52 protein-coding genes, 1 pseudogene and 1 riboswitch (1 of these 54 only partly in view) are annotated in these 56,214 nt (G+C 66.9%); of the genes and pseudogenes, 28 read left to right on the forward strand and 25 right to left on the reverse strand.

Going from position 1 to position 56,214, the window contains the following annotated elements; genetic code table 11:
- The first annotated feature begins 117 nt into the window (after nt 1-117).
- Entirely contained in the window at nt 118-579 is a 462-nt protein-coding gene (locus tag A9X01_RS27205; protein ID WP_065123677.1) for an SRPBCC family protein, read from the forward strand.
- 1 nt (nt 580) lies between these two features.
- Here A9X01_RS27205 and A9X01_RS27210 read toward each other — a convergent pair whose 3' ends face one another.
- From A9X01_RS27210 to A9X01_RS27225, 4 genes are read right to left on the reverse strand one after another with little or no spacing between them, the layout of a single operon-like run.
- Entirely contained in the window at nt 581-1,354 is a 774-nt protein-coding gene (locus tag A9X01_RS27210) for an SDR family NAD(P)-dependent oxidoreductase (RefSeq protein ID WP_065123678.1), read from the reverse strand.
- A 1-nt stretch (nt 1,355) separates the two neighbouring features.
- Complete coding sequence (locus A9X01_RS27215) at nt 1,356-2,948, reverse strand: AMP-binding protein (protein WP_065123679.1); 1,593 nt, start codon at nt 2,946-2,948, stop codon at nt 1,356-1,358.
- Nucleotides 2,941-3,690 carry a GntR family transcriptional regulator gene (locus tag A9X01_RS27220; RefSeq protein WP_065123680.1) on the reverse strand — a complete coding sequence of 250 codons (750 nt, stop codon included), beginning with the start codon at nt 3,688-3,690 and terminating at the stop codon, nt 2,941-2,943. The genes A9X01_RS27215 and A9X01_RS27220 overlap by 8 nt, the downstream gene beginning before the upstream one ends.
- Before the next feature lie 12 nt (nt 3,691-3,702).
- Nucleotides 3,703-5,310 (reverse strand): SMP-30/gluconolactonase/LRE family protein, encoded by a 1,608-nt coding sequence (locus A9X01_RS27225; protein ID WP_065123724.1) that lies wholly within the window; start codon nt 5,308-5,310, stop codon nt 3,703-3,705.
- Nucleotides 5,311-5,428: 118 nt separating this feature from the next.
- On the opposite strand from A9X01_RS27225, the gene A9X01_RS27230 reads away from it, so the two are divergent.
- The 6 genes from A9X01_RS27230 to A9X01_RS27255 are packed head-to-tail and all read left to right on the forward strand — an operon-like array spanning nt 5,429 to nt 12,780.
- Nucleotides 5,429-6,313, forward strand: coding sequence for an SDR family NAD(P)-dependent oxidoreductase (locus A9X01_RS27230; RefSeq protein WP_065123681.1), 885 nt, complete (start codon nt 5,429-5,431; stop codon nt 6,311-6,313).
- Nucleotides 6,306-7,679, forward strand: coding sequence for an aromatic ring-hydroxylating oxygenase subunit alpha (locus A9X01_RS27235; RefSeq protein WP_065123682.1), 1,374 nt, complete (start codon nt 6,306-6,308; stop codon nt 7,677-7,679). The genes A9X01_RS27230 and A9X01_RS27235 overlap by 8 nt, the downstream gene beginning before the upstream one ends.
- Nucleotides 7,676-8,854, forward strand: a complete 1,179-nt coding sequence (locus A9X01_RS27240) for an LLM class flavin-dependent oxidoreductase (protein WP_065123683.1) — start codon at nt 7,676-7,678, stop codon at nt 8,852-8,854. The genes A9X01_RS27235 and A9X01_RS27240 overlap by 4 nt, the downstream gene beginning before the upstream one ends.
- On the forward strand, nt 8,851-10,692 hold the full coding sequence (locus A9X01_RS27245) for a flavin-containing monooxygenase (protein WP_065123684.1): 1,842 nt from the start codon (nt 8,851-8,853) through the stop codon (nt 10,690-10,692). Before A9X01_RS27240 ends, A9X01_RS27245 begins: the two co-directional genes overlap by 4 nt.
- Complete coding sequence (locus tag A9X01_RS27250; protein ID WP_065123685.1) at nt 10,689-11,624, forward strand: SDR family NAD(P)-dependent oxidoreductase; 936 nt, start codon at nt 10,689-10,691, stop codon at nt 11,622-11,624. The genes A9X01_RS27245 and A9X01_RS27250 overlap by 4 nt, the downstream gene beginning before the upstream one ends.
- Entirely contained in the window at nt 11,617-12,780 is a 1,164-nt protein-coding gene (locus A9X01_RS27255; RefSeq protein WP_065123686.1) for a CaiB/BaiF CoA transferase family protein, read from the forward strand. The genes A9X01_RS27250 and A9X01_RS27255 overlap by 8 nt, the downstream gene beginning before the upstream one ends.
- A gap of 1 nt (nt 12,781) precedes the next feature.
- On the opposite strand, the gene A9X01_RS27260 is transcribed toward A9X01_RS27255, so the two are convergent.
- Nucleotides 12,782-13,318, reverse strand: coding sequence for a hypothetical protein (locus A9X01_RS27260; protein WP_253849431.1), 537 nt, complete (start codon nt 13,316-13,318; stop codon nt 12,782-12,784).
- A gap of 163 nt (nt 13,319-13,481) precedes the next feature.
- Between A9X01_RS27260 and A9X01_RS31710 the strand changes: the two genes are divergently transcribed.
- The gene (locus A9X01_RS31710; protein ID WP_436405314.1) at nt 13,482-13,616 is read left to right on the forward strand and encodes a hypothetical protein; all 135 of its coding nucleotides are present in this window, start codon (nt 13,482-13,484) and stop codon (nt 13,614-13,616) included.
- 265 nt (nt 13,617-13,881) lie between these two features.
- Nucleotides 13,882-15,885, forward strand: coding sequence for an acyltransferase family protein (locus tag A9X01_RS27265; RefSeq protein WP_065123726.1), 2,004 nt, complete (start codon nt 13,882-13,884; stop codon nt 15,883-15,885).
- Nucleotides 15,886-15,895: 10 nt separating this feature from the next.
- On the opposite strand, the gene A9X01_RS27270 is transcribed toward A9X01_RS27265, so the two are convergent.
- Nucleotides 15,896-16,555, reverse strand: coding sequence for an O-methyltransferase (locus A9X01_RS27270; RefSeq protein ID WP_065123727.1), 660 nt, complete (start codon nt 16,553-16,555; stop codon nt 15,896-15,898).
- Nucleotides 16,556-16,628: 73 nt separating this feature from the next.
- A riboswitch (M-box (ykoK) riboswitch) is annotated at nt 16,629-16,802 on the forward strand.
- 250 nt (nt 16,803-17,052) lie between these two features.
- On the opposite strand from A9X01_RS27270, the gene A9X01_RS30245 reads away from it, so the two are divergent.
- On the forward strand, nt 17,053-17,238 hold the full coding sequence (locus tag A9X01_RS30245; protein WP_155772316.1) for a hypothetical protein: 186 nt from the start codon (nt 17,053-17,055) through the stop codon (nt 17,236-17,238).
- Between the two features lie 4 nt (nt 17,239-17,242).
- On the forward strand, nt 17,243-18,913 hold the full coding sequence (locus A9X01_RS27275; protein ID WP_065123687.1) for an NRAMP family divalent metal transporter: 1,671 nt from the start codon (nt 17,243-17,245) through the stop codon (nt 18,911-18,913).
- A 15-nt stretch (nt 18,914-18,928) separates the two neighbouring features.
- Here A9X01_RS27275 and car read toward each other — a convergent pair whose 3' ends face one another.
- On the reverse strand, nt 18,929-22,444 hold the full coding sequence (car, locus tag A9X01_RS27280) for a carboxylic acid reductase (RefSeq protein WP_065123688.1): 3,516 nt from the start codon (nt 22,442-22,444) through the stop codon (nt 18,929-18,931).
- A gap of 106 nt (nt 22,445-22,550) precedes the next feature.
- A complete protein-coding gene (locus A9X01_RS27285) occupies nt 22,551-23,306 on the reverse strand; it encodes a L,D-transpeptidase (protein WP_065123728.1) in 756 nt (251 codons plus the stop codon).
- A gap of 191 nt (nt 23,307-23,497) precedes the next feature.
- Between A9X01_RS27285 and A9X01_RS27290 the strand changes: the two genes are divergently transcribed.
- Nucleotides 23,498-24,430, forward strand: coding sequence for a LysR family transcriptional regulator (locus A9X01_RS27290; RefSeq protein ID WP_065123729.1), 933 nt, complete (start codon nt 23,498-23,500; stop codon nt 24,428-24,430).
- Here A9X01_RS27290 and oxc read toward each other — a convergent pair.
- Nucleotides 24,414-26,108 carry an oxalyl-CoA decarboxylase gene (oxc, locus tag A9X01_RS27295; RefSeq protein ID WP_065123689.1) on the reverse strand — a complete coding sequence of 565 codons (1,695 nt, stop codon included), beginning with the start codon at nt 26,106-26,108 and terminating at the stop codon, nt 24,414-24,416. The two genes, A9X01_RS27290 and oxc, sit on opposite strands and share 17 nt — an antisense overlap.
- 172 nt (nt 26,109-26,280) lie before the next feature.
- On the opposite strand from oxc, the gene A9X01_RS27300 reads away from it, so the two are divergent.
- A complete protein-coding gene (locus A9X01_RS27300) occupies nt 26,281-27,873 on the forward strand; it encodes a FadD7 family fatty acid--CoA ligase (RefSeq protein ID WP_065123690.1) in 1,593 nt (530 codons plus the stop codon).
- Here A9X01_RS27300 and A9X01_RS27305 read toward each other — a convergent pair.
- From A9X01_RS27305 to A9X01_RS27315, 3 genes are all read right to left on the reverse strand, one after another.
- Nucleotides 27,854-28,339 (reverse strand): DUF2231 domain-containing protein, encoded by a 486-nt coding sequence (locus tag A9X01_RS27305; RefSeq protein ID WP_065123691.1) that lies wholly within the window; start codon nt 28,337-28,339, stop codon nt 27,854-27,856. The genes A9X01_RS27300 and A9X01_RS27305 overlap by 20 nt on opposite strands.
- A gap of 15 nt (nt 28,340-28,354) precedes the next feature.
- A complete protein-coding gene (locus A9X01_RS27310; protein ID WP_065123692.1) occupies nt 28,355-30,523 on the reverse strand; it encodes an elongation factor G-like protein EF-G2 in 2,169 nt (722 codons plus the stop codon).
- Nucleotides 30,524-30,652: 129 nt separating this feature from the next.
- Nucleotides 30,653-31,084 (reverse strand): TIGR03668 family PPOX class F420-dependent oxidoreductase, encoded by a 432-nt coding sequence (locus A9X01_RS27315; RefSeq protein ID WP_301336972.1) that lies wholly within the window; start codon nt 31,082-31,084, stop codon nt 30,653-30,655.
- Between the two features lie 265 nt (nt 31,085-31,349).
- Here A9X01_RS27315 and A9X01_RS27320 point away from each other — a divergent pair, with 265 nt between their 5' ends.
- The 3 genes from A9X01_RS27320 to A9X01_RS27330 all read left to right on the forward strand — a co-directional run bounded on the left by A9X01_RS27320 (nt 31,350) and on the right by A9X01_RS27330 (nt 35,697).
- Complete coding sequence (locus A9X01_RS27320) at nt 31,350-32,402, forward strand: S1C family serine protease (RefSeq protein WP_065123693.1); 1,053 nt, start codon at nt 31,350-31,352, stop codon at nt 32,400-32,402.
- 119 nt (nt 32,403-32,521) lie between these two features.
- Nucleotides 32,522-34,321: a maltose alpha-D-glucosyltransferase gene (gene treS / locus A9X01_RS27325; RefSeq protein WP_065123731.1), complete on the forward strand. Its 1,800-nt coding sequence runs from the start codon at nt 32,522-32,524 to the stop codon at nt 34,319-34,321.
- Complete coding sequence (locus A9X01_RS27330) at nt 34,318-35,697, forward strand: maltokinase N-terminal cap-like domain-containing protein (RefSeq protein ID WP_065123694.1); 1,380 nt, start codon at nt 34,318-34,320, stop codon at nt 35,695-35,697. The genes treS and A9X01_RS27330 overlap by 4 nt, the downstream gene beginning before the upstream one ends.
- 225 nt (nt 35,698-35,922) lie before the next feature.
- Here the strand turns inward: A9X01_RS27330 and ag85C are convergent, their stop codons facing one another.
- From ag85C to A9X01_RS27355, 5 genes are all read right to left on the reverse strand, one after another.
- Entirely contained in the window at nt 35,923-36,972 is a 1,050-nt protein-coding gene (gene ag85C / locus A9X01_RS27335) for a diacylglycerol acyltransferase/mycolyltransferase Ag85C (RefSeq protein ID WP_065123695.1), read from the reverse strand.
- Nucleotides 36,973-37,156: 184 nt separating this feature from the next.
- On the reverse strand, nt 37,157-37,984 hold the full coding sequence (locus A9X01_RS27340) for an ABC transporter permease (protein ID WP_065123696.1): 828 nt from the start codon (nt 37,982-37,984) through the stop codon (nt 37,157-37,159).
- Entirely contained in the window at nt 37,984-38,775 is a 792-nt protein-coding gene (locus A9X01_RS27345) for an ATP-binding cassette domain-containing protein (RefSeq protein WP_065123697.1), read from the reverse strand. The genes A9X01_RS27340 and A9X01_RS27345 overlap by 1 nt, the downstream gene beginning before the upstream one ends.
- Complete coding sequence (locus A9X01_RS27350; RefSeq protein ID WP_253849433.1) at nt 38,772-39,236, reverse strand: MarR family winged helix-turn-helix transcriptional regulator; 465 nt, start codon at nt 39,234-39,236, stop codon at nt 38,772-38,774. Before A9X01_RS27350 ends, A9X01_RS27345 begins: the two co-directional genes overlap by 4 nt.
- Nucleotides 39,237-39,371: 135 nt before the next feature.
- Complete coding sequence (locus A9X01_RS27355) at nt 39,372-39,875, reverse strand: metallophosphoesterase family protein (protein ID WP_065123699.1); 504 nt, start codon at nt 39,873-39,875, stop codon at nt 39,372-39,374.
- Between the two features lie 34 nt (nt 39,876-39,909).
- Here A9X01_RS27355 and A9X01_RS27360 point away from each other — a divergent pair, with 34 nt between their 5' ends.
- Nucleotides 39,910-40,365, forward strand: a complete 456-nt coding sequence (locus tag A9X01_RS27360) for a MaoC family dehydratase (protein WP_065123700.1) — start codon at nt 39,910-39,912, stop codon at nt 40,363-40,365.
- Nucleotides 40,366-40,457: 92 nt separating this feature from the next.
- On the opposite strand, the gene A9X01_RS27365 is transcribed toward A9X01_RS27360, so the two are convergent.
- Complete coding sequence (locus A9X01_RS27365) at nt 40,458-41,753, reverse strand: acyl-CoA dehydrogenase family protein (RefSeq protein ID WP_065123701.1); 1,296 nt, start codon at nt 41,751-41,753, stop codon at nt 40,458-40,460.
- 141 nt (nt 41,754-41,894) lie between these two features.
- Between A9X01_RS27365 and A9X01_RS27370 the strand changes: the two genes are divergently transcribed.
- A complete protein-coding gene (locus tag A9X01_RS27370; protein ID WP_065123702.1) occupies nt 41,895-42,338 on the forward strand; it encodes a hypothetical protein in 444 nt (147 codons plus the stop codon).
- Here the strand turns inward: A9X01_RS27370 and A9X01_RS27375 are convergent.
- Nucleotides 42,313-43,017, reverse strand: a complete 705-nt coding sequence (locus A9X01_RS27375; RefSeq protein WP_065123732.1) for a GAF and ANTAR domain-containing protein — start codon at nt 43,015-43,017, stop codon at nt 42,313-42,315. The two genes, A9X01_RS27370 and A9X01_RS27375, sit on opposite strands and share 26 nt — an antisense overlap.
- Before the next feature lie 163 nt (nt 43,018-43,180).
- Here A9X01_RS27375 and A9X01_RS27380 point away from each other — a divergent pair.
- The 3 genes and pseudogenes from A9X01_RS27380 to A9X01_RS27390 form a co-directional block, all read left to right on the forward strand.
- Nucleotides 43,181-43,615: pseudogene (locus tag A9X01_RS27380) on the forward strand (GNAT family N-acetyltransferase); the annotation flags it as partial.
- A gap of 21 nt (nt 43,616-43,636) precedes the next feature.
- Nucleotides 43,637-44,242 (forward strand): GNAT family N-acetyltransferase, encoded by a 606-nt coding sequence (locus tag A9X01_RS27385; protein ID WP_065123703.1) that lies wholly within the window; start codon nt 43,637-43,639, stop codon nt 44,240-44,242.
- Nucleotides 44,243-44,302: 60 nt separating this feature from the next.
- Nucleotides 44,303-44,659: a hypothetical protein gene (locus A9X01_RS27390; protein ID WP_065123704.1), complete on the forward strand. Its 357-nt coding sequence runs from the start codon at nt 44,303-44,305 to the stop codon at nt 44,657-44,659.
- Here the strand turns inward: A9X01_RS27390 and A9X01_RS27395 are convergent, their stop codons facing one another.
- Complete coding sequence (locus A9X01_RS27395; protein ID WP_065123705.1) at nt 44,660-45,358, reverse strand: TetR family transcriptional regulator; 699 nt, start codon at nt 45,356-45,358, stop codon at nt 44,660-44,662.
- A 69-nt stretch (nt 45,359-45,427) separates the two neighbouring features.
- On the opposite strand from A9X01_RS27395, the gene A9X01_RS27400 reads away from it, so the two are divergent.
- The 4 genes from A9X01_RS27400 to A9X01_RS27415 all read left to right on the forward strand — a co-directional run bounded on the left by A9X01_RS27400 (nt 45,428) and on the right by A9X01_RS27415 (nt 49,338).
- Nucleotides 45,428-46,513: a flavin reductase family protein gene (locus A9X01_RS27400; protein ID WP_065123706.1), complete on the forward strand. Its 1,086-nt coding sequence runs from the start codon at nt 45,428-45,430 to the stop codon at nt 46,511-46,513.
- Nucleotides 46,514-46,554: 41 nt separating this feature from the next.
- Nucleotides 46,555-47,661 (forward strand): fatty acid desaturase family protein, encoded by a 1,107-nt coding sequence (locus tag A9X01_RS27405; RefSeq protein WP_065123707.1) that lies wholly within the window; start codon nt 46,555-46,557, stop codon nt 47,659-47,661.
- A 115-nt stretch (nt 47,662-47,776) separates the two neighbouring features.
- Complete coding sequence (locus A9X01_RS27410) at nt 47,777-48,292, forward strand: SRPBCC family protein (protein WP_065123733.1); 516 nt, start codon at nt 47,777-47,779, stop codon at nt 48,290-48,292.
- Entirely contained in the window at nt 48,292-49,338 is a 1,047-nt protein-coding gene (locus A9X01_RS27415) for an LLM class flavin-dependent oxidoreductase (protein WP_065123708.1), read from the forward strand. The genes A9X01_RS27410 and A9X01_RS27415 overlap by 1 nt, the downstream gene beginning before the upstream one ends.
- Here A9X01_RS27415 and A9X01_RS27420 read toward each other — a convergent pair.
- Both A9X01_RS27420 and A9X01_RS27425 read right to left on the reverse strand, forming a co-directional pair.
- Nucleotides 49,335-50,447 carry a DUF1214 domain-containing protein gene (locus tag A9X01_RS27420; RefSeq protein ID WP_065123709.1) on the reverse strand — a complete coding sequence of 371 codons (1,113 nt, stop codon included), beginning with the start codon at nt 50,445-50,447 and terminating at the stop codon, nt 49,335-49,337. The two genes, A9X01_RS27415 and A9X01_RS27420, sit on opposite strands and share 4 nt — an antisense overlap.
- Nucleotides 50,444-51,019, reverse strand: coding sequence for a TetR/AcrR family transcriptional regulator (locus A9X01_RS27425; RefSeq protein WP_065123710.1), 576 nt, complete (start codon nt 51,017-51,019; stop codon nt 50,444-50,446). Before A9X01_RS27425 ends, A9X01_RS27420 begins: the two co-directional genes overlap by 4 nt.
- A gap of 100 nt (nt 51,020-51,119) precedes the next feature.
- On the opposite strand from A9X01_RS27425, the gene A9X01_RS27430 reads away from it, so the two are divergent.
- On the forward strand, nt 51,120-52,283 hold the full coding sequence (locus A9X01_RS27430) for a sulfotransferase family protein (RefSeq protein ID WP_253849439.1): 1,164 nt from the start codon (nt 51,120-51,122) through the stop codon (nt 52,281-52,283).
- 17 nt (nt 52,284-52,300) lie between these two features.
- On the forward strand, nt 52,301-53,185 hold the full coding sequence (locus A9X01_RS27435; RefSeq protein ID WP_065123712.1) for an alpha/beta fold hydrolase: 885 nt from the start codon (nt 52,301-52,303) through the stop codon (nt 53,183-53,185).
- Here the strand turns inward: A9X01_RS27435 and A9X01_RS27440 are convergent.
- Genes A9X01_RS27440 through A9X01_RS27450 form a run of 3 tightly spaced genes read right to left on the reverse strand, consistent with a single transcriptional unit; the run spans nt 53,182 to nt 55,060 of the window.
- Nucleotides 53,182-54,228 carry a zinc-binding dehydrogenase gene (locus tag A9X01_RS27440; protein ID WP_155772317.1) on the reverse strand — a complete coding sequence of 349 codons (1,047 nt, stop codon included), beginning with the start codon at nt 54,226-54,228 and terminating at the stop codon, nt 53,182-53,184. The two genes, A9X01_RS27435 and A9X01_RS27440, sit on opposite strands and share 4 nt — an antisense overlap.
- A 2-nt stretch (nt 54,229-54,230) precedes the next feature.
- Nucleotides 54,231-54,443, reverse strand: coding sequence for a TOBE domain-containing protein (locus A9X01_RS27445; protein ID WP_065123713.1), 213 nt, complete (start codon nt 54,441-54,443; stop codon nt 54,231-54,233).
- An 11-nt stretch (nt 54,444-54,454) separates the two neighbouring features.
- Nucleotides 54,455-55,060, reverse strand: coding sequence for a TetR/AcrR family transcriptional regulator (locus tag A9X01_RS27450; protein WP_065123714.1), 606 nt, complete (start codon nt 55,058-55,060; stop codon nt 54,455-54,457).
- Nucleotides 55,061-55,184: 124 nt separating this feature from the next.
- Here A9X01_RS27450 and A9X01_RS27455 point away from each other — a divergent pair, with 124 nt between their 5' ends.
- Nucleotides 55,185-56,214: the 5' portion of a cytochrome P450 gene (locus tag A9X01_RS27455; RefSeq protein ID WP_065123715.1), read on the forward strand. The gene runs 296 nt beyond the window's last position; only the first 1,030 of its 1,326 coding nucleotides appear in the window; its start codon is at nt 55,185-55,187; its stop codon lies off the right edge, out of view.

Raw genomic sequence — 56,214 nt, forward strand, 5'->3', positions numbered from 1 at the left:
CCAGGCGACCCCGCCCGCCGGCCGCGGGGCGGCGCGGGGGCGCGGAGCTGGTTTTAAGCCCATTCTGCGTCTGCTCGCGCTATCGGGGTGACCCCTCGGGCCAGTAGGTTGACTGCAATGAGCTGGTGGACTGCCCGCGCCGAGCGGACGCTGAGCGAAGAGGTGCCCGCGGCGCCGGAGCGGGTGCGCGACTACTACGTCGACCTGGACAACCTCAGGCTTGTGCACCCGCTGATCGTTTCGGTCGAAGTGCTTTCGCGCACCGAGACGGCCGACGGCTACGAGCAGAGCTACCGCGTGGTGGACCGGATCCCACTGGGGCCGGTCACCATGAAGCTGACATACCGTGCGCGGCTGCATGTTCCGGCCCACGGCGACGTGCTGACCGAAGCCGACCAGTCACCGGGGGTGCGGCTGCGCGGGACGGTGAGCTTCACACCGATCGAGGGCGGCACCCGCATCACGGAACGGATCCGGTTCGAAGCGCCCCGCCCGCTGGGCGCGATCACCATCCGGGAGGCGGTCAAGGCGCATGCCAAGATGCTCTACGGCATCCGGCGGCATTTCGAATCACGCTGAGCTACCGGGCGTTCCACTCCGAGTTCAGGGCCCGATCCGACAGGTACTTCGTGGAGCTCCAGCCACCGTCGACGACGATGGTCTGCCCGTTGATGAACGCGCCCCCGGGCGAGCACAAGAACGCCACCGTGCTGGCGACATCCTCGACGGTGCCCAGGCGTTGATGCGGGGTCATCTCGGTGTTGATCCGCCGGAATCGCTCGTCGGCCAGCCGGTGTTCGGTCATGGCGGTCTGGATAACCCCGGGAGCCACGGCGTTGCAACGGATTCCCTGTGCGCCGTACTGGCAGGCGATATGGGTGGTCATCGCGGTCAGTCCGCCTTTGGCGGCCGAGTAGGCACCGCCGCGCATGCCGCCGACGACGGCGAAGGTCGAGGTGATGTTGATGATGGCCGATCCGGGCTGCAGATGCGGCAGCACCTCGCGGATGAGCCGGAACGGCGCACGCAGCATCAATCCGAGGAAATGGTCCAGGGATTCGTCGTCGGTCTCGTGCAACGGTTTGGGGCTACCCACGCCGGCGGTGTTGACCAGGAAGTCGATGCGGCCCCAACGGGCCAGGGCGGCCTCGGTAATCCGCTTGGGCGCCGTGTCGTCGGTGAGATCGGCAGCGTGGGTTGCCACCCGCTGCGGATCGCCGATCGCCTCGGCCAGCGCGTCGAGCCTGGTTTGGTCGCGCCCGGTGGCAAAAACCGCGATACCGGAGTCGGCAAGCTTTGCCGCGCAACCGGATCCGATGCCGCCGGTCGCCCCGGTCACAATTGCTACCTGCATGTCATTGCCCTGCCTCTTCCAGCGTCGCCTTGATCCGGTGCTTGAGCACCTTGCCGGCATCGTTCTTCGGGAGGGCATTCCAGATGACCACCTGCTCGGGCGCTTTGAAGCGGGCAACGCCGGCGCTCTCCAGGAAGGCGCGCAGCACGGCGACATCGGGTGCCGCCGTGCCGGCCGGCACCACCACCGCGCACGCCCGCTCACCGGTACGGGCATCGGGCAGGCCAACCACGGCGACCTCGGCCACATCGGGATGGCTCATCAGGACGTCCTCGACCTCCTTCGGGGAGATGTTCTCACCATTGCGGATGATGATGTCCTTGGCTCGCCCGGTAACGACGAGGTAGTCACCGTCGACCCAGCGCGCCAGGTCGCCGGTGCGGAAGTAGCCTTCGGTGTCGAATGACCCCTCCTCGTCCTCCCGATGTAGGTAACCGACCAGCATTTGGGGTCCGCGCACCCGGATCTCACCGTCGACCAGCTTGACCGCAGCCACACCGACGCGGCCGTCGGTGTCACAGGCGTGCTCGCGGTGGCCCGGGGAGCCGATCGTCGTCACCGGCACCTCGGTGGAGCCGTACACGCGCGTCACCACCGCTGACTCGAAATACGCTGCCGCTGAACGTATCAGCGACGGCGAGACCGAGGCGCCGCCGCAAATGAACACCTTCAGATCCGGCAACCGGGTACCGGCACGCTGTGCCGCCAATAGCAGTTGCGTCAGGAACGGTGTCGCGCCGGCCATGTGGGTGCAGTGTTCGGCCGTCATCAGGCGGACCGCGTCGCCGGCGTTCCAGCGCTCCATCAACACCGCGGTGGTGGCGAGCAGGAACGGCGCCTCGAAGGCGTAGATGGAACCGCCGATGTGAGCTATCGGTGAGGCGACCAGGAACGAGTCGCCCGGCTCGACCAGCCAATGCTCGCGTATCTGGCGCAGCAGCGCATGGATGGAGTTATGGCTGTGCAGAACTCCTTTGGGCCGGCCCGTGGTGCCTGAGGTGTAGAGGATCATGCGCACCGCATCGGGATCCAGTGTGGGCAGCGGGGCGGCCACTCCGGCGCTGTCGCTGACCGCGTCGAATGGCGTCTGGCGCGGGTCGCAATCTCCCCGCAGCACAATCACTTCCGGTGGCGACTCCAATTGCGCGGTGACCCGCCTCAGCATGGCGGGGTAGTCGTACCCGCCGAAGCCGGCCGGAACGAAGATGATTCGGCTGTCGGCATCCTCCAGGATGAACCGCAGTTCCCGGTCGCGCAGCGACGGCAGGATCGGATTGGCGACCATGCCGGCCAGCGTGGTCGCCAGATAGATCACCGCGGCCTCGTGCCAGTTGGGCAGCATGAACGACACCACGCTGCTCGGTGGGACGCGCTCCAGCAACGCGCCGGCCAACGCGGCGGCCCGCCGGTGCAGATCGGCGCAGGTGATCCGAATATCGCCGTCGATCAACGCGACCCGGGTCGGGGTGTCCCGCACCGCCGCATCGACGGCGTCGGCCAGGGTGGTCTGGGTCCACCAGCCATGCGCGTAAGCCTCGGCGGCGTGCTCGTCGTCCCAACGAACCGATCGCCCGCCCTTGAGCTTTCTAGCCACGCACTCGTCGCATCGTCATCGAATGGCGGAACCGGGACGCCGGGTGGGTGTTGATCGTCACCTGGGCAACCTGGCCGTCGGAGGCACGGTAGGTGCGTTGCACCTGCAGCGCCGGCGTGCCCGGGTCGACGTCGAGACCAGCGGACAGCTCGCGCGTCAGCAACACGGCGACGATCTCCTGTTGCACCTCAACAATATTGAGCCCGAACAGGTCCTCGATCAACGGGAAGATGGGACCCTGGTGGCGCTGCAGCAACCTGCCCACCGCCGCGAATGCGCGGTTGATGTAGTACTCGGTGCGGCACAGCGCGGGGCCGGTGTCTTCGACGCCGTCGGTCTGCCGGAAGCCCCGCACCGTCAGCCACTGTTCGCCGATTCCCAGGCCGGTCCGAGCCGCGAGCTCGTCTTCGATGGTGACCATCGCGACCGATTCGATCGCGAACCGGGTATCGGTCGCGAATTCCAGCAGGTCATTGATCGACATGACGTGCTGAACATAGGAGTCCGCCGACGGCCGCGGCACCACCAGGGTGCCGGCACGCGGACGCGACGACACCAGGTTGTCGTCGCGCAACCGTCGCAGTGCCTCCCGGATCGTGTAGCGGCTGACCGCGAATCGTTCGCACAACTCGTGTTCGGTGGGCAGCTGGGACCCCACCGGGTAGACGCCGTCGACGATCTCCTTGCGCAGCGTGCGCGCCACCTGCAGGTAGCGGTGGTCGGCGACCTTGGCATCGGACAAGGCGGTGGCCCTTCAGGATTCCCGGTGCAGGGCCAAGACGCTGCCGTCGGCATCGGCCGAGACGTACAGTGTGCCGTCGGGTCCGGCGGCGATACCCGCGAACGGTCCCTGCGGTCCGGAGAACGGCGGCATGCCCCGCAGCGGTTTGGGGCTGACACCGGGCGGTGCGCCGACCGGCAGGTCCGTGGCAATGGTGCGCCGCCGGGCGCCGCCGGTCAGGTCGACGGAGACGAGTTCCTTGGTGCCCGCATCGACTACGTAGACCCGGCCGTCGAGCACCAACAGTCCCTGCGGCCGTTGCAGCCCCTCGATCAGTGGGGTGTTGTCGCCGACCCGCACCACGCGTCCGGCGCCGGCCTCGGAGACCAGGATCGTCCCCTCCGGTGTGACCGCGACGCCGATCGGTTCGGTCAGTCCCGTTGCCAACACTTCGACACCACCGGCGCCGATGCCCAGCACCCGCCCGGCACCCAGTTCGGCCACCACGAAGCGGCCCGGGCCGGCCACCGCCACGCCGTAGAGTTGGTCGAAACCCGTTGCCAGGAAATCGCTTTCGTTCGCCGCGGGCCGGTAGCGGGCTACCTCGCCATTGGAGGTCGTGACGATGAATTCGCCCGGCCCGGTGCTGGCCACCCCGCGCAAAAAGCCCGGGTAGCCAGGGCTGAACAGCATGCCGGCGGGACGCAGGGCGCCGTCGGCGCCCAGCACGTAGAAGTAGGTGCCGTCCGCGACGTAGAGGTTGCCGTCGGCGGCCACGGTCAGGTCCAGCGGCCAGTTCAACCCGCCGGGCAGCACCGGCTGGGTGCTGCCGTCACCGAGGATCTCGGTGATCTCGCCGGTGAAGTTGGACACGAACAGCCGCTCGCCGACGAAGGTCAGGTTGTCCAGCCCCGGGTTCAGATTGGCCAGCACGCTGCGCGCGCCGCTGCGCGGGTCGATGCGCAGTACCTGACCGCTGTGTACCTGCGTCGAGACGATCTGGCCCGCGGCGTCGAACTTCACCGCGTCGGGGACCCCGAGATCAGCGGCCACGCATTCCGGTTCGCCGCCCTCGGGGTCGATGCGCCAGATCTCGTTGGCGCCCATCACCGGGAAGTACAGCAGTCCATCGGGGCCCACCTCCATCGCGTTCGGCGACGGAACCTCGTCCAGCAGCACGCGCGGTGGCCCGCCGTTGCGGTCGAGCTCGAGCAGGCGACCGCCCGAGCGGCATTCTCCGATGAACAGCCGGCCCTGGTGCACCGTGATGCCGTTGGCGGACGGGACGTCGTCACGCAGCACTCGGGTGCGACCGGCGGGGTCGCGCACGCTGACCCGCCCGTCCATCACCTCGGTCGCATAGAGGTTGCCCGCCGCGTCGAACGCCACGTCGTCGGGAGCGATGATCTCACCGCCCTTGGCGCTGACCGTGTCGAGCCGGCCGGTCTCGGGGTCCAGCGCACTGATCTGGCTGCCGGTCACCTGTGCGATGTACACCCGCCCGTCCGGCCCGGTGCGCAGGCCGTTCGCCCCGAACAGGCGGCTGGGCTCGGTGAGTCGGGTCAGGGTCCAGCCTTCGGCGACGCCCGGGGGTCGTGCGGCGCGATAGCGAGCAGCCTCCACCGCTCGGACGATAGCAATCCTGCTTTGTCCAGACAATAGCCTCGACGAATAGCGTGTGCGGCCTTGACGTGCAGCCAGCCGGTGGAGAATCATGCTCTCTAATGAATGCACGTCATTATCTTGTCCGGACAAATAGGTGACACGCGATTTCTTGGGGCTGGCCGGGCGGGTCGTGGTGGTCGCCGGGGCCGCCGGGGGCGGGATTGGCACCACCGTCACGCGGACGGTCGCCGAGGCGGGGGCGACGGTGGTCGCGGTGAGCCGGGGCAAGGACAATCTCGATGAGCACGTGGGCCCGCTGATCGCCGATGGCCTGCCGGTGGTGCCGGTGGCTGCGGACGTGTCCACCGATGACGGCGTGAGCGCGGCCCTCGAGGCGGCATGCCGCGCCGACGGCGAGTTGTACGGCCTGGTCAATGTGGCGGGCGGGGCGGACCCGTCGACATGGATGCCGTCGACCCGGGTGACGCGCAGCGACTGGCGCGACCTGTTCAGCCGCAACCTCGAAACGATGTTCTTCATGAGCCAGGCGGTGGCCGCTAAATTGAAGCGCCGCAATCGGCCCGGCTCGATCGTGTCGATCTCCTCGATCAGTGGGATGAACACCGCGCCGTTCCACATCGCCTACGGCACCGCCAAAGCCGCGATCGTGGCCGTCACCCGCACCATGGCCGCGGAATTGGCGTGCGACGAGGGGGGTGCCATCCGGGTGAACGCTGTGGCTCCCGGCGTCACGGAGACACCTGCGTCGCGCACGTATACCGACGACGATCCCGAGCGTGACCGTCGTGCCATCGCGATGGGACGGCGCGGACGACCCGACGAGGTGGCCGGCGCGATCCTGTTCCTGCTGTCGGACCTGTCGACCTACATCACCGGCCAGACATTGCTGGTCGACGGCGGCCTGAATCTGAAGTGGGGACACCTGGGGGCCGACAACACGTCGTTGTTCCTGAAGGACGAGTCCTTCCGCGCCGCGATACAGCGTTGGGAGCAGCAGGAGGAAGAAAGCGGTGACTGACGATTTGACCGCCCCGGTGACGATCGGGGTCGAGGCCTACATCTCCGAGAAGTACGCCCGCGCCGAACGGGACAGGCTGTGGCGCAAGGTGTGGCAGCAGGTCGGGCGCGTCGAAGACCTGCCCAAGGTGGGCAGCTATCTGACCTACGACATTCTCGACGACTCGATCCTGGTGGTACGCACCGGTTCCGACACCTTCGCCGCACACCACAACGTCTGTGTGCACCGCGGCCGGCGCCTGGTGGACACCCCTGCGGGCGCCAAAAGCGCCTGCGGGCACAAGAAGTCGTTCGTCTGCGGGTTCCACGGCTGGACCTACGACCACGACGGCAATTGCATCCACATTCCCGAACGGGCGGACTGGCGGGGCGCGCTGACGCCGGAGAACACCCACCTGACCGGCGTGCAGGTGGACACCTGGGGCGGCTGGATCTGGATCAACATGGACCCCGCCGCGGAGCCGCTGCGCGACTACCTCGAACCCGCGGCCACCATGCTCGACCCGTTCAACCTGGCAGACATGCGCTGTAAGTGGCGCAAATGGCTGCATTTCCAGTGCAATTGGAAGGTCGCCATGGAGGCCTTCAACGAGACCTACCACGTCGCGACCACGCATCCGCAGTTCAACAAATTCGGTAACTTCCGCGGCTGGGCCGCCGCCCACGGCAAACACAGCAACATCGGCTACGACGCACCCAAGGACCTCGCCGAGACCAAGTCGAAGATCCGGCTCGGCACCGGGGCCGACGCGCGGGTGTCGACCGCCGAGATGCAGCTCTACACCTTGGAGGAGACCAACGCCACCACCACCCGGACGCTGGTGGACGCCGCGCTGCGGCTGGTCGACGAACTGCCCGAGGACGCGCCGGCGGACCAGGTGCTCAGCCACTGGCTCAGCTCGGCGCGCCGGGATGACGAAGCGCGCGGGGTGATCTGGCCGACCATCGACCCCGAGCACCTGGCCAACAGCGGGACGGCATGGCAGATCTTCCCGAACTTCCAGATTGGGCAGGGTCTGACCACCGCACTGTGCTACAGCGCCCGCCCGCACGGCTACGACCCGGACCAGTGCATCTTCGAAGCATCGTGCTACGAGCTGTACCCGAAAGATGAAGAACCGCAGACGGAGTGGGTCTACGCACCGCCCGACGACCCGAACTGGCGCAGTGTGCTGCCGCAGGACTTCTCCAACATGGCCGCCGTTCAGCAGGGGATGAAGTCGCTGGGCTTCCGCGGTCCCAAACCCAACCCCTACATGGAGCGCAGCACCGCGAACCTGCACCGCAATCTTGCCGAGTACATGGGGACGGGAGCCCCGCGGCAACTGGCTTCCGAATTGGAGAGAGAGACGGAGACGCAACAATGAAGGTCAATCTTGGGTTCGGAGCGCACAACTCCAAGGACTGGGATCGGGTGCTGGCCGAGGACTTCAGCCGCCCGCCCGCGACGGCGGACTGGGAGTGCGTGCAGGGCACGCTCGCGATCGCCGATCTGGCCGAACCGCTGGGGTTCGACGGCGTGTGGATGCCCGAGCACTGCGGGACGCCGTATGGCATGACACCCAACCCGATTCAGGCGCTGAGCTATTTCGCCGGGCGCACCGAACGGATCAGCCTGGGCACGTTTGTGGTGGTCGCACCCTGGTGGCACCCGGTCCGGCTGGCCCACCAGATCGCCTATCTCGACATCCTGTCCAACGGCCGCTACGACACCATCGGGATCGGCCGGGGAGTGTCGAAGGGCGAATTCGACGCGGTCGGCGTCCCGCGCGAGGAGAGCCGGCAACGTTTCAACGAGACCCTGGACGTCCTGCAGCTGGCGTTCTCCGGCGAGCGGTTCTCCTACGACGGCGAGATCTTCAAGGTGCCGGAAATGTCGCTGCGTCCCGAACCGCGCAGCGGCGACCTGTTCTCGCGCATCTACAGCTCGTCGTCCACGGCGGAGTCGCTCGAGATTCTGTCCCGCCGCGGCATGGTGCCACTGTTCGTGGGCAACAAGCCCATCGAGGACGCCGGGCGGGAAGTGCAGAAGGTCAACACCTTCCGTCAGGAGGAGGGACTGCCGCCGTGCCAGCCGAAGAATGTCATGTTCATGTACTGCACGGCCGACCCGGAGGACGCGGCCAGATCCGAGGAGTGGATCTGGACGGCGAACCGAGACGTCACGGTCCACTACGGTTTCGCGGACGCCTCGAACTTCAAGGGCGTCAAGGGATATGAGGCCTATGCGGCCCGGGAGGCCACGGCGACAGCGGTTTTGGCATCCTCGGTCTCGGGAGATGCGAAAGGGCCGTCGAAGACCCCGGGTTACCATGCCTCCAATCTGCTGATCGGCACGCCGGAGGAGATCTTCACCCGCATCAAAGCGGCCCAGGAGGCCTGCTCGTTCTGTGAGCTGACGATCGTCCCGCAGTTCGGCACCATGCCGTACGAGGATGCGATGGCCAGCACACGATTGTTCGCCAACGAGGTGTTGCCCGCCGTGCAGAAAATGGACGCGCCGCTGCATCCCGCCGCTCTTCCGGAGAACGCCCTGGCATGACTGGAATTTCCGACTGCCCCCCGACGACGACGCCGGACGACATCGACATCGAGGCGCTGCGGGAGAAGTACCGCCTGGAACGCGGAAAACGGCTGCGCCCGGAGGGTTCCAAGCAGTACATCGAACTCGCCGACGAATTCGCGGACTACTACGAGACCGACCCCCACTCGCCGCCGCTGATCCGGGATCCGATCTCGGCGGACATCGACGTCGCGGTGCTCGGCGGTGGCTTCGGCGGTCTGCTGTGTGCGGCATACCTGAAGAAGGCAGGCGTCGAGGACGTCCGGATCATCGAGCTGGGTGGCGACTTCGGCGGGGTGTGGTACTGGAACCGCTATCCCGGGCTGCAGTGCGACAACGAATCATATTGCTACATACCGCTGCTGGAGGAGCTCAACTACATACCGAGCAAGAAGTTCGCCGACGGGACCGAGATATACGAACACTGCCGCCGGATCGGAAAGCATTACGGGCTCTACGATTCCGCCATCTTTTCGACCCAGGTGCGGGCCCTGCACTGGAACGACGAGATCAACCGGTGGCGGGTCCGCACCAACCGGGACGACGACATCCGGGCCCGATTCGTAGTAATGGCGTCCGGTCCGTTCCACCGGCCCAAGCTGCCGGGCATCCCGGGCATCAAGAACTTCCGCGGGCACAGCTTCCACTCGTCGCGCTGGGACTACGCCTACACCGGAGGCGACAGCAATGGCGGGATGCACAAGCTGGCCGACAAGCGGGTCGCCGTGGTGGGCACCGGCGCGACGGCGGTTCAGATCGTGCCGTTCCTCGGCCGGGATGCCAAGCACCTCTACGTCTTCCAGCGCACACCGTCCTCGGTCGGGGCGCGCAACAACAGGCCGACGGACCCCGAGTGGGCGAAGTCGCTGCAGCCGGGCTGGCAGAAGGAACGCCAGCGCAACTTCCACTCCTGGACGTTTGAGGGCATGGCGCCCGGCCAGCCCGACTACGTGTGCGACTTCTGGACCGAACTCGGCCGCAACACCGCGGCCCGGGTCCTCGAGCTCGACGATCCTGCGTCGATGACCCCCGAGCAGTTCATGGCCATCAACGAGGAAGAGGACTACAAGCTGATGGAGCGGCTGCGGCGCCGCATCGAAAGCATTGTCGACGACCCCGCGACCGCCGAAGCGCTCAAGCCCTACTACCGATTTTTGTGCAAGAGGCCGTGCACCAACGACGACTACCTGCCCACCTTCAACCGGCCGAACGTCACGCTGGTCGATGTGTCGTCGACCAAGGGCATCGAACGGGCCACCGAGAAGGGCTTGATCGCCAACGGCATTGAGTACGAACTCGATTGCATCATCTACGCCAGTGGCTTCGAGATCTCGACCGAGATCAGCCGCCGGTACTCGATCGACGCGATCGAGGGCCGCGGTGGCCGTTCGCTTTTCGATTATTGGCACGACGGATACCAAACCCTGCACGGGATGACCAGCCGAGGCTTTCCCAACCAGTTCTATACGGGATTCACCCAGGTTGGCATCTCCGCGAACATCGCCGCGAACTACGAGTTGCAGGGCGAGCACATCGCGTACATCATCGCCGAAGCCCTGCGGCGCGGGGCCGAGACCGTCGAGCCTTCGCAGGAAGCGCAGGACCAGTGGTGTAGAACCATCAGGGACACCGCGATCGACAACACCGCGTTCATCGGGGAATGCACGCCGGGCTATTACAACAACGAGGGTGGCGGCGGAGGCGAAGGTATCCGGTTTTACCTTGGCGAACCCTATGGGCCGGGCTTCTACGCCTTCGGTGACCTGCTCGCCGAGTGGCGGGCCAAAGGCGATCTGGACGGGCTCGAATTGGAATGACCGAACGAAGATTCGACAACCGGGTCGCCGTGGTGAGCGGGGCCGGCCGCGGGCTGGGCCGCGCCTACGCGCTGATGCTGGCGGCCCGGGGCGCCAGAGTGGTCGTCAACGACACCGGTAGCACACTGACCGGAGATGGTGCGGATCCGGGTCCGGCGCACGAGGTGGTAGCCGAAATAGCTGCGGGCGGAGGAGAAGCCGTCGCCTGTGCCGAATCGGTGACCACCCCGGCGGGGGGCCGCGCGATCATCGAGTCCGCCCTCGACCATTTCGGGCGCCTCGACATCCTGATCCACAACGCCGGCACCGTGCGGCGCTCGTCGTTGAGGGAGATGAGCTATGCCGACTTCGACGACGTGCTCGACGTGCACCTGCGCGGCGCGTTCCATGTGGTGCGACCGGCCTTTCCGGTCATGTGCGATGCCGGCTACGGCCGGATCGTCCTGACGTCGTCGATTGGCGGGCTGTACGGCAACCACGGGGTCGCCAACTATGCGGCGGCGAAGGCCGGGCTGGTGGGCCTGGCCAACGTGGTCGCTCTCGAGGGTGCCGCCGACGGCGTGTTGTGCAATGTCATCGTGCCGTCGGCAGTGACCAGAATGGCCGAGGGACTGGATATTTCGGCGTATCCGCCGATGGGCACCGACCTGGTGGCGCCGGTGGTGGGTATGCTGGCGCACGAGTCCTGCCCGGTCAACGGCGAGATGCTGATCGCCATCGCGGGCCGGGTCGCCAGGGCCGTGGTCGCCGAAAGCCCAGGGGTGCAGCGGTTGTCGTGGACGATCGAGGATGTCGCCGAACAGCTCTATGCCATCCGGGATCTGACGGCTCCGCTGGTCTTTCCGCCCGTCCCGAGCGGGCATGCCGACCACATCCGCTACAGCTTCGAGTCGGCGCAATGGGCCGGCCGGGACAGCGCATCACATGTCTAGCGCCGGGCCGCTGGCGGGCGTGCGCGTCGTCGACCTCACCGCGATGGTGATGGGACCCTACTGCACCCAGATCATGGCCGACATGGGCGCCGACGTGGTCAAAATCGAGCCGCCGCAAGGCGATGACACGCGGTACATCTCGGTGGGGCCGGCCCCCGGAATGAGCGGGGTATTCGTCAACGTCAACCGGGGTAAGCGCGGCATGGCCATCGACCTCAAGTCCGAAGCCGGCCGGACCGCGCTGCGCGCGCTGATCGAACGGGCCGACGTGTTCATCCACTCGATGCGCGCCAAGGCGATCGCCCGGCTCGGATTCAGCTACACCGATGTGGCCGCAATAAATCCGGCCATCGTCTACACCAACTGCTACGGGTACGGCCGCCGCGGACCCAACCGGGATCTGCCCGCCTACGACGACACGATCCAGGCCGCGTGTGGGCTGCCCTCGGTGCAGGAGCAGCTGACCGGCGAGGCCAACTTCGTCGGAACCATATTGGCCGACAAGGTCGCCGGGCTCACCGCGCTGTACGCGACGATGATGGCCTTGTTCCATCGCGAGCGCACCGGCGAGGGGCAGGAAGTTGAGATCGGCATGTTCGAGGCGATGGCGTCGTTCATGCTCGTCGAGCACGCCAACGGCGCCATGTTCGAGCCGCCCTTGGGGCCGGCGATCTACCCGCGCACGGTGGCGCCCAATCGGCGGCCGTACCGCACCAGCGACGGCTATATCGCCGCGCTGATCTACAACGACAAGCATTGGGCCGCATTCATCGATGCCGTCCGGCCGCCGTGGACCACTGACCTGTACGCCACGCTCGAGGGCAGGGCCCGCCAGATAGACACCGTGTACTCGCTACTGGCCGAGACCTTCGCCCAGCGCACCACCGATGAATGGTTGAAGCTGCTGCGCGAGCTGGAAATTCCGGCCTCGCCGATCTCCAGTCCGGCTGCGCTGTTCGACGATGAGCAACTAGACGCCGTCGGATTCTTTGAGACGGTCGACAGCCCGCACGGCCCGGTGCGGTTCCCGGGCGTGCCGGCCTGGTTCTCGCGTACGCCGGGCCACGTCGCGGGCCCCGCTCCCGAACTCGGCGCGCACACCGACGAGGTGCTCGACGAGCTGGGATTGCGCTCCGCCGAAGCAAATCCCGCCTGAGCTATCCGGCGGCGTACACCCGGTAGAAGTAGGGCAGGTTGTCCGGATCGCCATAGTCGACGCGCTTGAAGGCCTTGCTGATCGGGTTGGCATGGGCGCCGGTGCCGGGGTGGTAAACCGTCAGGGCGCCCAGGTGCTGGGCCAGGTGATCAGGCGTCTCGACCCAGACATATCCGGCATTGCGGACCATCACCTCGCCGACGTAGCAGCCGAACAGAAAAATCGACTCGGCCATGATGTCCGAGCCCGGTTCGCGGAACACTTCCAGCATGGCGTCGACATACTCGAGCGAGTCCGGGCTGTAGTCGAGATCGACGCCGGAGACGGTCCGCGCGGCATCGGCGGCGTGCCCGGCCAATTCGGGGGCCGCGGCCGGCGTCGGCAGGATCGGGAGGCGCAGGGCCCGACCGACCCACGGCGGCCCGGCGTCGGTCTTCGGCGGGATGTAGTCGCGGGTGGCCCGGGTAGGGGAAACAGCAGGAACAGCCTCAGAAACGGGTTCAGCGACGGCCTTATCGCGCCGGGAGAACCACCCCATTTTTCATTGCCTTCTGTTCGTCTTCCGCTATCCGCATCCACGATACGGGGCTGCCTGACTGATACTTTGATATATCTAATACATATATGTACATTCTGGCTGCGGCCGACTGCGCTGCTGACGTGAGACGGCGTTCGCCAAGACCAAGGCGGCGATCAACGCCGTGGCGCTGGCCGACCTCGAGCCCGCACTTCAACGGGAGACGACGGGTCAGGCCGAATTGGTGGGAACGAACGACTTCATCGAGGGCGCGACAGCGTTTCTGCAACGCCGTCCGGCCGCCTTCACCGGCACCTGAGCGGAACCGGTTCGCCGTCGCAAATCCGTTGCGCGTCTTCGGTATCCCGCGTGTCTTGACGAGTTTCCGGGTGCCTCGCCGCTAAACTTCCTCGGATCAAGAGGAGGGGCAGCGACGTATCGGCATCAAATACGGCGCCGGACGGCAAGGCGGTCAGGGCGCGCTGACAGCGAGCACTGAGCCGGGCGGAAACAACCCCGCACCGGCACTTTCTGCATCAAAACGTGCATCCAAGCGTGCGGCGAAACCCCGCTGGGTGGCGCCGGTGCGCCGGGTGGGCCGGCTGGCGGTCTGGGACCGGCCGGAGCGGCAAAACGGCATTCCCGCCCTGGATGGGCTGCGCGCCATCGCCGTTGCCTTGGTCCTGGTTGGGCACGGCGGCATCCCGGGTGTCGGCGGCGGCTTCATCGGTGTCGACGTCTTCTTCGTGCTGTCCGGGTTTCTGATCACCTCCCTGTTGCTCGACGAACTGGGGCGCTCCGGGCGCATCGACCTGACCGGGTTCTGGGTTCGCCGCGCCCGCCGGTTGCTACCGGCGCTGCTGCTGATGGTGCTCACCGTGGGAGTGGCCCGCGAGTTTTTGCCCTACCAGGCGCAGGACGGATTGCGCGGCGACGCGATCGCGGCGTTCCTGTGGGTGGCCAACTGGCGGTTCGTGGCCCAGCAGACCGACTACTTCACCCAGGGCGCCCCGCCCTCGCCACTGCAACACACCTGGTCTTTGGGTGTGGAAGAGCAGTATTACTTCGTCTGGCCGCTGCTGCTGATCGGTGTGACGCTGTTGCTGGCCGCGCGCGCCAAGCGCTACTTCGCCAAGATCACCGTGGGACACGTCCGGTTGGCCGCCTTCCTCATTGCCACCCTGGGCGCCCTGGCGTCGGCCGCCGCCGCGATCGTGTTCACCTCGGACACCACCCGCGACCGGATCTACTTCGGCACCGACACCCGTGCGCAGGCGTTGCTGGTCGGCGCCGCCGCGTCGGCTCTGCTGGTTCGGGACTGGCCGTCGCTGAACCGGGGCTGGTGTCTGATCCGCAGCCGATGGGGCCGGCGAATCGCCCGGGCGCTGCCGCTGGTGGGTCTGGCCGCGCTGGCCGCGATCACCCACTTCGCGACCGGCAGCGCCGGCGAGTTCCGCCACGGCCTACTGATCGCGGTGGCCATCGCCGCCGTCCTGGTGGTCGCTCCCGTCGCGCTCGAACAGCGTGGTGCGGTGGCCCGGGTGTTGGCCTGGGGCCCGCTGGTGTGGCTGGGCACCATTTCCTACGGCGTCTACCTCTGGCACTGGCCGATCTTCCTCGCGCTCAACGGCGAGCGTACCGGATGGTCGGGGCTGAGCCTGTTCGGCGCGCGCTGCGCCGCCACCGCCGTCGTGGCGGCGGTGTCCTGGTGGGCGATCGAACAGCCCATCCGGCGCTGGCGGCCGCAACGGGTGCCGCTCTTGCCGCTCGCCGCGGCGACCGTGGCCAGTGCCGCTGCGGCGACGATCATGGTGGTCCCGGTCGGCACGGGACTGCGCGAAGTCGGCCTGCCGCCAGGCGTGTCGGCGGTGGCCGCGGTGTCCCCGTCGCCGCCGGGCGCCGTCCTGGCGCCGCCACCCGGGCCGCGAGACCCCAACCAGCCGTTCACCGTTTCGGTGTTCGGCGATTCGATCGGGTGGACGATGATGCACTACCTGCCGCCGACGCCTGGCTTCAAATTCCTCGACCACACCGTCATCGGCTGCAGCCTCGTGCGCGGCACGCCGTACCGGTACATCGGTCAAACCCTGGAGCAGCGACCGGAATGCGACGGCTGGCCGGGCCGCTGGGCGACACAGATCAGCCAGGACCGCCCAGACGTCGCGCTGCTCGTCATCGGCCGCTGGGAGACCGTTGACCGGGTCAACGAAGGCAAGTGGACCCACATCGGCGACCCCACCTTCGATGCCTACCTCGAATTCGAGTTGAACCGCGCGCTGGACATCGTGGGCTCCACCGGCGTGCGCGTCATGGTCGCCACCGTGCCCTACAGCCGGGGCGGCGAGAAGCCCGACGGCCGGCTGTACCCCGAGGACCAGCCCGATCGGGTCAACCAGTGGAACACCATGCTGCGCAACGCGATTGCCCGGCGCCCCAACGTCGGGATCGTGGATCTAAACAAAAAGCTGTGCCCCGACGGCGTTTACACCGCGAAGGTCGACGGCATCAAGGTGCGCAGCGACGGCGTTCACCTCACCCCGGAAGGGGTGAAATGGCTGTTGCCGTGGCTGGAGGAGTCAGTGCGATAACCAAGTGGGCCTAGGCGCCTGTCCAGCAGCTGAGTTCCATGCTGTCGCTGGACCGTGCGGGGAAGTTGAAGCTCACGTAGCCATTGTCCGGATTCCGGACGTGGTCCAGATAGCTGCGGGTGTCCGCGGCCTCGGTGTTGTCCGCGATGACCAGCGCCCCGGGTGACAGCGACGGCTCGAGCAGCTGAATCACCTCCAGGTACAGGTCTTTCCAGCCGTCCAGCAAGACAAAATCGATCGGTCCGCCCAACTCGGCCAGGGTGACCAGTGCATCACCCTCCAGGATCGTGATGACGTCGTCGAGCCCGGTGTCGGCGAATGTCTGCTTCGCCGCGGCGATCTTGGTGTCACTGAGTTCGGTGGTGACGACTCGACCGGTGCCGTTGTCTTGCACCCCGGCGGCCAAATGGAGCGCCGAAATGCCGAACGACATGCCGAACTCGACGATCGTGCCGGGCCGGGTCGCGCGGACCAGCCCGTAGAGCAACCGCCCGGCTTCGGGCGTCACCGGGATGTAGAACTCGCTCATCGCTTCGGTGCGCTCCTGCACGGTCATCGGCCGGCTGAACTCGCCCTGTCTGTCCCGCAGCAGCGTCATCTGGTCCTGGGCGGCGGCGTACATCCGGTCGAGTGTCGAGGCGACCCTGGGGTGCTGCAATGTGTTGGCCATGATCACGACAGTAGGCCTGTGTGCGACGGCTGCGTTTGACGAGTGTGGCTCCCGGTGCCAACATGGGAGGCTGCAAGCACCTCGGTAGGTGAGGCGTCTGCACGGATACAGGCCACTGACCCCGAACGTCGAGAGACGCCCCGGGTCAGGACAGCTCTTCCCGGCCTAAGGGTTGAGCCCAAGTGGCTTCCGGTCCCCGGACCGGATACGCCGTGCAGTGCCAAAGCTCCGACGAGAGGGGTGCGTCCGCTCGGCAGCTGTGGCCGCCGAGTGTCGACCCCTTTCGTTCAGGTGATAGTGGTGACACCCCCGTGTGTCCTGGCCGTGAGGAGGTGAGGGCGAGATGAGCGTGCCTTGTCCAGGCGATAGTCCCCATGCCATATCCATCGCGTCCCGATCCGGCTCCGGCGTTCCTGCTGCCTGAGTTCGTGTTTCCCACGCCCGCACTGTTGCGGGAATGACGCACGCCGGTCGGGCTTTCCGTCAGGAGTCGACCTATGACGACAGCATCGACAGCCACACTGCACCTCGTTCCCGCACCCCGACCCGCGCTGCGCGGCCGCGCAATTCGCCGCCTGTGTCGTCGCTTGGGTGAGGCCTGGTCCGCAGTGCTCGACATGACGCCGCAGGACCGGGCCAACGCATACGTGGCCCGGACCCCGGTCGCGATGATCGCCGACTAGTTCCATGACAGCGATCTCGAGCGAGAGCCGGTTACTGCCAACCTTTTCCGAGCCGTTGGACGCGGCACACACCGGAGACATCGTCGGAGCGTTCGGCCGCATCGGCCGGGATGCCGCCGTCGCCGGTCGTTGGCGCCGCCTGCGCACGCTGATGGTGATCAGCGGTCCCGGGCTGATCGCGATGGTCGGTGACAACGACGCCGGTGGTGTCGCGACGTACGCCCAGGCCGGGCAGAACTACGGGATGGCCCTGCTGTGGACGTTGGCGCTGATGATTCCCGTCCTCTATGTCAACCAGGAGATGGTGCTACGGCTGGGTGCGGTCACCCGGGTCGGGCACGCGCGCCTGGTATTCGAACGGTTCGGCAAATTCTGGGGCGCGTTCAGCGTCATCGATCTGCTGATCCTGAACGCTTTGACGATCGTCACCGAATTCATCGGCGTCGCACTGGCGTTGGGGTTTCTGGGCTGTCCCAAGATCGTGGCGATCCCCGTGGCGGCCGTGCTGTTGTTCGCCGTGGTGGCCGGTGGCTCGTTCCGCCGCTGGGAGGCACTGATGTTCGTGCTGATCGCGGTGAACGTGGTGATGATCCCGATGATCCTGTTCGTGCATCCCACCTGGAAAGAGACGGTGCACGGACTGGCGCCGCAGTTTCCGGGCGGGCTCAATTCCACGGTGCTGTTGCTGGTCGTGGCGATCGTGGGCACCACGGTGGCGCCCTGGCAGCTGTTCTTCCAACAGTCCAATGTGGTGGACAAGCGCATCACCGCCCGTTGGATTGCTTATGCGCGAGCCGATTTGGTGCTGGGCATCGTCGTGGTGATGGCGGGGGCGACAGCGCTGATGGCGGTGACCGCGTTCGGATTGGCCGGCCACGCCGACGCGGGCGCCTTCACCGACGCCGGCGCCGTGGCCTCGGGTCTGGCGCACCGGTTCGGCAGCACGGTGGGAGTCCTGTTCGCGATCATCCTGCTGGACGCATCCCTGATCGGCGCCAACGCCATTGGGCTGGCCACCACCTACGCCGTGGGTGACGCGATGGGCAGGCGGCACTCCCTGCACTGGAAGATCGGTGAGGCCCCGTTGTTCTACGGTGCCTACGCCCTGCTGCTGGCGGTGTCCGCGGCCATCGCGTTCAGACCCGACCATGTGCTGGGCCTGGTGACCCAGGGCGTGCAGGCGCTCGCCGGTGTGTTGCTGCCCTCGGCGACGGTGTTTTTGGTCCTGTTGTGCAACGACCGCGACGTGCTGGGCCCCTGGGTGAACACGTTGCGGCAGAACATCTTCGCGTGGACGACCGTGTGGTGCCTGGTGCTGCTGTCCCTGGCGTTGACGGCGGCCACCTTCTTTCCGAACCTTTCCACCGCGACCATCGAGATCGGCCTCACCGCCGGCGCGGCCGCCGGAGTGGTGGGCGGGGCCGTTGTGGTCCTCGCCGGCCGCCGCTATGACCGGTCAATCGGCGGCGACGAGCTCACCGTGACGCTGAGCCGTGCCGAGCGCCGCGCCATTCGCCGCCGGGAACTCGCCGAGTGGCGCACGCCGGCGCTTGCGACGCTTGCCCGGCCGGTCATGTCACCGGCGCGGCGGGCCGGCTTGTTGACGCTGCGCGGCTATCTGGTCCTGGCCGTGCTGCTGGTGGTGGTCAAGGTGATCCAGACCGGGGTGGCCTGACGGCCACGCTTTCGTTCAGACGAGACCAATCAGCTTCAGATCGGCGACGTACTTGTCGATCAGGGCCGCGGACAGATGCGGAATGTCCTTGTCCGAACCGATTTTCGCGTCCTGCACCGCCGAGCGGAATACGTCGGTGGGCGCCGGCGCTCCGGGCAAGGGTTGCTGGGGAATGCGGTAGGAATCCAGCAACGACAGTAGCGAGTATTGGCGCTGGCTGTCGGGCAACGCCCGTAGCGCGGTCTCGAAGCGGCTCAGCCACTCGTCGTAGTCGGCGATGCGCCGGATGTCGTTGCCGCCCTTGATCAGCCAGTCCACAAACACATCGAGCGAAATGCCGTCATCGTGCGGGTTCATCACGTCGAACGAATGGAAGGCGTCGGTCACCTGCGCGCCGAGCGTGGTGACCGCCTCGGCCACGAAGTCGGCCGGCAACCCGTCGTAGTGGGCGCGCGGACGGGGACCTCCAGGGACGGTCCGGTAGAAACTCTCCGGCGCGATACCGGTGACCAGCAAGCTGAAAATCAACCGGGTGAACGCATCCGGGACGTTCAACTGACCCGCAAAGTCACTGTGCGCCAGGATCATGTCCGAGCGGAACACCGCCGCCGGCAGGCCGCACAAATCGTGTGCTTCGCGTAGCAGCACCTCACCGGCCCACTTGCTGTTCGCGTATCCGTTGGCGTAGCCGTCGTCGATGGTGCGCACCGGGCTGACGGTCCGGATGTCGCCGTCTTCGTCGAACGTGTCGACGGTCATGGCGACCGCCACGGTCGACAGGTAGGTGATCGGCTTTATTCGGCCGGTGATGGCCAGGCGGATCACCTCGGCGGTACCGACCACATTGGGTCCGAACAACTGGTCGTAGGGCAGCACGTGGTTGACCAGCGCAGCCGGATGCACGATCAGATCGACGGTATCGGCGAGCCGCTGCCAAACCTCCTCGGACAGCCCGAGATTGGGTTCGCCGATGTCACCGACGACGACCTCGAGGTGGTCGGCCGCCAGCGCGCGGAACTTCTCCAGCAGCTCGGTATCCCCGGCGCGGTACGCATCCTCGAGTCGCCGCCGGGCCGCCGCTTCATCGGCGGCCCGCAGGACCGAAATAAGACGTCCGCCGGTCTCGGCGAGCCGCTCCAGCCATTCCAGCGCCAGGAAACGTCCGAGGTATCCGTTGGCTCCGGTCAGCAGCACCGTCTGCGGCGTCCCGGTGACGTGGGGCAGCGAGCCGGCGGCGGCCAGGGTGGCCGCATCGATGAACTTGTCCAGCGTCAGGTCGGACGCCCGGACTTGTGCCGCCCCCCGACCATGCACGTTGGCGAAAGTTGGTCGTTTCGAGGTGGATTCACGTTCGGCCGCCACGTAGTCGGCGATCTGGGCCAAATTGCTGGTCGGCCCGATGATCAAACCCACCGGGACCTCGACGTCGAAGATGTCGCGCAGCAGGTTGGAGAACGTCAGTGCCGACAGGGAATCACCGCCGAGATCGGTGAAGTGCTCATCCGGCCCGGGCGCACCGCCGACCAGACCTAGCAGGGCCTCGGCTCCGCGCGCCACGGTGTCGATAACCGGCCGTTCGACCGCACTTTCACGCAGCGAACGCAACTCGGCCACCCGGGTGTCGGCCAGTTCGGCATACCGCCGCTCGAGCCGTTCGCCATAGTGCTCCTTGAGCTTGGGGCGTAACAGCTTGCCGACCCCGGACAGCAGCCCGTTGTCGGAACTGAACGGTTCGAGCTCGACCAGGAAATCCGCGGGCACCTCGTAGGATTGCAGCTCCGCGGATTTGGCTGTCTGGCGCAGGGATTCGCTCAGCGCGGCCTTGAGTGCAGCGTCGTCATCGCCGAAGCGCTGCAGTGCCTCGGTGGTGGGTACCACCACGGCCAGCAGATACGGGCGTTCGCTGTTGCCGTAGACGAATATCTGCCGGACCAGTGGCGCGCTGGCGAAGATCGCTTCCAGTCGGGCCACGGCGACGAACTCGCCCTGCGCCAGCTTCAAGACGTTGTTGCGCCGGTCGACGTAGGCCAGTCGGTCCGGTTCGAGTTCGGCCATCACATCACCGGTCCGGTAATACCCGTCCGCGTCGAATGCGTTGGCGGTCACGTCGGGCCGCTTGTAATACCCGGAGAAGGACGTCGCCGATTTCACCAGCAGCTCACCGCGTGGAAACGGCTTGTCGGTAAGGAAATAACCGAGCTCGGGGACGTCGATCAGCTTGTAGTCGATCACCGGTGGCTTGGTCACCAGGCCGTCCTTGGCGACCATGCCGACTTCGGTCAGGCCGTAGCCGTCCAGCAGATGCACGTCGAGGCAGGTCTCGATGAAGGTTCGCATCTCCGCCGCCAGCGGGGCGGTACCGGTGAAGCTGGTGACTACCCGCCCGCCGAGCACCTGCTCGCGCAACTCTTCCCGGGCCGCCGCCTCCGCGGCATCGACGTCAGCCCCGTCGAAGACACGCCGGTCCACGGAGCTTTGGTAGCTCTGATACAACATCTCGGCGACCCTCGGTACCAGACCCATCTCGGTGGGACGCACCAGGCTCCAGTCCTCGAACAGCGTGGACAGGTCGCTCTCCGGGACGAAATAGCTGGTGCCGCCGGCCTGGAACGCCGAGGACAGCGGAATGCGGCCGCCGAGGTGATTCAGCGGCATGAAGTTCACGTTGAACACCGGAATGTGGTCGTATTTGGGCATCAACTCGTTGGTCCAGATCTTGACCACCATGCGCTCGGAATACATTGCCCCCTTGGGCAACCCGGTGCTGCCGGAGGTGTACATGATCATGGCCAGCCGCTGGTCGGTGCCACCGGTGTACATCGGCGCGGGCGGCAACGTGCGGCCGTGCGCGATCACGTCGGTGAGGATCTCGATGGTGACGGCCAGGCCGGCGTCGGCGAACCTGGCGCGGGCACGCTCCAAACCTTCCCGGTGGTCGTCGATCTCGGGCCGGTAGTCGAAGACCACCAGGCGGCGCACGGACTTGATGCCGGCCGCGGCTTCGGTGGCCAGGTCCAGGTAATCGGCGCTGGCGGCCAGGGTCTGTGGCTCGACCTCGGCCAGGATGGGCTGCAATCGCGACGCGGTGGTGTTGTGCTGCAACGGCACGGCCACCAACCCCAGATAGCCGCAGACCAGATCGATGGTCAGGTACTCCACACTGGCGAACCCGACGGTCGCCACGAAATCCCCGGGTCCGCTCGGATTGACCGGGTCGTGCTGCCAGGCGGCGGCGATCGCCCGCACGTTGGCCCATAGGTCGCGGTAGGTGATGGTGTCGAATCGGGGCAACAATTGCGCGACAGTGCGGCCGGTGGCCGGATCGGTCGCGAGCTCTGATGCCCGCCAGCCCATCGCGGGACGGTCGGCGTAGCCGTCGACCAATGTCTGGATCACCTGCGGCAGCCGCAGCCCGGCCTGCCGTGCCGCGGCGCGGATCGCGGGATCGGGTTCGGCCCGCCGGAACTGCTCGTCCTCAGCGAAAAGCCGCTGAATGCGTTGGTTGAGTCGTTGTTCCTGCGGACCGGTCATGGTCAGCCTTTCGTTCGCTTCGCTATCAAGCGCAAACCGATCGACCGCAGTCCATCTTCCGGGTCACGGGTGTGACCGTCGCCACACCCGCGTTGTCGCAGTGGATTCAGGCCACCACGTTGATCGGGTCGCCGATGGTGACCATGTTGAAGTACCAGGCCGCGTTGTCCGGGCTCAGGTTGATGCAGCCGTGACTGACATTGGCATAGCCCTGCGAGTTCACCGACCACGGTGCCGAGTGGACGTACACCCCGCTGCCGGTGACCCGCACCGCGTACTGAGCGGTGATCAGGTAACCGTCCGAGGAATTCAGCGGGATGCCGATGGTGCGGGAGTCCATGACGACCGAGCGTTCCTTCGACATCGCGTTGAAGTTGCCGATCGGAGTGGGCCGGCTCGGCTTGCCCATCGAGGCCGGCATGGTGCGCAGTACTTCGCCGTTGCGGCTGACGGTGAATGTGTGAGCGGAGATGCTGGCAACCCCCAACAGGGCGTCACCGGTCTCGAAACCCTCGGTCAATTCCTGCACACCCACCGAGATCCGGGTGTGCGCGGGCCAGTACTGATCCGGGATCCATTGCACGACATTGCCATCCAGCCACTGGTAGTGGCCGGTGATGTTGGCCGGTGCGCCGACGTGGATGGCTCGTTCGGCGGCGCGGCGGTCGGTCACCGGGGCGGCGAACGTCACCTCGACCGGGGCGCCCACGCCCACTACGGCCCCATCGGACGGGAAGATCGATGCCACCGCGGGCAACGGATGTGGCACCGGGACTGCGCCGGTGGCCGGACTACCGGACCCGGCCGCGGCCATCGTCGTGATTGCCACCACCACGAATAGATACCGAATCGCTCGACGCATGGCGTTCACCCTTCGGGTTGGTGCGACAAACACACCCAATATTCTAGTGGTTATCCGTTCGGGGCGGGCCATAGCAAACAATTTCGGCGTAGCCCACGCGGGTTTGTCAGCGGGCTGGCCGGGCCGGGATGGACGCGTTAGCCTCAGCGGGAGCCGGGGACGGGCCGGGCCCACCGCCTAAGGAGGTGCGGGTGCTCTTTCGCCAGTTGGAGTACTTCGTCGCCGTAGCCCAGGAACGCCATTTCGCTCGCGCCGCCGAGAAGTGTTTCGTGTCCCAGCCGGCGCTGTCCGCGGCTATCGCCAAGCTGGAACGCGAACTGAATGTCACGCTGATCAACCGGGGTCACAGCTTCGAGGGCATGACGCCCGAGGGGGAGCGGTTGGTGGTGTGGGCCAAGCGGATTCTGGCCGAGCACGACGCGTTCAAGGCCGAAGTGCACGCGGTGCAGTCGGGCATCGCCGGAATCCTGCGCCTGGGCACCGTGCCGACGGCCTCGACGACCGCTTCGCTGGTGTTGTCGGCATTTTGCTCGGCACACCCCTTGGCAAAGGTGCAAATCAGTTCGCGGCTGGCCGCAACCGAGCTGTACCGGCGCCTGCACGAGTTCGAGTTGGACGCGGTGATCGTCCATCCAGCCCCCGAGGCGGGCCAGGACGTGGCACTGGTGCCGCTCTACGAAGAGCACTACGTGTTGCTGGCCCGCGCGGACATGCTGCCGCCCGGGGCGTCCGGAATGCGGTGGCCGGAGGCGGCGCAACTACCGTTGGCGTTGCTCACGCCGGACATGCGGGACCGACAGGTCATCGACGCGGCGTTCGCCGACCACGACATCACCGTCCGGCCCCAGGTCGAAACGGATTCGGTGGCTTCCCTGTTCGCGCAGGTGGCCAACGGGAACTGGGCAACCATCGTTCCGCACACCTGGTTGTGGATGACGCCGACCCGTGGCGAGATCCGGGCGGTCGAGCTGATCGATCCGGCGCTGCGCGCCCCGATTGCGTTGGCCACCATTGCAACCGGGCCGGGATCGCCCGTTGCCCGTGCGCTCGTCGCCTCGGCGCAGCAGCTCGCGCTCGACGAGTTCTTCGACGCCCAGTTGCGGGGGCTCACGCAGGGGCGTTAGCCCGGGCCGGGTTGAGGCTGGCGAGGTGCCCGCTCTCCACCCCCGCGGCGGGGTCGAGTTCGCAATCGATGAGGGCGGGCCTCCGCGCGGTCAGTGCCTCGCTCAGCGCGGCCTCGAGTTCGGCCGGCTTGGTCACGTGATAACCCTTGCCGCCGAACGCCTCTGCCAGCAGCTCGTGCCGGGCGCCGGAGTTGAGCACGGTGGGTGCCGGGTCGGTCCCGGAGACGGCCTCGTCGCCGCGGTAGACGCCGCCGTTGTTGAGCACGACGACGATGACCGGCAACTGGTAGCGGCAGATGGTCTCGATCTCCATGCCGCTGAAGCCGAACGCGCTGTCGCCCTCGATGGCCACCACGGGCCGCCCGGTCTCGACCGCCGCGGCGATCGCATAGCCCATTCCGATGCCCATCACACCCCAGGTGCCGGTGTCGAGCCGGTGCCGCGGCAACTCCATCTCGATGACGTTGCGCGCCAGGTCCAGCGCGTTGGCTCCCTCGTTGACGACATAGACATCCGGGTTGCCCTGCAGCACAGTCCGAATGGCGCCCAACGCGTTGTAGAACCGCATCGGGTGCGGATTCTCGGCCAGCCGCTCCCGCATCTTGGCGTCGTTGCGCGCCTTGCGTTCGGCGATCTCGTCGGTCCACGCCGCCGGGGCGCTGACCGGTTGCGCACTCACGCCCTCGAGCAGCGCCGTCATGACCGAACCGATGTCTCCGGTCAACGGTGCGGCGATCGGCTGATTGCTGTCGAACTCCGACGCGGCAATGTCGATCTGGATGAACTCGGCGTCCTCCGACCATTGCGGTGAGTCGCCATGGCCGAGAAGCCAATTCAACCGCGCACCGACCAGCAACACCGCGTCGGCCCGGGCGATCGCCAGGGAGCGCGCGGCGGCAGCCGACTGCGGGTGCGAGTCCGGTAGCAGGCCCTTGGCCATCGACATTGGCAGGAAGGGGAATCCGGTGGTCTCGACGAACTCCCGAATCACGTTGTCGGCCTGAGCATATGCGGCGCCCTTGCCCAGCACGATCAGCGGCCGGGAGGCCCGGCCCAGGATGCCCAGCGCACGCTCGACCGCCTCGGGTGCCGGCAGCTGGCGCGGCGCGGGATCCACGACCTGCCAGATCGACGCGGCGCCGGCCGTTGCCGGCATGACCTGGCCCAGCACCTCACCGGGGATGTCGAGGTAGACACCGCCCGGCCGGCCGGAGATCGCGGTGCGGATCGCCCGCGCGATGCCGCGGCCGATGTCCTCGACCCGGCCGATCCGGTACGCCGCCTTGGCGAATGGCCGCGCGGCGTTGAGTTGGTCGAGGTCCTGGTACTCACCGCGTTGCAGGTCCACCAGCGGCCGGGCGCTCGACCCGGAGATCTGGATCATCGGGAAGCAGTTCGTGGTGGCGTTGGCCAGGGCGGGCAGGCCGTTGAGAAATCCGGGCCCGGACGTCGTCAGGCACACGCCGGGCCGTTGGGTCAAAAACCCGGCCGCGGCGGCGGCGTTGCCGGCGGAACCTTCGTGGCGGAAGCCGATGTAGCGGATGCCCGCGGCCTGTGCGGTGCGCGCGAGGTCAGTGATCGGGATGCCGACGACTCCGTAGACGGTGTCGACGCCGTTGGCTTGCAGCGCGTCCACCACGAGCTGGAAGCCGTCGGTCAGGCTGGATTGCGTGGTCATGGTTCCTCACTGTTGTCGCGACACTCGACTATGTCCAAGACCGGATCCTTATTCGACGATTCACGCCGTCTATTGACCATTAGCGGATGGGTATTGGACAGCCCCTGACGGTGACCGGCAGGGTTTCGTTAGGACACCGGCACGACGCAGGTGCAGCCGGAAGGAGCGAGGGATGACATCCGAACAGATCACCAGCAACCAGGCGCTCGTGGAGCCGACCACCGGCATCGCGGAGCTGATCGCAAGCACGGCCGCACACCTGCCCGACGCGCCCGCCGTCGTCGTCACCGCCGAGCGCGTCCCGGTCAGCTACCGCGACCTGATGCGACTGGTCGACGACCTGGCCGGGCAGCTGACCACGGCCGGCCTGTCCCAGGGTGACCGGGTGGCGCTGCGTGCGGCCAGCAATGCCGAGTTCGTCGTCGCGCTGTTGGCGGCGTTGCGCGCGAAACTGGTCGTGGTCCCGCTCGACCCGGCGCTGCCGGTCGGTGACCAACGGGCCCGCAGTGAGGCGGTCGGCGCCCGGGTGGTGCTCGTCGACGGCGAGGGGCCGGGAGACAAGTCCGAACCGTCGATGCCGTGGTGGCCGATCGCGGTGACCGTCGGCCGCGATGCCCTCAAGCGGGAGCTGTCGGTGCATCTGGACTCGGCCACCGCCGCCAACCCGAGCAGCTCCTCTCCGGAGGGATTGCGGGTGGACGACGCGATGATCATGTTCACCGGCGGGACCACCGGGTTGCCCAAGATGGTCCCGTGGACGCATGACAACATCGTCGCCTCGGTCCAGGCGATCATCGCCGGATACGAGTTGGGACCGCAGGACGCGACGGTCGCGGTGATGCCGCTGTACCACGGCCACGGGCTGGTCGCCGCGCTGCTTTCGACGCTGGCGTCGGGTGGTGCGGTGTTACTGCCGGCCCGCGGACGGTTCTCGGCGCACACTTTTTGGGACGACATCGACACCGTCAAGGCCACCTGGTACACGGCCGTCCCGACTATTCACCAGATTCTGCTGGAGCGGGTGGCGGACGGCAGGGCCGAAAACACCGAGGCCACTTTGCGTTTCATCCGCAGCTGCAGCGCGCCGTTGACGCCGGAGGTGGCCCAGGCGCTGCAAGACCGGTTCTCCGCGCCGGTGTTGTGCGCATTCGGCATGACCGAGGCTACCCACCAGGTCGCCACCACCGGCATCGACCAGGAGGTGAACCCCGCCGCTGCAACGGGTTTGGTGGGTCGCTCCACCGGCCCCGAGATCCGCATCGCCGGCCCGGACGGACAGCCCGTTGAGCCGGGCACCGTCGGGGAGGTGTGGCTGCGCGGCCGCACCGTGGTGCGCGGTTACCTGGGTGACCCGAAGATCACCGCGGCGAACTTCACCGACGGCTGGCTGCGCACCGGGGACCTGGGAACGCTCTCGCAGGACGGGGATTTGAGCATCCGCGGCCGGATCAAGGAACTCATCAACCGGGGCGGCGAGAAGATTTCGCCCGAACGGGTCGAGGGTGTGCTGGCCACCCACCCGAATGTGCTGGAAGTCGGGGTGTTCGGGGTGCCACACCCGATGTACGGAGAAGCGGTCGCCGCGGTCATCGTGCCCCGGGACAGTGCCCCGAGCGCCGAGGAACTCATCGAGTTCTGTCGGGACCGGCTGGCGCCGTTCGAGATTCCGGCAACCTTCCAGGTGACCGACGAGTTGCCGCACACCGCCAAAGGCTCGCTGGACCGCCGCGCCGTCGTGCAGCGCTTCAGCCCGGCGACCGACTGACGGCCGCGGCCGCGACGCTGCCCCAGGCGGCCCGCGCGCCCGAATCCCCGACCCGGTAGGTCTGTATCAGCGTGGCCGCCGCGGCGGCCACGACGAGCACGGCGATCACCGCGTGCGCAATGGGTTTCACGGCTCGGCCGCAGGCCAGGCGCAGATGCACGACGGCCAACAGGGTGACGGCGACGACCAGTGCCGAGGCGAAGTAGGCCAGCGTCTCGCCCAGCGCCGCGTGCCGGGCCAGCGGCGGTGAATCGCCGACCTTACCGGCCAGCCAGCTACCCGAGGACGTGGTCAACGGCGTCATCGCCAGGGTGACGGCCGCCAGCACCAGCGTCAGCCAGATGAGCCGCCGGCGCGCCGCCGTCCACACCGCACATAGGATCGCCAGGATCGCCGCCAGCGGACCGAGCACCACAACGAAGTGATTGAGCAGAATGTGCGCCGGAAGTCCGTCGACCGTCGACATGCTCGTCGTAGGCGGTTATGCCGTGGCTTTCACCCGAGCCGCGGCGGATTCGGGCATCGGTTCATAGCGGGCGAACGAGCGGGTGAACGACGCCGCGCCGTGCGCGAGCGAACGCAGGTCGATGGCGTAGCGGGTCAGTTCCACCTGCGGCACTTCGGCATTGACCACGGTGCGCTCGTTTCCGGCCGTGTCGGTGCCCAATACCCGGCCCCGCCGGCCGGACAAGTCGCCCATCACCGCGCCGACGAAATCGTCGGGCACCAGCACCGAGATCTCGTCGATCGGCTCCAGCAGCACGACCCGCGTCGCCGCGGCGGCTTCGCGCAGCGCCAGCGCGCCGGCCATCTGGAACGCGAAGTCCGACGAGTCCACGCTGTGCGCCTTGCCGTCGAGCAGGGTGACGCGGATGTCTACCACCGGATATCCGGCATGCACGCCCTTCTCCATCTGCGCGCGGACACCTTTCTCCACGCTGGGGATGAACTGGCGCGGCACAGCGCCGCCGACCACCTTGTCCAGGAACTCGAACCCCGAACCTTCCGGCAGCGGCTCCACTTCGATGTCGCACACCGCATACTGGCCGTGCCCGCCGGACTGTTTGACGTGCCGGCCATGCCCTTTCGCCTTGCCGCCGAACGTCTCCCGCAGCGGCACCCGCAGTTCGACGGTGTCGACGGTGACGCCGTAGCGGTTGGCCAGCGCATCGAGCACCACCCCGACATGCGCCTCACCCATGCACCACAGCACCACCTGATGGGTTTCCGGATTCTGTTCGATCCGCAGCGTCGGGTCTTCGGCCGCCAGCCTGCCCAGCCCCACCGACAGCTTGTCCTCGTCGGTCTTGGCGTGCGCGGCAATGGCGACCGGCAGCAGCGGTTCCGGCATCGTCCAGGGCCTGAGCACCAGCGGCTCGGACTTGTCCGACAGCGTGTCCCCGGTTTCGGCACGGCTCAGCTTGCCGATCGCGCAGATGTCCCCGGCGACCACGGAGGGCGCGGGACGTTGCTGCTTGCCCAGCGGGAAGGAAAGGACGCCGATGCGCTCGTCCTCGTCGTGGTCGGGGTGGGAGTGGGTGGCGCCGCCGTTGGTGTCGCCGCCCCCGAAGAAGGACGAGAAGTGGCCTGACACATGGACGGTCGCGTCCGGCTTGATCATCCCGGAGAACACCCGGACCAGGCTGACCCGTCCGACGTAGGGATCGGATGTCGTCTTGACCACTTCGGCCAGCAACGGCGAATTGACGTCGCAGGCCAACTCTTCGTGCGCGGCGCCCTGCGGGGTGAACACATCGGGCAGCGGGTGTTCCATCGGCGACGGGAAGCCGCGGGTGATCACCTCGAGCAGTTCCTGCGTGCCCACGCCCGTGCTGCTGCACACCGGGATCACCGGGAAGAACGAACCGCGCGCGACCGCCTTCTCCAGGTCCTGGATCAGCACGGACTCATCGATCGACTCACCGCCGAGGTAGCGCTCCATCAGCGACTCGTCCTCGGACTCCTCGATGATCCCTTCGATAAGGGTGCCGCGCGCTTCCTCGATCAGTTCGGCGTCGTCGGCCTCAGGTGACGACTCGGTGCGCTTGCCGTCGGCATAGGTGTACTTGGTTTGCGAGAGCAAGCCGATCAGCCCCGCGCAGTCGGTTGCCGAGGTCGGCAGGTAAAGGGGTAACACCTTGTCGCCGAAGGCATCCTGCGCCGCCGCCAACGCCTCCTGATAGTTCGCGCGGGCGTGGTCGAGCTTGGTGATGACCACCGCGCGCGGCATGCCGACCTGGCTGCACTCCTGCCAGAGCGATTTGGTCGGTTCGTCGACGCCCTCGTTCGCCGCGATGACGAACAGGGCGCAGTCGGCGGCACGCAGCCCGGCCCGCAATTCGCCCACGAAATCGGCGTATCCGGGCGTGTCGACCAGGTTGATCTTGATGCCGCCGTGGGCCAGCGACGCCACCGCCACACCCACCGAGCGTTGTTGCCGGATCTCGGCGTCGTCGAAGTCACAGACCGTGCTGCCGTCGACGACGGAGCCGGGCCGGGACAGCACCCCGCCGGCGACCAGCAGTGCTTCGACGAGGGTGGTCTTGCCGCCTCCGGACGGACCGACGAGCACGACATTGCGGATGCCGTCCGGCGCGCTCGCGGTCGGGGCAGCGCCCGCGCCCTGGGAAGTACTTACTCTGTCGGCCATGACGTTCCTCCAGTTCTTCCTGGGTGCGTGGCCGCCGACTCCCGTACGCGGCGTGATCCAGCCCACAGGACGCAACGCCAACTTTTCCCCCAACGGCCGTTCAGCACAAGGGTCGGCTGCGCCGGAAAGTCAGGCGTGCCAGCTGGACCAGCGAGTCACGGTGATCGCTATCACCGGGCCATTCAACGAAACGGATTGATACTGGTCGTATTTCGCCCGCAGTAATCGGTATCCCGTGGTCAGTGCGCCGCCGTCCCGCGCGATCGTCGCGGTGCCGTCCACGCGAACCCACCACAATTGAGTCCAGTCGTCGGCGTAGTGGTCCACCAGCAGACTGACCGCCGCATTCACTTCGATGTTCTCCAGCCGGCGCAGCCGCTGAGTGCTTTTCGGCTTGGCGTCCACTGCGGTGTAGACGACACCGTTGTTCTGGTCGACGTTGTCCTGGTCGAACTGCACCGCGAATACCACCGGCACCAGGTGCGGCCGCCCGGACGGGGTGACCGTGGCCAGCCGCGCGATCGGCGACGACGCGAACATCGACTGTGGTTCGAAGTCCACCGCACCACCCTAAGGCCGGGGTGCTAAAAGAGTGTCGCTGCTCACACATTTAGCGATTACGCTGCAATCCGACGGCATTTCCGCGTTTTCCGGGGCAGGATTCGGAGCGGTTTCTGGACGGTTTCCGGGGGAGGATTTCGCCATTTCGGGGTCTGACCACCGCATTAGTGGGTATCTGGATTACGGTGGTGGCAACAACGTCCGTCACCATCCGGCTTACGGCCGGGTTAATTTAATTCTTCATTCGACGCAGGAGGATTACCGGATGAGCAAATCGCGCCACCGCACTATCAGGTGGGCATGGTTGGTCGCCGTATTGACCCTGATCGGGTTGACCTCCGCCGTCGGTCCGGCGGCGCCGGCCCAGGCGACGCCGCTCAAAGAGTTTCCCAAAGTACCGCTCGACCCGGCCGCGGCGGTGGCGCAGGTCGGCCCGCAGGTGGTCAACATCAACACCAAGCTCGGCTACAACAACGCGGTGGGTGCCGGAACCGGCATCGTCATCGACCCCAACGGCGTGATCCTGACGAACAACCATGTCATCTCCGGGGCCACCGATATCACTGCGTTCAGCGTCGGCGACGGCCGCACCTACGGGGTGGACGTCGTCGGCTACGACCGCACGCAGGACGTCGCGGTGCTGCAGCTGCGCGGCGCCGGCGGTCTCCCCACCGCGGCGATCGGCGGCCCGGTGAGTGTCGGTGAGCCCGTCGTGGCGCTGGGTAACACCGGCGGCCAAGGCGGTGCCCCCCGGGCGGTCCCGGGCCGGGTGATTGCCGTCGGGCAGACCGTGCAGGCTTCCGACGCCCTGACCGGGGCCGAGGAGACCCTGAACGGGCTGATCCAGTTCGACGGTGCGATCCAGCCGGGCGATTCGGGTGGTCCCGTCGTCAACGCCGCCGGTCAGGTGGTCGGCATGAACACCGCGGCCACCGAGAACTTCCAGCTGTCCGGCGGGCAGGGTTTCGCCATCCCGGTCGGCACCGCGATCGGCATTGCGAACCAGATCCGCTCCGGCGGCGGCTCGCCCACCGTGCACGTCGGGCCGACGGCCTTCCTCGGTCTCGGCGTCGTCGACAACAACGGTGCCGGTGCCCGAGTGCAACGCGTGGTGGGCACCGCTCCGGCCGCATCGGTCGGAATCGCCGTCGGCGATGTCATCACCGCCATCGACGGGGTGCCGATCAACTCGGCGACCGCGCTGTCGGACGCGCTCACCCCGCACCACCCGGGTGACTCGATCGCGATCAGCTTCACCTCCAAGTCCGGCGTCGCTCGCACCGAAAACGTCACGCTGGCCGAGGGGCCGCCGGCCTGATCCGACCGCATGAACCTCCCGGCACGCGAAATGCAATGGTGTGAGCGGGAATTCAGGATCGGTGCGCTTCGGGTGATTCTTCGACAGGCCTCTCGGGTACACGTGGCATCGTGGATTTGATGAATGACGCGACGCAGACCTCGAGGCAGGATCCCGCGCACCATCCCGCCGAGGGCAGTCACGTCGAAGGAGGCGTGGTCGAACACCCGACCGCGCAGGACTTCGACAACGCCGCTGCCCTACCCGCAGATCCCACCTGGTTCAAACACGCGGTCTTTTACGAAGTGCTGGTGCGGGCATTCTTCGACTCGAATGCCGACGGTTCCGGCGATCTGCGCGGCCTGATCGACCGGCTCGACTTCATCCAGTGGCTCGGGGTCGACTGCATCTGGCTGCCGCCGTTCTACGACTCGCCGCTGCGCGACGGCGGCTACGACATCCGCGACTTCTACAAGGTGCTGCCCGAGTTCGGCACGGTCGAAGACTTCGTGGCGCTGATCGACGCTGCCCACCAGCGCGGGATTCGCGTCATCACCGACCTGGTGATGAACCACACCTCGGAGTCGCATCCGTGGTTCCAGGAATCGCGCAACGACCCCGACGGGCCATACGGCGACTTCTACGTGTGGAGCGACACCAGCGAGAAGTACACCGACGCGCGGATCATCTTCGTCGACACCGAGGAGTCGAACTGGACGTTCGACCCGGTACGGCGCCAGTTCTACTGGCACCGGTTCTTCTCCCACCAGCCGGACCTCAACTACGACAACCCCGCCGTGCAGGAAGCGATGATCGACGTCCTGCGGTTCTGGCTCGGCCTGGGTATCGACGGGTTCCGGCTGGACGCGGTGCCCTACCTGTTCGAACGGGAGGGCACCAACTGCGAGAACCTGCCCGAGACGCACGCCTTTCTCAAACGGGTCCGCAAGGTGGTCGACGACGAGTACCCGGGCCGGGTGCTGCTCGCCGAGGCCAATCAGTGGCCAGCGGACGTCGTCGAGTACTTCGGTGATCCCACCACCGGCGGCGACGAGTGCCACATGGCGTTCCACTTCCCGCTGATGCCGCGGATCTTCATGGCGGTGCGGCGGGAATCGCGGTTTCCGATCTCGGAGATTCTGGCCCAGACGCCGGGCATCCCGGACATGGCCCAGTGGGGCATCTTCCTGCGCAACCACGACGAGTTGACACTGGAGATGGTCACCGACGAAGAACGGGACTACATGTACGCGGAGTACGCCAAGGATCCGCGGATGAAGGCCAACGTCGGCATCCGCCGCCGGCTGGCTCCGCTGCTGGAGAACGACTTCAACCAGATGCGGCTGTTCAACGCGCTGTTGCTGTCGCTGCCGGGTTCGCCGGTGCTGTACTACGGCGACGAGATCGGCATGGGCGACGTCATCTGGCTGGGTGACCGCGACGGGGTGCGGACGCCGATGCAGTGGACACCGGACCGCAACGGCGGATTCTCGACAGCCAACCCTGGTCGCCTCTACCTGCCGGCCAGTCAGGATCCCGTTTACGGTTACCAGGCGGTCAATGTCGAGGCGCAGCGGGACACATCCACCTCGCTGCTCAACTGGACCCGGACCATGCTGGCGGTGCGTCGGCGGCACAACGCGTTCGCTGTCGGGACCTTCCAGGAACTGGGCGGGTCTAACCCGTCGGTGCTGGCCTACGTGCGGGAAGCGCCCGCCGAGGACGGGGAGGACGAGGGTGACGTGGTGCTGTGCGTGAACAACCTGTCACGGTTCCCGCAGCCCATCGAATTGAACTTGCAACAGTGGAACAACTACACGCCGGTTGAACTCACCGGGCAGGTCGAGTTTCCCCGCATCGGTCACCTGCCGTACCTACTGACCCTTCCCGGGCACGGGTTCTACTGGTTCCAGTTGTCCACGTCGGAGGAGGAACGATGAACGCGCCAGCCTCGGCCACGCAGCCGGCCAAGCTGCCATGGGCGGAGTGGCTGCCGCAGCAACGCTGGTACGCCGGCCGCAATCGGGAACTGGTCAGCGCCGACGTCGCGGTCGTGGTGCCGCTGCGCGAGGCGCTGGACCTGGTGCTCATCGATGTCGGCTACGCAGACGGCTTCAGCGAGCGCTACCAGGTGCTGGTCCGGTGGGACTCCGAGCCCGTTCCTGAGTTCAGCACCCAGGCCACCATCGGGTCGGCCGACGACCACATCGGGTTCGACGCGCTGTACGACTCCAAGGCGCCCCGATTCCTGCTGTCGCTGATCGACGAGTCGGCGACCCGTGCCGCATCCGGCACGTCGCCGGGCACGGAGCTGAAGTTCACCAAGGAGCCGGACGTCGAACTGCCGCTGGACGCCTATCCACGGGTGTCCGACGCCGAGCAGAGCAACACCAGCGTGATCTTCGACCGCCCGCCGGCCGCGATCTTCAAGGTGTTCCGGCGGGTCAGCCAGGGCATCAATCCGGATATCGAGCTCAACCGGGTGCTCGGCCGGGCCGGCAACCCGCATGTGGCCCGGCTGCTGGGGGCCTACGAGGTCGCCGGATCCGGCGAGGACGACGGGTCTCCGCTGGGCATGGTGACCGCCTTCGCGGCCAACGCGGCCGAAGGCTGGGCGATGGCCACCGCCAGCGTTCGTGACCTGTTCGCCGAGGGTGATCTGTACGCCTATGAAGTTGGTGGTGACTTCGCCGGGGAGTCGTATCGGCTCGGCGAGGCCGTCGCGTCGGTGCACGCCACCCTGGCCGAGCAGCTCGGGACGCAGCAGGCGACATTCCCGGTGGACACGGTGCTGTCCCGGTTGTCGTCCGCGGCGGCCACCGTGCCCGAGTTGAGCGACTACGTGGTGACCATCGAAGAGCGCTTCGGCAAACTCGCCGACGAACCGATCACCGTGCAACGCGTGCACGGTGACCTGCATCTGGGTCAGGTGCTGCGCACCCCGGAAAGTTGGGTGCTGATCGACTTCGAAGGGGAGCCGGGCCAACCGTTGGCCGAGCGCCGGGCACCGGATTCGCCGCTGCGGGATGTGGCCGGTGTGTTGCGGTCATTCGAGTACGCGGCCTATGGGCCGCTGGTCGATCAGGGCGGGGACAAGCAGCTCGCCGCCCGCGCCCGGGAATGGGTCGAGCGCAATCGCGCCGCGTTCTGTGACGGCTACGCGGCCGCCTCGGGAACCGACCCGCGGGACTCGGCGCTGGTGCTGGCCGCGTACGAACTGGACAAGGCGGTGTACGAAACGGGTTACGAGTCCCGGCACCGGCCTACCTGGCTGCCCATCCCGCTACGCTCGATCGCCCGCCTGACGACGGGATGACCCGGGGGTTCTGAAAAAGAACATCGGCAGCAGCGCTGGCCGAAGCGGCTGCTGCCTCCTGAAAATGAACATCGGCAGCAGCGCTGGCCGAAGCGGCTGCTGCTCCTGAAAATGAACATCGGCAGCAGCGCTGGCCGAAGCGGCTGCTGCTCCTGAAAATGAACATCGGCAGCAGCGCTGGCCGTTGCGCTGCTGCCGATGTGGTCCATCGGTGACCCGGCTGGGTCAGGTGGCGGGCCCGGTGACCGGGGCCGGCGCGGCGGCCGGTGCTGGTGCAGGTGCCGGTGCCGGTGCGTTGACCGCGTTGATCACCTGCAGCATGTCCGGCTTCATCGCCATCAGCTGCTGGTTCCAGTAGTTCCACGAGTGGGTGCCGTTGTTCGGGAACTGGAAGACGCCGTTGCGTCCACCCGAGGCGGCGTAGGTCTGCTGGAACTGCTGGTTGGTGCGCAGCGTCAAGCCCTCGAGGAACTTGGCCGGCATGTTGTCGCCACCCAGGTCACTCGGCGTGCCATTGCCGCAGTACACCCAGATCCGGGTGTTGTTGGCGACCAGCCGCGGGATCTGCAGCATTGGGTCGTTGCGCTTCCACGCCGGGTCGGTGGACGGGCCCCACATGCTGTTGGCGTTGTAGCCGCCGGCGTCGTTCATCGCCAGCCCGATCAGCGTCGGCCACCAGCCTTCGGCGGGGTTCAGGAAGCCCGACAGCGACGCGGCGTACGGGAACATCTGCGGGTAGTAGGCGGCCAGGATCAGCGCCGAACCACCGGACATCGACAGCCCCACCGCCGCGTTGCCGGCCGGCGACAAACCCTTCTGGGCCTGCAGGTAGGCGGGCATCTCCCGGGTCAGGAAGGTCTCCCACTTGTAGGTGTAGTTCTGCCCGTTGCCCTGCGAAGGCTGGTACCAGTCGCTGTAGAAACTGGACTGGCCGCCCACCGGCATCACCACCGACAGCCCGGACTGGTAGAACTCCTCGAAGGCCGGGGTGTTGATGTCCCAGCCGCTGTAGTCGTCCTGGGCGCGCAGCCCGTCGAGCAGATAGACCGCGTGCGGTCCGCCGCCCTGGAATTCGACCTTGATGTTGCGTCCCATCGACGGCGACGGAATCTGCAGGTATTCCACCGGAAGCCCCGGCCGGGAGAACGCCCCCGCGGTCGCCGATCCGCCGACGGCGCCGACGAGACCCGTCAGCAGGGCAGCCCCCATAGCAGCGATCGCCAGCCTGCGGGGCATGGTTGCCGCTGCGCCACGCAGCTTTTCAACGAACTTCATCGCTTGACCCGTCCCAACTTTCATCTGCCGCTCGTGCGGAGGAATCTGTTCTGGGCGAGTGAAACACAAATGACCGACGCCGCCCGGCCGTCACGGCCGACGGCACATGTCGCGGTTGGCTAACGATTAGGCTTCGGGCCGGACTCCGCGGCGAGACGGTCGCAATCCGGTCACAATGCGATAACTAGGCAACCAACCGTCGTAAAAAGGTTGACGCCGTGATGATTCCGATCACCGGCGCCACCAGGAGCACGACGATGTCCACCGCGTGGAAGGGGGCGCCGATCAGCAGCGCCCGCAACACGTCGACCTCGTAGCTCAGCGGGTTGACTTTGCTCAGCGCGTGCAACCAGGCCGGCATCACGTCGACCGGGTACAGCGCGTTGGACGCGAAGAACAGCGGCATGGTGATGGCCTGGCCGATGCCCATCAGGCGGTCCCGGTTGCGCACCAGTCCGGCCAATGTCATTGACAGGCAGGCGAAGAACGCCGCGCCCAGCATGACCGCGATCATCGCGGCCAGGATCCGCAACGGGTTGACCGTCAGGCCGATCCCCATCACATACGCCAGTGCGAGAACACCGACGACCTGCGCTACCGAGCGCACTCCGGCGGCGAACGACTTGCCGGTGATCAGTGCCGACGCCGGCGCGGGCGTCACCATGAGTTTGGCCAGCACGCCCGCGTCGCGATCCCAAATGATCTGGATGCCATAGAAAATGGAGATGAACAACGCCGATTGGGCGATGATGCCCGGCGTCAGGAACGCCTGATACGACACCGGCCCGGTGTCGATGACGTGCAGGTGGCTGAACGTGGTGCCGAAGATCAGCAACCACAACGCGGGCTGCACCATCCGCATGACCAGCTCGGTGCGGTCGTGCCGCAACTTCTGCAGTTCCACGATCGCGAATGCGCCGACTCGGCCCAAAGTCGCTCCGACGCAGTCGATTCCGCGGGGCGCACGGACCAGTTGCACCTCGACGGGCTGGCAGTCTCGATCAACGGTCATTACGCTGGCGCCCTTCTGCTAGACCGGAGTTGGCGCATATCGGCCGACGGCTGGTCGAGATCCGATGCGGCGTAGTGGCGGAACACGTCTTCGAGGGACGCGTCCGGCGACACCGTCTCCTTCAACTCATCCGGCGTGCCGACCGCTTGGAGCGCACCCTTGTGCATCAGCGCGACCCGGTCGCACAGCGCGTCCGCCTCTTCCATGTAGTGGGTGGTGAGCAGCACGGTCATACCGAACTGTTGCTGCATCTGCTGGACCTGCCGCCAGACGCCGTCGCGCGCGATCGGGTCCAGGCCCACCGTCGGTTCGTCGAGCACCAGCAGCGAGGGCCGGTTGACCAGGGCCTGGGCCACTTCCAGCCGGCGGACCATCCCACCCGAATAGCTCGACGCGAGCCGGTCGGCGACGTCGAGCAGATCCATCGCGGCCAGCGCCTGGTCGACGCGTTCGGCGCGCTCGGCGCGCGGCACCCCGTACAGGCGGGCGAACCAAGCCACGTTCTGCCGGCCGGTGAGCGCCGTCTCGATCGAAAGTTGTTGTGGCACATAGCCGATGTTGCTGCGGATGTCCACGGTCTGGTGCCGCGCGTCCAGCCCGAAGATGCGCAGCTCACCCTGCTGGACCGGCGCCAGCGTGGTCAGCACCCGCACTACCGTCGTTTTGCCGGCGCCGTTGGGGCCCAGCAGACCCATCGTCTCGCCGGGCCTGACCGAGAACGTCACGTCGTCGACGGCCGTGTGCGAGCCGTAGCGGTAGGTCAGCCGCCGGCAGTCGATCGCGTCAGTCATGTGTATCGCTCCTGCAATTTCCTGGTGATCCCCTCGAGGACCTCCAACCCTTTGGCCAATACCCCGATCTGGTGTTCGTCAAGCTCATCGAGCAGGTCGATCAGCACGGCGCGCCGTGTCGCGGCAGTGGCGTCCATCACGTGCTGTGCCGATTCGGTGAGCCGCAACCGGCTGATCCGCCGGTCCGCGGTGTCGGCGGTACGTTCCAGTAAGCCCGCGCCGCACAGCTTGGACACCAGGGTGGAGGCGGTGTTCGGTACCAGCCCGAGTTCGGCGGCCGCGACGCTCACCGAGACGCCAGGTCGGCGCGACACCAGACGCAAGAGCTCGGCCTGCGATTCGGAGAGCTGACCGGGCGCATAGCCGGTGCCGGCGGCGCGGCGCAGCTGCCTGCGGAACCGGCCCACGGTGCGGGGCAGTTCGGCTGCGAGATCGGCAGCGGTGGTCACTCCATTCGTCACTCCACCCAGAATACCTCTGTAGGCGAGCTATCTATGTGAACCTACGCATCGCGTCGCGCAACGAAGACGCCGACCCATAGCCGACCATGCCCGCGATCTGGTTCAGCGGTGCGCCCGGTCCTGCCGACGGCATGCTCATCGGTCACCAGGCCTGAGTCGCTCGAGGGTCACATCCACGGACCCGTCCCGCAGCAGCGCGGTCATGTAGGTGCAGAAGGGTTGGCGCCGGCGGTCCGTGGGTGACCCGGGGTTGAGCAGGCGCAGGCCGGTCGGCGTCGTGGTGTCCCAGGGGATGTGGCTGTGGCCGAACACCAGCACGTCGGTGTCGGGATAGAGCCGCGACATCCGCGCCTCGCGCCCGGCGGCGGCACCCGTTTCGTGCACCACGGTGAAGCGCACCCCGGCCAGCTCGACGTCGGCGCGTTCGGGCAAGCGTGAGCACAGTTCGTCACCGTCGTTGTTGCCCCAGCAGGCGACCAGCCGCTTGGCCCTGGCTTGGAGCGAGTCGAGCAACGAGGGCACCACCCAGTCGCCGGCGTGGATGACGACGTCGGCCGCCGCGACCTCGTCCCAGACCCGCGCGGGCAGATCGCGGGCCCGTTTCGGGATGTGCGTGTCGGCGATCAGCAGGAGCCGCATAAGTTCTATGCATACCCCCAGCAGAGGAGAGACCATGCGCACCTTCGAGTCAGTCAGTGACCTCGCCGCCGCCGCGGGCGAAACGATCGGGCAGAGCGACTGGGTGACGATCAGTCAGGAAGAGGTCAACCTGTTCGCCGACGCGACGGGCGATCACCAGTGGATCCACGTCGACCCGGAGCGCGCCGCGAAGGGCCCGTTCGGCACCACCATCGCCCACGGGTTCATGACGCTGTCGCTGCTGCCGCGGCTGCAGCACGACATGTACACGGTCAAGGGCATCAAGCTGGCAATCAACTACGGCCTGAACAAGGTTCGGTTCCCTGCGCCGGTGCCGGTGGGTTCGCGGGTGCGGGCGACCAGCTCGCTGGTCAGTGTCGACGACGTGGGCAACGGCGCCGTGCAGGCGGTGGTGTCGACCACGGTCGAGATCGAGGGTTCCCCCAAGCCGGCATGTGTGGCCGAAAGCATCGTGCGGTACATCCCCTAGGGTTCGCCAGGGGTGGCGCGAGCAGACGCTAAAGCCCCCGCACGCACGGCGTGTCGGGGGCTTTAGCGTCTGCTCGCGCGGGGTAACCGGCCTCAGAACTCGGCGATCGAGTGTTCCAGCCGCGCGGCCAGGCGCGCCTCAGCCTCGGCCTTGCGGGTCGGGATGTGCTGCGACGGGAAAGGCGTTGTGACGGGCTGATATTCGCGCAGGGTGCGGCGCGCCACCGTCATCTTGTGCAACTCGGTGGCCCCGTCGGCGATGCCCAGTGACTCCGCGGCGATCAGCATCTTGACGAACGGCATCTCATCGGAGACTCCAAGCGCGCCGTGCAGATGCATCGCCCGTTGGGCCACGTCGTGCAACACCTGCGGCATGGCCACCTTCACCGCCGCGATGTCACGACGCACCTTCTGGTAGTCGTGGTGCTTGTCGATCAGCCACGCGGTGCGCAGCACCAGCAGCCGGAATTGCTCGATCTGGATCCAGCTGTCGGCAATCTTCTCCTGCGTCATCTGGAAGTCGGACAGCCGCCCGTGCCGGGTCTGGCGCGACACCGCGCGCTCGCACATCATGTCAAATGCCCTGCGTGCCAACGCGATCGTACGCATGGCGTGATGGATCCGCCCGCCGCCGAGCCGGGTCTGGGCGATCATGAACGCCTGGCCCTCACCGCCGAGCACATGATCGGCCGGCACCCGCACGTCCTTATAGCGGACGTAGCCGTGGCTGGCCCGCTTGGCGGATTCGACTCCCACACCGACGTTGCGCACGATCTCGATGCCCGGCGTCTCGGCCGGCACGATGAACAGCGACATCTTCTCGTAGGTACGGCCTTCGGGATTGGTGACGGCCATGACGATGAAGAAGGACGCGTGTTTGGCGTTGGTGGAGAACCACTTTTCGCCGTTGATGACCCAGTCGTCACCGTCGCGCGTGGCGGCGGTGACGAAAAGCCCCGGGTCCGAGCCGCCCTGCGGTTCGGTCATCGAGTAGCAGGAGGTGATCTCACCGTCGAGCAACGGCTGTAGGTACCGAGCCTTCTGCTCGTCGGTGCCGAACAGCGCCAGGATCTCGGCATTGCCCGAATCCGGTGCCTGGCAACCGAACACCGACGGCGCCCAGCGCGATCGCCCGAGGATCTCGTTGAGCAGCGCCAGCTTCACCTGGCCGAAGCCCTGGCCGCCGAGTTCGGGCCGCAGGTGCGCGGCCCACAACCCCTGGTCTTTGACCTGCTGCTGCAGCGGCCGCAGCACCGCCATCATCTCGGCGTTCTTCTTGTCGTACGGGTCAAGCGCGACCAGATCGAGGGGCTCGAGCTCCTCGACCATGAATTTCTCCACCCAGTCCAGCTTGGCCTGGTATTCCGGGTCTGTCTCGAAGTCCCACATCGTCGGCACCGTTCCCCGGTGCACCGTCGCACCGGCATCGTTTCAGGAGCGACACCATCGTATGTGCCTTGTCTGCGACTACGGGTAGTACTACGATGCGTAGTAATCGTGGGTCGGGTCCAGCGGAGCGGAGCGCAGCCGATGCCCAACCAACCGAAATCCGACCGGTACGCTGCCGAACGCCGGTTCTACCGGGCCGCAATGGTTTTCGCCGCCGCACTGGCACTGCATGCCGCTGACCACTTTCGGCGCGGTATGGATGTCATCCCGCCGGCGGTGATGATGGCGGGCAACATTCAGATCGTTGCGGCCGTGATCACCATCGCGCTGGTGGTGCGGCGAAACCGGTGGGCACCGCACGCGGCGATCACGCTCGGCCTGGCCAGTGCGGTGGGCTTCAGTGCCGCGCATCTGCTGCCCAGGTGGGGGCCGTTGAGTGACAGCTTCATCAATCCCGCTGCGGGCTCGGGAGTCACCTGGTTCTCCTGGGTGACGGCGGTCGGGGAAATAGGCACTGCCCTGGTGATGGCCGCAGCCGGGATCGCTTTGCTGCGCGCCGCTAGGATCCGGCGATCTGTCGCCTGAGTTCGACCACCGCACGCGCAATATTCACCAGCGGCGTATTGGATTCCTGCGAGAGCCGCTTCAGCAGTTCGAATGCGCGGACCGCGTCTATGTTGTACTGCTGCATCAGCATTCCCTTGGCCTGACCGATGATGTCCCGACTGGCCAGCGCGCTCTGAAAGTGGCGTTCGCGCTGGACGCTGTCCCACACCAGTGCCGCATGCGTGGCGAAGACAAACCCGATCTCCAAGGCCTCCTCATCGAACGCGTGGGGTACGTCGGCATACACGTTGAGCGCACCGAGGGTGTGGGTGCTGGTGAACAATTCGAACGACAGGATCGACCGAATCGGTGTTTCGGCGAGCGCCGCGTGGCGATACCGCGGCCAGCGCGTGTCGGCTACCAGGTCATCGACCCGCACAACGTGGTGCTCCCAGGCGGCGATCAGACACGGGCCCTCTTGATATCGCTGTTGAATCTCATCGAGCCACCGCGGCCAATGGTGGGTGCTGGCCTGCGTCGCGATCTGACCGCGCCGGCTGGCCACCGTAAGCCCCGCGTACTGGGCCCCCGGAATTGTATGTGTGGCCTCGCCGACCAACTGGTCGATCACGGCCTCACTATCGGTGCCGGGCCGGTTGTGCAGGTCACGCGCCAGATCCGCGATCTGCTGATGCACGAGGCCGTTGTCCTGTTCCACAAGCAGTCCTTCCGGCACACCTGCCGGCGCGCCGCATCCATCTTACGGGCGATGCGAACGCAACCTGAAATGCCACCGAATCAGACTGTCGCACAAGATCTTTGCGAGTCGCTCAAGATTTCTCCGGCCATACTGTCTAGCCTCATGCCCCATGGACCCTCGGGCCGGCGGCGGCGTCGAAGTGGCTTGTCAAGGCCCGGTGATCGGTGCGGCGGCACTGTGGGATCTGCCCCATCGCTGGCGGGAATCCCGCTGGACGCTGCTCGCCCAGACCCCGGCTTTCTTGCGGGTGTTCGGCTTTCGCAGCGGGCGGGGCCGAGCCCTGCAGGAAGCGATGCACCGAGTGCACCCCGAAGAACCGCATTGGTATCTGTCCGCCATCGGCAGCGATCCCGCATTGCGCGGCAAAGGTTTCGGACAGGCGCTGATGCGATCCCGTCTCGAACGTTGCGATGCCGAATACTGTCCGGCCTACCTGGAATCGACCAAAGCCGAAAACCTGCCGTTCTACGCCCCTTTCGGCTTCGTGGTCACCGGTGAGATCGTGTTGCCGGGTGGTGGTCCGACGATGTGGCCGATGTGGCGCGATCCGCGCTGACCGGGCTATTAACCTGTTGACATGACCCCGCAGGCGCGCGCGGCGCAGCAGGCAGATCTTCGCGAACTGGGACGCACCCTGGGCCGGGCGTTCTTCGACGATCCGGTTTCGGTCTGGTTGCTGCCTGACCCCGATAAGCGCCACGCCCACCTGTCGCGGCTGTTCACGACCATGACACGCCATCACCACCTGGGTGCCGGCGGCGTGGAAGTGGCGTGCGACGGCCCCGGGATCGGCGCGGCCGCGCTGTGGGATCCGCCGAACCGATGGCAGGAGTCGCGCCGCGCGCAGCTGGCCCAGACGCCGACATTTCTGCGGGTGTTCGGCTTCCGGACGGCCAAGGCACGGGGCCTGCAGGAGCTGATGAAGAGCAAGCACCCAGAGGAACCGCACTGGTATCTCGCCGTCATCGGCAGCGATCCAGACGTCCGCGGGCGCGGCTTCGGCCAGGTCCTGATGCGGTCTCGGTTGGACCGCTGCGATGCCGAATACTGTCCTGCGTACCTAGAGTCCAGCAAAGCCGAAAATGTGCCGTACTACGAGCGTTTCGGCTTCCGCGTCACCGGCGAGATCGTCTTGCCCGACGGTGGGCCGACGCTGTGGCCGATGTGGCGAGACCCGCGCTGACGGGCAGCGGAGGCGATCCGAGCGGGTTTAGCGGCCATATCTTGCGGGCAACCGTGGCCAATGGCTACCGATGATGCAGGTTCTGTCGATGCCGCCGACTTCCCCGAGGAAGGCGGCCCCGGCGACACCCTGAACGCGGAAGAGTCCACCGACTCCGACGAGTTGCTGAACGACGACGGGGACGTCGTCGTCGACCCGCCCGAGGACTGGAGCGGTGCCGACAAATTCGGGATGACCGCGCGCGAGGAACGGGAGGGCGAATCGCTCGACGCGCGACTCGCCGCCGAACAACCCGACGTCACCGAGCAGGCGGCCACCAGCGCGGTCCCGGACGATGAAACAGGCCGAGCCCATCGCGGTCAGGTCGACGGCGCTCCGGAAGACGGCGATTCGCTGTACCAGGTGGTCGACGAGTAGTCAGGGATTGCTTTTCCAGCCGGCCACCCCGATTGCGATCATGCGCAATTGCTTGACCGCGATCCGGTGAATGTCCTGCAGCGCTTCGGTGCTCTGCGCGTCCTCGATGGCCTCGGCGATCACGATCATCGAGTTCACGAACAGGCTGGCCAGCACGTTGAGGTCCTCGGTGCTCCATTCGTTGAGCCGCGGGAAACGCGCCAGGTCGGTGGCCAGTTCGGACGTGATCAGCCGAATCTCGGTCCGGATCGCATACCGCAGCACCGAGACGCCGGTTGAGCGTTCGCGGGCGATGAAGCGCCAGTGTTCGCGCTGTTCGGCGACGCTACCAACCAGGATCTCCACCGACGATTCGATCACCCGGTTCGGGTCCAGCTTGCCGGCGCGCGCGCCGCGCAGCGTGTCCCGCAGACTGCGGAACGATTCGTCGATGAGCACCAGGCCGAGCGCTTCCATCGACTCGAAGTGCCGGTAGAACGCCGCCGGCACGATCCCGGCCTCCCGGGTCACCTCCCGCAGGCTCAGCCCGCTGAAGCTGCGGTCGTTGAGTGCCTTGAGTGCCGCGGCGATGATCGCGCGCCTGGTGGCTTCCTTGCGTTCCTCCCGCGAAGGACTCTCCCGGCCGTTGGGATTGCGCGAATCACGGGCCCTGTCCTGGCCCGATCGCCGCGAATGTGAGCTAGGAGTACGACTGTTCACTATGTGAACCGTAACACAGAGCCGACGAAACCCTTGACCACCTGCGGGAAACGGTGCGACGGTGTACACATGTTCACTCAAACTTTCACTCGGACGATCGCCAAGCGGGTCCTGAGTTCCGACCTTATCGATCTGCTCACCGGGCCGCACGGCGTTGACCGGTACACCGAGCTTGTGACGCCGACCTGGACGTCGGGCGAGGCCCGCGCCAAGGTGGTTGACGTCCGGCGCACGACGCCGCGCAGCGTCACGCTGACGCTGGCACCGAACGCCGCGTTCACTGACCGCTACACCGTCAAGGCCGGGCAGTTCGTCAACGTCACGCTCGAGATCGACGGGCGCAGGCACTCCCGCTGCTACTCACCGGCCAACGTCGAGGGCAGCACGCAGCTGGAACTGACCATCGGCGTGCACGATGGCGGGCTGGTCTCGACTTACCTGTACGAGCGGGCTCGTCGGGGCATGGTCGTTGGCCTGGACGGCGTCGGGGGCGACTTCGTGCTGCCGATTCACCGGCCCAAGCGGATCCTGTTCGTGTCGGGTGGCAGCGGCATCACGCCGGTCATGGCGATGCTGCGCACCCTCATCGCCGAGCGGCACCAGCAATTCCGCAAGGGCGAAATCGCGTTTGTGCACTACGCGCGCACCCCGGAAGAGGCCTGCTACCGCGAGGAGCTGGCCGCAATGCGCGGGGTACGGGTGCTGCACGGCTACACCCGGTCCGGTGACGGCGACCTGCAGGGCCGCTGCGGTGCCGAACACCTGGCCGCCGCCATGGAATCTCCCGACGCGGTGTTCGTCTGCGGGCCAACCGCTTTGGTCGACGCCGTACGGCAGCACTGTGAAAACGTGTTCACTGAAAGCTTCGTGCCGCCGGTGATCGAAGTTCCGGCCAATCCCACCGGCGGGCGAGTCAGCTTCGCCGACAGCAAGGTCGACGTCGTCGACGACGGTCGCTCCCTGCTGGAGCAGGCCGAAGCCGCCGGCCTCTCGCCGGAGAACGGATGCCGGATGGGCATCTGCCACACCTGCACGCGCCGCAAGACCGCGGGCACCGTACGCAACCTGGTCACCGGCGCCGTCGCCACCGGCGCCGACGAGAACGTCCAGATCTGCGTCACCGTCCCCGTCGGCGACGTCGAAATCGACCTCTGACAGCCCCACCAAACACACCAGAAGACCTAGGAGGAGACGCCATGCCTCAAGAAAAGATCACGCTCACCAAGGAGCAGGCCGAGGCCTTCGGCCGCGAACTCGACGCCATCAAGGAACGCGAGATGGCAGACCTCGGCGAAGAAGACGCCGAATACATCCGCCGCATGATCAAGATCCAGCGCGGGCTGGAAGTCGGTGGCCGCGCGCTGCTCTTCCTGCCGCCCGCCTGGCTGCTGGGCACCGGGATGCTCGGCATCGCGAAAATCATGGACAACATGGAGATCGGCCACAACGTCATGCACGGCCAGTACGACTGGATGCGTGACCCGGCGATTTCGGGCCGCGACTTCGAGTGGGACACCGCCTGCCCGGCCGACCAGTGGCGGCACTCGCACAACTACATGCACCACACCCACACCAACATCGTCGGGATGGACCGCGACATCGGCTACGGCATCCTGCGGATGAGCGAGGACCAGCGCTGGACGCCGTACTTCCTGGGCAACCCGGTCTACGCGTTCCTGCTGATGGTGCTGTTCCAGTACGGCGTCGCCCTGCATGAACTGGAAACCGAGCGGATCCGCGCCGGTGAGATCAGCCTGCGGGACAAGCGCGACACCCTGAAAGAGATCTGGAAGAAAACTCGCCGCCAGTCGCTCAAGGACTACGTCGCCTTCCCGCTGCTGGCCGGACCGTTTGCGCCGTTCGTGTTCACCGGAAACCTCACCGCCAACCTGATGCGCAACGTGTGGTCGTACATGATCATCTTCTGCGGCCACTTCCCGGACGGCACCCAGGAATTCACCATCGAGGAGACCAAGGACGAGACCCGCGGCCAGTGGTACTTCCGCCAGGTGCTCGGCTCGGCGAACCTGACCGGCGGCAACCTCTTCCACGTGCTGTCGGGCAACCTGTCGCACCAGATCGAGCACCACCTGTTCCCGGACATGCCGGCCCGCCGGTACCCCAAGATCGCGCCCGAGGTACAGCAGATCTGCGAACGCTACGGCATCCCCTACAACAAGGGCCCGCTGCTCAAGCAGTTCGGCACCGTGGTCCGTAAGATCGTGCGGTTGTCCCTGCCCGACTCGATGCGGCTGCGCCGGAAGCCCACCGCGCCCGCCGAGTTGGAGTTGGTAGCCGCGTAAGCAGTAAGCGACGAGGCTGCGCCGATGGCGCCGAGACTGCGTCCAGGGTGTGTCACTTCGACATCGGGTCACCCTGGACGCAGCCTCGGCGCCACATTGGGTGGACAATGACTTGGTGCAATGGACCGGCGCACGGTATTCGGACACCCCGACGGTGGAAGGCACGACGTGGGTCGATGCCGACCAGCACCGAGTGTGGGATCTGATTTCCGATATCGAGCTGATGCCGACCCTCAGCAACGAGTTGTTGGCCGTCGAGTGGCTGGACGGCGCCACCGGTCCGCGGCTCGGCTCGCGGTTCATCGGGCACAACGAGCACGATGCGTTCGGCCGGTGGTCTACCACCTCACAGATCATTGCCTGTGACGAGCCGCGCGAATTCGCTTGGGCAGTAGGAGAACCCGAAACTCCGTCGGCTATCTGGCGGTTTCGGCTGACCCCTCGGGACGGTGGCACCGCGCTGTCGTTCTGGACCCAGCTGGGCCCGGGCCGGTCCGGGTTGTCCAGCGCCATCGACGCCATGCCGGACAAGGAACAAAAGATCGTGTTCGTGCGGCTACGGGAGTTCGAGGCCGCGATCGACAAGACGCTGGCGGCGATCAAGAGGTTGGCCGAACACGGGGTCCGGTGATGCGGACCGCCACCACCGTCGAACTGTCCGCGGGTCCGAACGCCAGACAGACCGTCGACTTCGTGGTCGAGTCCGAGCGCCTCGGGCTCGACGTCTGCTGGGTGGCCGAGGCATGGGGCGCCGATGCGCCGTCGGCGCTGGGATACCTGGCGGCCCGAACCGATCGAATGTTGCTCGGCTCCGGGGTCATTCAGGTCGGTACCCGCTCGCCGGTGCTGATCGCCCAGACCGCGATCACGTTGTCCAACCTTTCCGGCGGCCGGTTCCTGCTGGGTCTGGGCGCCTCGGGCCCCCAAGTGATCGAAGGCCTGCACGGCGTCGCGTTCGCGCGCCCGCTGGCCCGGGTCACCGAAACCGTCGAGGTGATCCGGCAGGCCTTCGAGGGTGGCAAAATCTCCCACTCCGGCAAGCAGATTCAAATTCCGCGCCCCGGCGGTGAGGGTAAGCCGATGCGGTTGTCGACTCGCCCGGAACACGCCATCCCGATCTACCTGGCCACCCTGTCACCGGCGATGTTGCGGCTGACCGGAAGGATCGCCGACGGATGGCTGGGCACCAGCTTCGTCCCCGAAGGCGCCGACGACGCCTACTTCGCACATCTCGACGAGGGCCTGGCGTCCGCCGGTCGGCGGCGCGCCGACGTCGACATCTGTCAGGGCGCCGAAGTCGCTTTCGCGCCGGATGAAGACGCGTTGGGCGACATGGTCGCCGCCCGCAAGGCGGAACTCGCGTTCAGCCTCGGCGGCATGGGGTCGGCCACCACGAACTATTACAACCAGGCCTACAGCCGGCAGGGCTGGGCCGAGACGGCCGCGGCGGTGCGGGAACGCTGGCAGGCCGGCGACCGTGCCGGGGCGACCGCCCTGGTCACCGACGACATGGTGCTGGCCACCACGCTGATCGGCACCGAGGAGCGGGTCCGGGCCCGCCTGGCGGTCTGGCGCGACGCGGGTGTGGATACCGTCCGGCTGTATCCGGCGGGGGAGACGCTCGATGCCAAACTCTCGACACTCGGCCGGGCGATCGAGCTGGTCCGCGAAACCTAGTGCGCCGCAGTGGGTGCGTCGGACACCTTGACGAGTTCGACTTGTGGGCGCGCCGGCACGCTGTCCGCGAGGAACCACCGGAATGCGAGGTTCCCGCGCGGATAGCCAAGCGTGGTCAGCGAATTGGGATGAGCGGTCCTGCTTCGGGACAACACGATGGTCACCGAACCGTCCGCGTTGGGCACCGCGGTGTGCCCGTTGGCCGAACAACGGACGTCGGGACCCTCCGCGGGGCCGTAGGTCGCCATGAACTGGTTCCACACCACCATGTTCCAGAACCGGCACGACGGCGGCCGGTGCGTGATCACCAGCGCCTCGTCGTCGTCCAGCACGAAACTGCCGTAGGCGTAGCAGGCGTCGCGCGCCGACCAGCCGAAGTTGGCGTCGGGCACCTGGTAGGGCTCGGCGAATTGGTTTGCGGTGTGGGCGACTTCGTGTCCCAGCGAATGCTGTTCGTCGGCCCGGTTGCCGACCGGCAGCGGCACGATCGCGAACATGGTGCGTAGCCAGGTGGTCACCGCCCGCAACCGGTCGGCGGTTTCGTTGTCCCCGTGTGCGATCGGGTCGGGTTCGTCGAGCGCCTCGATGTCCCAGGCGACGGGGCGACCGGTCAGCGGGTCGGCCTGGTAGTCCCGGGTCATCAACGCGGCCGCGTCGGGCGTCGGCGGGAATTCGAAGGAGAAGTTGCCGTCGGCGTCGATGTCGAGATCGGTGTCGCGCACGATCGCCACCACCCGGTTCGACCATGCCCCGGGCGAGGGCTCGTTGTAGGCGGTGACCGAAAAGTACACGCTGTCACCCTTATTGCCACTGATGCGGTAGCGGCGGTCGGGGTCGACCGGGCACATGTAGTAGTACGCGTCGGTGTTGTCGCCGCCCCATCGGCGGTCGCGCCGGAACGGCGTGTTGACCGCCACGAACTGCGGGCGGCCGGGCTCGGGGAACAGGTAGCTGTCGAACGCGACCCCAAGGGTGGCGGCGAGCATGCGGTAGCCGTCGGCCACGTGCCGCTCGTCGGTGACCGCGCGGTCACCCTCGAGGAAGGAGCTGTCGAGGTCGCCCAGTGCGGTCAACAACTCCCGCCACGCGGTCGTCGATTCGTGCGTCATGCGCTGATTCCTTTCAGGAGCAACGTGGTGGTGCGATCGATCCAGGCGTCATCGAGACCGTTCGGGCGGGTGAGCAAGGCAAGCAGGATGACCCCGGCGACCGCGTCGGCCAGCTCGGCCGCGGTCACGTCGGCACGGACATCGCCGCGCGCGGCGGCCTCGTCAAGCCACCCGGCCAGCGTGCCGCCGATCAGGCCGGAGAACCGTTGCAGCAGTGCTGAATGCAGACTGGGATCGGCGGCCATCTCGCCGATCAGGCCCGGCAGCGCCGCCCTGGCCGCCGGTGTGGTCAGCACAGCCATTGTGCGGCAGACCATTTCGCGCATGTCCTGGCGCACGGATCCCGAGTCGGGGACTTCCGTCGCGGCATCGATCGGGAACACCGCCTCATGGACGAGGTGCGCCTTGCTGGGCCAGCGCCGGTAGATCGCCGGCTTGGAGGTGCCGGCCCGCTCGGCGATGGCCGAAACTGCCAGCCCCGCATACCCGTTCTCGGCAAGTAACTCCACCGTGGCGGCCAGCACCGCGGCGTCGATACGCGGATCGCGGGGGCGGCCGAAGTCTACTACCATTACGAAACTCAGAGTAACATAAGTGGCCGTGACCGCGACCGTTCAACTAGACGACCTTGCCAGCCCCCGGTTCAGCCCGGAGGCGCAGCCGATCCTGGACATGATGACCGGGCTGGCCGCGGACTGCCCGCTGGACGCCGAGGCATTGCATGCCCGGGCCAGTGCCGACACCGGCCTGCACGATTTCGGTCCGGCGGACTACCGGGAACGGCTCGATGTCTACCTGGCGGCGCTGCGGGAGATCGACGGCGTGCACGGGGCCGGCGTGGTCAATTTCTACGGCCAACTGCTGCAGTTGCTCAAGAACCGCCTGCTGCTGACCGACCTGTTGAGCCGGCATCCCGAGATCAACGACATCGTGCTGCGCTCGCCGGTCGTCATCGCGGGCCTGCCCCGCACCGGCACCACCCATCTGCACAACCTGCTGGCGGCGCCGCCGACGTTCCGCACCATGCCGTACTGGGAGAGCAACGAGCCCTTCCCGCTGCCGGCCGAGGCCGGTCAGGAGCCGGATCCGCGACGGAGCCGGATGGATATGGCGGTCAGCGTGATCAACCTGGTGATGCCACATTTCGCGCTCATGCACGAGATGACCACCGAGCACGTGCATGAAGAGATTCAACTGCTGGCCAACGACTTCTCCACCATGCTGTTCGAGACGCTCGCCCACGTCCCGCGCTGGCGCGACTACTACCAGGCCCACGATCAGACGCCGCACTACGAATACCTGGCGACCCAACTGAAGGCCATGCAGTTTCTCCGCGGCGGCGAGCGCTGGTTGCTCAAATCGCCCCAGCACCTCGAGCAGGTGCCGGTCCTCGATCGCGTTTTCGGCGACGGCATCGTCGTGTTCACCCACCGCGATCCGGTGCCCGTCGCGCTGTCGATGGTCGCGATGATCACGTACTCCGCGCGCATGCACCGGTCGCCCGTGCCGGTGCGGCAGATCGCCGGGTACTGGATCGACCGCCTCGAGCAGATGCTCAATGCCCTCGTTCGCGACCGGGACACCATCGGCCCGGATCGCTCGATCGACGTTCGCTTCGACGACTTCATGGCCGACGAGCTCGGCGCGGCCGAACGGATCTATGCCCTGGCGGGCGAGCCGTTCACGGAGGCGGCCCGGGGCGCGCTCGCCGACTACCTCGCGGGCCATCGCCGTGGCCGACTCGGCAGTGTCGAAACGTCCTTCGAGATGTTCGGACTGGACGAAGCCGATCTACGGGATCGCTTCGCGCCCTATGTCGAGCGATTCCTGCGCTAGGACTACGTTCTCAACTCATGAGTACTCTGCCCACGCTCGAAGGCGTCGAACACCGGTTTGTCGATGTGGGCGGGGGTGTCACAATCCACGTCGCCGACGCCGGACCGGCCGGAGGGCCGGCGGTGATGCTGGTGCACGGCTTCCCGGAAAACTGGTGGGAGTGGCACGAGCTGATCGGCCCGCTGGCCGCCGACGGCTACCGTGTGCTCTGCCCGGACCTGCGGGGCGCGGGCTGGAGTTCGGCGCCGCGCTCGAGCTACACCAAGGCCGAGATGGCCGACGACCTCGCGGCCGTGCTGGACAGGCTGGGCGTCGCGCAGGTGCGGTTGGCCGCGCACGACTGGGGTGGCCCGGTGGCCTTCATCCTGATGTTGCGTCATCCCGAAAAAGTGACCGGGTTCTTCGGGATGAACACCGTGGCGCCGTGGGTGAAGCGCGACCTCGCGGCGGTCCGCAACATCTGGCGGCTCTGGTACCAGATCCCGGTATCGCTACCGGTCGTCGGTCCCCGCCTGCTTCGCGACCCCAAGGCGCGCTTCGCTCGCGCCCTGGGGAACTGGGTCGGTGGCGGGTTCAACCTGCCCGACGACGCCATCCGGCTCTACATCGACCGGATGCGCGAGCCGGGCCACGCCGAGGCCGGTTCCCGGTGGTACCGGTCCTTCCAGACCAAAGAGATGCTGAGCTGGATGCGCGGCGAGTACGACGACGTGCGGGTCGAGGTGCCGGTGCGCTGGCTGACCGGCACCGAGGACCCGGTGATCACGCCGGACCTGAGCGATTCCTACGCCGACCACATCACCGATTTCGAGGTCGAGCTGGTTCCGGGCGTCGGGCACTGGATCGTGTGGCAGCGACCCGATCTGGTGCTCGACCGGCTGCGGGCGTTCCTGCGCCTCTAACCGGGCTGGACCAGGATCCGAATGGGGTTGCCTTCCTGACGCTCCAGCTTCTCGATGCCGGCGTGGATGTCTTCCAGTGCGATGATCTCACTGATCGAGCGCGAAAGGTCAAGGCGCCCAGCAGAAACCAGCTTCGCCAAGGTTTCGATGTCGACGTTCTGATAGCCGAGGTGGCCCAGCGCCTGCTTGCGGCTCAGCCCGAACATCGCGGTGGGTCCCACCGTCGGTGACTCCGCGCTCATACCCACCCCGACCAACCGCCCACCGGAGGTCAGGGAATCCAGCGCCTGCTCGAAGGTCACCTTCAGGCCGACGGCATCGAACGCTACGTCCAGTTTCCGGCCGCCGGTGACCTCGGCGATCTTGTCCTGTGGCGCCTCGTCGCGGGTGTCGAACGCATAGTCCGCGCCGATCTCGAGCGCCCGGTCCAGCACCGCGGGGTTGATGTCGAGCGCGATCACCGGCACCGCACCCACCAGGCGCGCCAGTTGCACGATATGGGTGCCGACACCGCCGACGCCCCAGACCCCGACCGATTCCCCGACCGCCACCTTGCCGGTGCGCACGACGGCGCCGAACGGAGTGGACACCGCGTCGGCCAGGATCGCGGCCTGCTCCAGCGGCACGTTGTCCGGCACCCGGGTCAGGCCCTGCGCCTGGGCGAGGGTGTATTCGGCCCAGGCGCCGTCGTAGGCGAACGCCATCAGTTGGATGCGCAGGCAATTCGACGCATCGCCGCGCCGGCAGTTCGGGCAACGCTGACAGGGGCGGCCGGCGGCCACCACCACCCGGTCGCCCTCGGCCCAGTCGGTCACGTCGGGGCCGAGCTTGGCGACGGTGCCCGCGGCCTCGTGGCCCTGGGTCACCACCGGTGTCTGGGCCGGGAAGGTGCCGTTGATCAGACTCAGGTCCGAATGGCAGATCCCGCAGAACGCCACCTTGACCAGCACTTCGCCGGGGCCCGGCTCTGGGATCGGAACATCTTCCAGCACAACCTTTTTGGTGTCGGCATAGAAGCGCTCGGCCCGCATGGTCGGTGCCACGGTTATTCGACGCCGATGGTGACTTCGGTGGACTTGATGAACACCGTGGCCGGCTGCCCGACCTGCAGACCGAGATCGGTCACGGCGTCCTTGGTGATCGAGGAGGTGACGGTCTGGTCGCCGCCGTCGAGGCGGATCTTGACGATCGCCATCACGCTGCCGAGATCGATTTCGGTGATGGTCCCCTTGAGCTGGTTTCGCGTAGACAGGCGCATGGCAACCGAGCCTAGGCCCGCGGTCCGAGCAATGCGATGGCAGCGTCCACCGCAGGTTCGACGATGTCGCGGGTGGACCTACCGTCCTCGACCGCCAGCGCGACGAGTTCCCGCAGACCGCCCAACAGGATCACCGCCAACGGGACGCTCAGCGGCGGCAGGTTGACCCGGCGGAACCCCGGGCTGCCGCTCAGGTCGATCAGCAGGCTGGTCAGCAGGTCCAGGCCCTGGCGCTGGACGGGCCGGGCGACATCGCCCAGGTAGGGCAGCTCACGAATCCAGCTCAGGGCGATCGCCGGCCGCGACTCGATACTGCCGACGTAGCCTTCGACCGCTTGGCGGATCTGGACCTGCCAGTCGGCCTCGGGGTCGACCGCGTCGCGGATGTCGGCGGCCATGATGTCGATCTCGAGCCGCAACAACTCCAGGAAGCACTCCTCCTTGCTGGCGAAGCGGTCGTAGAAGGTGCGCTTGGATGTCCGTGCGTGGCGGACGATGTCGGCGACCGTGGTCGCGCGGTATCCGCGCTCGCAGATCGAGGCGTCCAGGCCGTCCAGCAGGCGACGCCGGAACGGATCGGGCTCGGCCAGAACCGTCTCGCCCGCCACTGCCGTCACGACCGGCTCCTTTCGGCCAAATGCTTGTCAGCCCGTGGTACCACAGAGTACCGTACTGGGAAAGCATTGGTACACCGCAGTACCGACCCCCGTGTTGGGGGTCGACGTTGGGAGTTGCACCTCCATGAGCTACGCCATCACCGACGCGCCACCGCTGTCAGCGGTCCACCTGCCCCCCGCAGCGCGGGTGCCGAAGTTGTTGCAGGGCTTGGGTTTCTCGATGTTCCGCCGGCAGATGATGCGGCGGCTGGCCGACCGTTACGGGACCGTCTTCACGGTGCACATCCCGATGTACGGCCGGCTGGTGGTGATCGGTGAGCCGCAACTGGCCAAGCAGGTCTTCACCACCAGCCCGGACGCGCTGGGCAACATTCAGCCAAACCTGAGCCGGATGTTCGGCTCGGGTTCGGTTTTCGGCCTCGAGGGTGACGATCACCGCCGGCGGCGGCGGTTGCTGGCACCGCCGTTCCACGGCAAGAGCATGAAGAACTACGAAGCCATCATCGAGGAAGAAACCCTGCGCGAGACGGCGAATTGGCCGGAGGGACAACTATTTCCGACGCTGCCCTCGATGATGCACATCACCCTCAACGCCATCCTGCGTGCCGTTTTCGGTGCCGATGGCGCCGAACTCGACGAACTGCGCCGCATCATCCCGCCGTGGGTCACGCTGGGCTCGCGCCTGGCCGCCGTCCCGATGCCCAAACGGACGTACGGCCGGTACAGCCCGTGGGGCAGGCTGGCTGAATTCCGGCGGAACTATGACCGGGTCATCGACCGCCTGATCGACCTGGAGCGCTCGGATCCCGACTTCGCCGACCGCAACGACGTGCTGGCCCTGATGCTGCGCAGTCGCTATGAAGACGGTTCGGTCATGTCCCGCAAGGACATTGGCGACGAGTTGCTCGCGCTGCTGGCGGCCGGCCACGAGACCACGGCGTCCACGCTCGCCTGGGCATTCGAACGGATCGCCCGCCACCCGGAGATACTGGCCGGCCTGTTCGACGAGGCCGACAGCGGCGGCAGCGAACTGCGGCAGGCGACCATCCTGGAAGTGCAGCGGGCGCGCACCGTGATCGACTTGGCGGGCCGGCACGTGTACCCCGAGACCTATCAGCTGGGCGAGTGGGTCATTCCGCGCGGCGACTCGATCA

Source organism: Mycobacterium asiaticum, from assembly GCF_001668675.1.
Taxonomy (GTDB): domain Bacteria; phylum Actinomycetota; class Actinomycetes; order Mycobacteriales; family Mycobacteriaceae; genus Mycobacterium; species Mycobacterium asiaticum_D.

Coding starts and splice junctions, on each gene's coding strand:
- A9X01_RS27205 (WP_065123677.1), top strand. CDS start 118: ATGAGCTGGTGGACTGCCCGCGCCGAGCGGACGCTGAGCGAAGAGGTG.
- A9X01_RS27250 (WP_065123685.1), top strand. CDS start 10,689: ATGACCGAACGAAGATTCGACAACCGGGTCGCCGTGGTGAGCGGGGCC.
- A9X01_RS27285 (WP_065123728.1), bottom strand. CDS start 23,306: ATGCGTCGAGCGATTCGGTATCTATTCGTGGTGGTGGCAATCACGACG.
- A9X01_RS27240 (WP_065123683.1), top strand. CDS start 7,676: ATGAAGGTCAATCTTGGGTTCGGAGCGCACAACTCCAAGGACTGGGAT.
- treS (WP_065123731.1), top strand. CDS start 32,522: ATGAATGACGCGACGCAGACCTCGAGGCAGGATCCCGCGCACCATCCC.
- A9X01_RS27345 (WP_065123697.1), bottom strand. CDS start 38,775: ATGACTGACGCGATCGACTGCCGGCGGCTGACCTACCGCTACGGCTCG.
- A9X01_RS27210 (WP_065123678.1), bottom strand. CDS start 1,354: ATGCAGGTAGCAATTGTGACCGGGGCGACCGGCGGCATCGGATCCGGT.
- car (WP_065123688.1), bottom strand. CDS start 22,444: ATGACCGGTCCGCAGGAACAACGACTCAACCAACGCATTCAGCGGCTT.
- A9X01_RS27270 (WP_065123727.1), bottom strand. CDS start 16,555: ATGGCCAACACATTGCAGCACCCCAGGGTCGCCTCGACACTCGACCGG.
- A9X01_RS27355 (WP_065123699.1), bottom strand. CDS start 39,875: ATGCGGCTCCTGCTGATCGCCGACACGCACATCCCGAAACGGGCCCGC.
- A9X01_RS27310 (WP_065123692.1), bottom strand. CDS start 30,523: ATGGCCGACAGAGTAAGTACTTCCCAGGGCGCGGGCGCTGCCCCGACC.
- A9X01_RS30245 (WP_155772316.1), top strand. CDS start 17,053: ATGACGACAGCATCGACAGCCACACTGCACCTCGTTCCCGCACCCCGA.
- A9X01_RS27320 (WP_065123693.1), top strand. CDS start 31,350: ATGAGCAAATCGCGCCACCGCACTATCAGGTGGGCATGGTTGGTCGCC.
- A9X01_RS27405 (WP_065123707.1), top strand. CDS start 46,555: ATGCCTCAAGAAAAGATCACGCTCACCAAGGAGCAGGCCGAGGCCTTC.
- A9X01_RS27435 (WP_065123712.1), top strand. CDS start 52,301: ATGAGTACTCTGCCCACGCTCGAAGGCGTCGAACACCGGTTTGTCGAT.
- A9X01_RS27275 (WP_065123687.1), top strand. CDS start 17,243: ATGACAGCGATCTCGAGCGAGAGCCGGTTACTGCCAACCTTTTCCGAG.
- A9X01_RS27245 (WP_065123684.1), top strand. CDS start 8,851: ATGACTGGAATTTCCGACTGCCCCCCGACGACGACGCCGGACGACATC.
- A9X01_RS27260 (WP_253849431.1), bottom strand. CDS start 13,318: ATGGGGTGGTTCTCCCGGCGCGATAAGGCCGTCGCTGAACCCGTTTCT.
- A9X01_RS27425 (WP_065123710.1), bottom strand. CDS start 51,019: ATGGTAGTAGACTTCGGCCGCCCCCGCGATCCGCGTATCGACGCCGCG.
- A9X01_RS27360 (WP_065123700.1), top strand. CDS start 39,910: ATGCGCACCTTCGAGTCAGTCAGTGACCTCGCCGCCGCCGCGGGCGAA.
- A9X01_RS27390 (WP_065123704.1), top strand. CDS start 44,303: ATGGCTACCGATGATGCAGGTTCTGTCGATGCCGCCGACTTCCCCGAG.
- A9X01_RS27340 (WP_065123696.1), bottom strand. CDS start 37,984: ATGACCGTTGATCGAGACTGCCAGCCCGTCGAGGTGCAACTGGTCCGT.
- A9X01_RS27365 (WP_065123701.1), bottom strand. CDS start 41,753: ATGTGGGACTTCGAGACAGACCCGGAATACCAGGCCAAGCTGGACTGG.
- A9X01_RS27415 (WP_065123708.1), top strand. CDS start 48,292: ATGCGGACCGCCACCACCGTCGAACTGTCCGCGGGTCCGAACGCCAGA.
- A9X01_RS27330 (WP_065123694.1), top strand. CDS start 34,318: ATGAACGCGCCAGCCTCGGCCACGCAGCCGGCCAAGCTGCCATGGGCG.
- A9X01_RS27300 (WP_065123690.1), top strand. CDS start 26,281: ATGACATCCGAACAGATCACCAGCAACCAGGCGCTCGTGGAGCCGACC.
- ag85C (WP_065123695.1), bottom strand. CDS start 36,972: ATGAAGTTCGTTGAAAAGCTGCGTGGCGCAGCGGCAACCATGCCCCGC.
- A9X01_RS27305 (WP_065123691.1), bottom strand. CDS start 28,339: ATGTCGACGGTCGACGGACTTCCGGCGCACATTCTGCTCAATCACTTC.
- A9X01_RS27430 (WP_253849439.1), top strand. CDS start 51,120: ATGATGACCGGGCTGGCCGCGGACTGCCCGCTGGACGCCGAGGCATTG.
- A9X01_RS27445 (WP_065123713.1), bottom strand. CDS start 54,443: ATGCGCCTGTCTACGCGAAACCAGCTCAAGGGGACCATCACCGAAATC.
- A9X01_RS27255 (WP_065123686.1), top strand. CDS start 11,617: ATGTCTAGCGCCGGGCCGCTGGCGGGCGTGCGCGTCGTCGACCTCACC.
- oxc (WP_065123689.1), bottom strand. CDS start 26,108: ATGACCACGCAATCCAGCCTGACCGACGGCTTCCAGCTCGTGGTGGAC.
- A9X01_RS27420 (WP_065123709.1), bottom strand. CDS start 50,447: ATGACGCACGAATCGACGACCGCGTGGCGGGAGTTGTTGACCGCACTG.
- A9X01_RS27385 (WP_065123703.1), top strand. CDS start 43,637: ATGACCCCGCAGGCGCGCGCGGCGCAGCAGGCAGATCTTCGCGAACTG.
- A9X01_RS27370 (WP_065123702.1), top strand. CDS start 41,895: ATGCCCAACCAACCGAAATCCGACCGGTACGCTGCCGAACGCCGGTTC.
- A9X01_RS27400 (WP_065123706.1), top strand. CDS start 45,428: ATGTTCACTCAAACTTTCACTCGGACGATCGCCAAGCGGGTCCTGAGT.